This is a genomic window from Gordonia neofelifaecis NRRL B-59395 (assembly GCF_000192435.1).
GTDB classification, from domain to species: Bacteria; Actinomycetota; Actinomycetes; order Mycobacteriales; family Mycobacteriaceae; genus Gordonia; species Gordonia neofelifaecis.
In genome coordinates this window covers 1-57,030 of the sequence record NZ_AEUD01000020.1, presented here as the reverse complement: position 1 = coordinate 57,030, position 57,030 = coordinate 1, and the positions used below count along the sequence as shown (strand labels likewise).

At 68.9% G+C, this 57,030-nt stretch carries 54 protein-coding genes (1 of these 54 only partly in view); 37 read left to right on the top strand and 17 right to left on the bottom strand.

Translation table 11 applies throughout. The features are described 5' to 3' along the window. On the top strand, positions 1–1,586 hold the 3' portion of the coding sequence (locus SCNU_RS17950; protein ID WP_009680839.1) for a CocE/NonD family hydrolase. Its footprint begins 655 nt before the window's first position; the window shows 1,586 of its 2,241 coding nt (coding positions 656–2,241); its start codon lies off the left edge, out of view; the stop codon is at positions 1,584–1,586. Between the two features lie 792 nt (positions 1,587–2,378). Here SCNU_RS17950 and phoU read toward each other — a convergent pair. The 5 genes from phoU to SCNU_RS17925 form a co-directional block, all read right to left on the bottom strand. After that, complete coding sequence (gene phoU / locus SCNU_RS17945; protein ID WP_009680837.1) at positions 2,379–3,041, bottom strand: phosphate signaling complex protein PhoU; 663 nt, start codon at positions 3,039–3,041, stop codon at positions 2,379–2,381. A gap of 99 nt (positions 3,042–3,140) precedes the next feature. Next, positions 3,141–5,402: an LCP family protein gene (locus tag SCNU_RS17940; RefSeq protein WP_009680836.1), complete on the bottom strand. Its 2,262-nt coding sequence runs from the start codon at positions 5,400–5,402 to the stop codon at positions 3,141–3,143. Positions 5,403–5,536: 134 nt separating this feature from the next. Beyond that, complete coding sequence (gene dusB / locus SCNU_RS17935; RefSeq protein ID WP_009680835.1) at positions 5,537–6,709, bottom strand: tRNA dihydrouridine synthase DusB; 1,173 nt, start codon at positions 6,707–6,709, stop codon at positions 5,537–5,539. 56 nt (positions 6,710–6,765) lie between these two features. Further along, the gene (locus SCNU_RS17930; protein ID WP_009680834.1) at positions 6,766–7,758 is read right to left on the bottom strand and encodes an acyl-ACP desaturase; all 993 of its coding nucleotides are present in this window, start codon (positions 7,756–7,758) and stop codon (positions 6,766–6,768) included. Between the two features lie 353 nt (positions 7,759–8,111). Further along, the gene (locus tag SCNU_RS17925; protein ID WP_009680833.1) at positions 8,112–8,624 is read right to left on the bottom strand and encodes a nuclear transport factor 2 family protein; all 513 of its coding nucleotides are present in this window, start codon (positions 8,622–8,624) and stop codon (positions 8,112–8,114) included. A 175-nt stretch (positions 8,625–8,799) separates the two neighbouring features. Here SCNU_RS17925 and SCNU_RS17920 point away from each other — a divergent pair, with 175 nt between their 5' ends. The 7 genes from SCNU_RS17920 (at position 8,800) to SCNU_RS17890 (ending at position 16,404) form a co-directional block, all read left to right on the top strand. After that, positions 8,800–10,581, top strand: coding sequence for a serine/threonine-protein kinase (locus SCNU_RS17920; RefSeq protein ID WP_009680832.1), 1,782 nt, complete (start codon positions 8,800–8,802; stop codon positions 10,579–10,581). Further along, positions 10,581–11,387: a hypothetical protein gene (locus SCNU_RS17915; RefSeq protein WP_009680831.1), complete on the top strand. Its 807-nt coding sequence runs from the start codon at positions 10,581–10,583 to the stop codon at positions 11,385–11,387. The genes SCNU_RS17920 and SCNU_RS17915 overlap by 1 nt, the downstream gene beginning before the upstream one ends. A gap of 245 nt (positions 11,388–11,632) precedes the next feature. After that, a complete protein-coding gene (locus SCNU_RS17910; protein WP_009680830.1) occupies positions 11,633–12,580 on the top strand; it encodes an acyl-ACP desaturase in 948 nt (315 codons plus the stop codon). Between the two features lie 158 nt (positions 12,581–12,738). Beyond that, positions 12,739–14,184 (top strand): WS/DGAT/MGAT family O-acyltransferase, encoded by a 1,446-nt coding sequence (locus SCNU_RS17905; RefSeq protein WP_009680829.1) that lies wholly within the window; start codon positions 12,739–12,741, stop codon positions 14,182–14,184. Positions 14,185–14,206: 22 nt separating this feature from the next. Further along, positions 14,207–14,890: a nitroreductase family protein gene (locus SCNU_RS17900; RefSeq protein WP_009680828.1), complete on the top strand. Its 684-nt coding sequence runs from the start codon at positions 14,207–14,209 to the stop codon at positions 14,888–14,890. A 55-nt stretch (positions 14,891–14,945) separates the two neighbouring features. Beyond that, complete coding sequence (locus SCNU_RS17895) at positions 14,946–15,257, top strand: hypothetical protein (RefSeq protein ID WP_139026112.1); 312 nt, start codon at positions 14,946–14,948, stop codon at positions 15,255–15,257. 397 nt (positions 15,258–15,654) lie between these two features. Then, positions 15,655–16,404, top strand: a complete 750-nt coding sequence (locus SCNU_RS17890) for an alpha/beta fold hydrolase (protein WP_009680825.1) — start codon at positions 15,655–15,657, stop codon at positions 16,402–16,404. Between the two features lie 78 nt (positions 16,405–16,482). On the opposite strand, the gene SCNU_RS17885 is transcribed toward SCNU_RS17890, so the two are convergent. Next, positions 16,483–17,007, bottom strand: coding sequence for a hypothetical protein (locus SCNU_RS17885; protein ID WP_009680824.1), 525 nt, complete (start codon positions 17,005–17,007; stop codon positions 16,483–16,485). 164 nt (positions 17,008–17,171) lie between these two features. On the opposite strand from SCNU_RS17885, the gene SCNU_RS17880 reads away from it, so the two are divergent. Then, a complete protein-coding gene (locus SCNU_RS17880; RefSeq protein WP_009680823.1) occupies positions 17,172–18,668 on the top strand; it encodes a basic amino acid/polyamine antiporter in 1,497 nt (498 codons plus the stop codon). 28 nt (positions 18,669–18,696) lie between these two features. Next, complete coding sequence (locus SCNU_RS17875) at positions 18,697–19,944, top strand: arginine deiminase (RefSeq protein ID WP_009680822.1); 1,248 nt, start codon at positions 18,697–18,699, stop codon at positions 19,942–19,944. A gap of 53 nt (positions 19,945–19,997) precedes the next feature. Here SCNU_RS17875 and SCNU_RS17870 read toward each other — a convergent pair whose 3' ends face one another. Both SCNU_RS17870 and SCNU_RS17865 read right to left on the bottom strand, forming a co-directional pair. Further along, on the bottom strand, positions 19,998–21,581 hold the full coding sequence (locus SCNU_RS17870; RefSeq protein ID WP_040518834.1) for a GMC family oxidoreductase: 1,584 nt from the start codon (positions 21,579–21,581) through the stop codon (positions 19,998–20,000). A 22-nt stretch (positions 21,582–21,603) separates the two neighbouring features. Further along, positions 21,604–23,307 carry an aldehyde dehydrogenase family protein gene (locus tag SCNU_RS17865; RefSeq protein WP_009680820.1) on the bottom strand — a complete coding sequence of 568 codons (1,704 nt, stop codon included), beginning with the start codon at positions 23,305–23,307 and terminating at the stop codon, positions 21,604–21,606. Between the two features lie 174 nt (positions 23,308–23,481). On the opposite strand from SCNU_RS17865, the gene SCNU_RS17860 reads away from it, so the two are divergent. Continuing rightward, positions 23,482–24,657 (top strand): PucR family transcriptional regulator, encoded by a 1,176-nt coding sequence (locus SCNU_RS17860; RefSeq protein WP_009680819.1) that lies wholly within the window; start codon positions 23,482–23,484, stop codon positions 24,655–24,657. A 12-nt stretch (positions 24,658–24,669) separates the two neighbouring features. On the opposite strand, the gene SCNU_RS17855 is transcribed toward SCNU_RS17860, so the two are convergent. Together SCNU_RS17855 and SCNU_RS17850 are read right to left on the bottom strand one after the other, a co-directional pair. Continuing rightward, entirely contained in the window at positions 24,670–25,197 is a 528-nt protein-coding gene (locus tag SCNU_RS17855) for a DUF4334 domain-containing protein (RefSeq protein WP_009680818.1), read from the bottom strand. Beyond that, entirely contained in the window at positions 25,194–26,126 is a 933-nt protein-coding gene (locus tag SCNU_RS17850; protein WP_139026110.1) for an oxygenase MpaB family protein, read from the bottom strand. Before SCNU_RS17850 ends, SCNU_RS17855 begins: the two co-directional genes overlap by 4 nt. A gap of 129 nt (positions 26,127–26,255) precedes the next feature. On the opposite strand from SCNU_RS17850, the gene SCNU_RS17845 reads away from it, so the two are divergent. From SCNU_RS17845 to SCNU_RS17800, 10 genes are all read left to right on the top strand, one after another. After that, the gene (locus SCNU_RS17845; RefSeq protein ID WP_009680816.1) at positions 26,256–27,317 is read left to right on the top strand and encodes an o-succinylbenzoate synthase; all 1,062 of its coding nucleotides are present in this window, start codon (positions 26,256–26,258) and stop codon (positions 27,315–27,317) included. Between the two features lie 228 nt (positions 27,318–27,545). Beyond that, the gene (locus SCNU_RS17840; protein WP_040518841.1) at positions 27,546–28,883 is read left to right on the top strand and encodes a cytochrome P450; all 1,338 of its coding nucleotides are present in this window, start codon (positions 27,546–27,548) and stop codon (positions 28,881–28,883) included. Continuing rightward, positions 28,883–29,476, top strand: a complete 594-nt coding sequence (locus tag SCNU_RS17835; protein ID WP_009680814.1) for a TetR/AcrR family transcriptional regulator — start codon at positions 28,883–28,885, stop codon at positions 29,474–29,476. Before SCNU_RS17840 ends, SCNU_RS17835 begins: the two co-directional genes overlap by 1 nt. Positions 29,477–29,534: 58 nt before the next feature. Continuing rightward, positions 29,535–30,416, top strand: coding sequence for an SDR family oxidoreductase (locus tag SCNU_RS17830; protein ID WP_009680813.1), 882 nt, complete (start codon positions 29,535–29,537; stop codon positions 30,414–30,416). 18 nt (positions 30,417–30,434) lie between these two features. Beyond that, complete coding sequence (locus SCNU_RS17825; protein ID WP_009680812.1) at positions 30,435–31,028, top strand: hypothetical protein; 594 nt, start codon at positions 30,435–30,437, stop codon at positions 31,026–31,028. Continuing rightward, positions 31,025–31,534 (top strand): hypothetical protein, encoded by a 510-nt coding sequence (locus tag SCNU_RS17820; RefSeq protein WP_009680811.1) that lies wholly within the window; start codon positions 31,025–31,027, stop codon positions 31,532–31,534. Before SCNU_RS17825 ends, SCNU_RS17820 begins: the two co-directional genes overlap by 4 nt. Further along, positions 31,531–32,142: a hypothetical protein gene (locus SCNU_RS17815; protein ID WP_009680810.1), complete on the top strand. Its 612-nt coding sequence runs from the start codon at positions 31,531–31,533 to the stop codon at positions 32,140–32,142. The genes SCNU_RS17820 and SCNU_RS17815 overlap by 4 nt, the downstream gene beginning before the upstream one ends. After that, positions 32,142–32,741 (top strand): hypothetical protein, encoded by a 600-nt coding sequence (locus SCNU_RS17810; RefSeq protein ID WP_009680809.1) that lies wholly within the window; start codon positions 32,142–32,144, stop codon positions 32,739–32,741. Before SCNU_RS17815 ends, SCNU_RS17810 begins: the two co-directional genes overlap by 1 nt. Before the next feature lie 32 nt (positions 32,742–32,773). Then, complete coding sequence (locus SCNU_RS17805; RefSeq protein WP_175284129.1) at positions 32,774–33,958, top strand: NAD(P)/FAD-dependent oxidoreductase; 1,185 nt, start codon at positions 32,774–32,776, stop codon at positions 33,956–33,958. A gap of 458 nt (positions 33,959–34,416) precedes the next feature. After that, positions 34,417–35,136 (top strand): DNA alkylation repair protein, encoded by a 720-nt coding sequence (locus tag SCNU_RS17800; protein ID WP_009680807.1) that lies wholly within the window; start codon positions 34,417–34,419, stop codon positions 35,134–35,136. A gap of 3 nt (positions 35,137–35,139) precedes the next feature. Here SCNU_RS17800 and SCNU_RS17795 read toward each other — a convergent pair whose 3' ends face one another. The 3 genes from SCNU_RS17795 to mftR all read right to left on the bottom strand — a co-directional run bounded on the left by SCNU_RS17795 (position 35,140) and on the right by mftR (position 37,435). Next, a complete protein-coding gene (locus SCNU_RS17795) occupies positions 35,140–35,526 on the bottom strand; it encodes a DoxX family protein (protein WP_009680806.1) in 387 nt (128 codons plus the stop codon). 105 nt (positions 35,527–35,631) lie between these two features. Then, positions 35,632–36,690, bottom strand: a complete 1,059-nt coding sequence (locus SCNU_RS17790) for a ferredoxin--NADP reductase (RefSeq protein ID WP_009680805.1) — start codon at positions 36,688–36,690, stop codon at positions 35,632–35,634. 109 nt (positions 36,691–36,799) lie between these two features. After that, entirely contained in the window at positions 36,800–37,435 is a 636-nt protein-coding gene (gene mftR, locus SCNU_RS17785) for a mycofactocin system transcriptional regulator (RefSeq protein ID WP_009680804.1), read from the bottom strand. 141 nt (positions 37,436–37,576) lie between these two features. On the opposite strand from mftR, the gene mftA reads away from it, so the two are divergent. The 4 genes from mftA (at position 37,577) to mftD (ending at position 40,649) form a co-directional block, all read left to right on the top strand. Then, positions 37,577–37,669, top strand: coding sequence for a mycofactocin precursor MftA (gene mftA / locus SCNU_RS17780; RefSeq protein WP_101841532.1), 93 nt, complete (start codon positions 37,577–37,579; stop codon positions 37,667–37,669). After that, positions 37,669–38,043 carry a mycofactocin biosynthesis chaperone MftB gene (gene mftB, locus SCNU_RS17775; RefSeq protein WP_009680802.1) on the top strand — a complete coding sequence of 125 codons (375 nt, stop codon included), beginning with the start codon at positions 37,669–37,671 and terminating at the stop codon, positions 38,041–38,043. The genes mftA and mftB overlap by 1 nt, the downstream gene beginning before the upstream one ends. 4 nt (positions 38,044–38,047) lie before the next feature. After that, positions 38,048–39,340 carry a mycofactocin radical SAM maturase gene (gene mftC / locus SCNU_RS17770; RefSeq protein ID WP_009680801.1) on the top strand — a complete coding sequence of 431 codons (1,293 nt, stop codon included), beginning with the start codon at positions 38,048–38,050 and terminating at the stop codon, positions 39,338–39,340. Between the two features lie 91 nt (positions 39,341–39,431). After that, positions 39,432–40,649, top strand: a complete 1,218-nt coding sequence (gene mftD, locus SCNU_RS17765; protein WP_009680800.1) for a pre-mycofactocin synthase MftD — start codon at positions 39,432–39,434, stop codon at positions 40,647–40,649. A 44-nt stretch (positions 40,650–40,693) separates the two neighbouring features. Here the strand turns inward: mftD and SCNU_RS17760 are convergent, their stop codons facing one another. Further along, positions 40,694–41,518, bottom strand: a complete 825-nt coding sequence (locus SCNU_RS17760) for an SDR family NAD(P)-dependent oxidoreductase (RefSeq protein ID WP_009680799.1) — start codon at positions 41,516–41,518, stop codon at positions 40,694–40,696. 134 nt (positions 41,519–41,652) lie between these two features. On the opposite strand from SCNU_RS17760, the gene SCNU_RS17755 reads away from it, so the two are divergent. From SCNU_RS17755 to SCNU_RS17710, 10 genes are read left to right on the top strand one after another with little or no spacing between them, the layout of a single operon-like run. Continuing rightward, positions 41,653–42,204, top strand: a complete 552-nt coding sequence (locus tag SCNU_RS17755; protein ID WP_009680798.1) for an FAS1-like dehydratase domain-containing protein — start codon at positions 41,653–41,655, stop codon at positions 42,202–42,204. Next, the gene (locus SCNU_RS17750) at positions 42,201–42,626 is read left to right on the top strand and encodes a Zn-ribbon domain-containing OB-fold protein (protein ID WP_009680797.1); all 426 of its coding nucleotides are present in this window, start codon (positions 42,201–42,203) and stop codon (positions 42,624–42,626) included. Before SCNU_RS17755 ends, SCNU_RS17750 begins: the two co-directional genes overlap by 4 nt. Continuing rightward, positions 42,619–43,044 (top strand): hotdog family protein, encoded by a 426-nt coding sequence (locus SCNU_RS17745; RefSeq protein ID WP_050792863.1) that lies wholly within the window; start codon positions 42,619–42,621, stop codon positions 43,042–43,044. The genes SCNU_RS17750 and SCNU_RS17745 overlap by 8 nt, the downstream gene beginning before the upstream one ends. Then, positions 43,041–44,225 (top strand): lipid-transfer protein, encoded by a 1,185-nt coding sequence (locus tag SCNU_RS17740; RefSeq protein WP_009680795.1) that lies wholly within the window; start codon positions 43,041–43,043, stop codon positions 44,223–44,225. The genes SCNU_RS17745 and SCNU_RS17740 overlap by 4 nt, the downstream gene beginning before the upstream one ends. Before the next feature lie 27 nt (positions 44,226–44,252). Then, positions 44,253–45,509 (top strand): DegT/DnrJ/EryC1/StrS family aminotransferase, encoded by a 1,257-nt coding sequence (locus tag SCNU_RS17735; RefSeq protein WP_009680794.1) that lies wholly within the window; start codon positions 44,253–44,255, stop codon positions 45,507–45,509. Further along, positions 45,510–46,343, top strand: a complete 834-nt coding sequence (locus SCNU_RS17730) for an SDR family NAD(P)-dependent oxidoreductase (protein WP_009680793.1) — start codon at positions 45,510–45,512, stop codon at positions 46,341–46,343. Then, positions 46,340–47,488: an acetyl-CoA C-acyltransferase gene (locus SCNU_RS17725; RefSeq protein ID WP_009680792.1), complete on the top strand. Its 1,149-nt coding sequence runs from the start codon at positions 46,340–46,342 to the stop codon at positions 47,486–47,488. The genes SCNU_RS17730 and SCNU_RS17725 overlap by 4 nt, the downstream gene beginning before the upstream one ends. Beyond that, entirely contained in the window at positions 47,485–49,671 is a 2,187-nt protein-coding gene (locus tag SCNU_RS17720) for an acyl-CoA dehydrogenase family protein (RefSeq protein ID WP_009680791.1), read from the top strand. Before SCNU_RS17725 ends, SCNU_RS17720 begins: the two co-directional genes overlap by 4 nt. Before the next feature lie 10 nt (positions 49,672–49,681). Then, positions 49,682–50,878 carry an acyl-CoA dehydrogenase family protein gene (locus tag SCNU_RS17715; RefSeq protein WP_009680790.1) on the top strand — a complete coding sequence of 399 codons (1,197 nt, stop codon included), beginning with the start codon at positions 49,682–49,684 and terminating at the stop codon, positions 50,876–50,878. Continuing rightward, positions 50,875–52,002 carry an acyl-CoA dehydrogenase family protein gene (locus SCNU_RS17710; RefSeq protein ID WP_009680789.1) on the top strand — a complete coding sequence of 376 codons (1,128 nt, stop codon included), beginning with the start codon at positions 50,875–50,877 and terminating at the stop codon, positions 52,000–52,002. Before SCNU_RS17715 ends, SCNU_RS17710 begins: the two co-directional genes overlap by 4 nt. Before the next feature lie 26 nt (positions 52,003–52,028). On the opposite strand, the gene SCNU_RS17705 is transcribed toward SCNU_RS17710, so the two are convergent. The 3 genes from SCNU_RS17705 to SCNU_RS17695 form a co-directional block, all read right to left on the bottom strand. Beyond that, positions 52,029–52,799: an IclR family transcriptional regulator gene (locus SCNU_RS17705; RefSeq protein WP_009680788.1), complete on the bottom strand. Its 771-nt coding sequence runs from the start codon at positions 52,797–52,799 to the stop codon at positions 52,029–52,031. A gap of 9 nt (positions 52,800–52,808) precedes the next feature. After that, positions 52,809–53,609 (bottom strand): mycofactocin-coupled SDR family oxidoreductase, encoded by an 801-nt coding sequence (locus SCNU_RS17700; protein WP_009680787.1) that lies wholly within the window; start codon positions 53,607–53,609, stop codon positions 52,809–52,811. Between the two features lie 133 nt (positions 53,610–53,742). After that, positions 53,743–54,852: a CaiB/BaiF CoA transferase family protein gene (locus SCNU_RS17695; RefSeq protein ID WP_009680786.1), complete on the bottom strand. Its 1,110-nt coding sequence runs from the start codon at positions 54,850–54,852 to the stop codon at positions 53,743–53,745. Between the two features lie 184 nt (positions 54,853–55,036). Here SCNU_RS17695 and mftE point away from each other — a divergent pair, with 184 nt between their 5' ends. Next, on the top strand, positions 55,037–55,750 hold the full coding sequence (gene mftE / locus SCNU_RS17690; RefSeq protein WP_009680785.1) for a mycofactocin biosynthesis peptidyl-dipeptidase MftE: 714 nt from the start codon (positions 55,037–55,039) through the stop codon (positions 55,748–55,750). After that, positions 55,747–57,030, top strand: a 1,284-nt coding sequence (gene mftF, locus SCNU_RS17685; protein ID WP_009680784.1) for a mycofactocin biosynthesis glycosyltransferase MftF, incomplete at its 3' end; no start/stop codon positions are given. The genes mftE and mftF, both read left to right, overlap by 4 nt.

Genomic DNA, 57,030 nt, shown 5'->3' with positions numbered 1-57,030 from the left:
TCGGGCTCTTCGACGACGTCGCCGCCTTCGACGCGTACGACGCGATCGAGACCGTCGGCCGGCAGCACTGGGTATCCGGGAACAAGGTCGGCATGGTCGGCATCTCGTTCTCCGGCATCTCGCAGATGTACGCGGCAGGTACCCGACCGCCGCATCTCGCCGCGATCGCGCCGATGAGCACCACCGACGACCTGTATTCCACCGGGCTGCCCGGCGGAATCTACAACAAGGGCTTCGCCAACTCGTGGCTCCGAGAACGCGTCGAGCAGGCGCAGCCGGGTCCGCGCGGAGGCCAGCCGTGGGTCCGCGCTCGGATCGACGCCGGTGACAAGACCTGTGCGAACAATCAGAAGCTGCGTCGCCAGACGCGGGACGTGTTCAAGCTGATCCGCGACAACCCGACGCGTGCGGCGAAGGTGTATCAGGAGCGGTCGATCCCCGAGTGGACCGAACGGATCGACGTTCCGGTGTTCCTCGTCGGTGCCGCCCAGGACGAGCAGACCGGCCCGAACTGGGTGAACCTGATCAAGCATCTAGGCCACAACCGCGACGTGTGGGTGAACATCGTCAACGGTCATCACTTCGATTCGCTTGGCCCGCAGATCCTTTCGCGATGGGCCGAGTTCCTGCAGATCTTCGTCGCGAACCAGGTGCCGCACACACCGCCGAACATGCAGCCGCTGGGCACCGTCGTCTTTCCGGCGGCGACCAGCGCGCCCGGTCAGACCATTCCGCCGGTCCGGTTCAGCGACGCGCGGTCGGTGGCCGACGCCAAGGCACGGTTCCGAGCGGGAACACCGCGACTGTGGGCCCTCTTCGACAACGGCGGCGGCAGCGCCGGCCCCGGCGGGCTGTCGTCGCCGTGGCAGCGATCGCTCGGCGGATGGCCGGCGAGCGCCGAGCGGATGTACCTGTCCGACAAGGGCCGGCTCGGCACCGCGCCCGGAACCGGAACGGTGTCCTTCCGGCCGGACCCGCACAACCGGCCGCTGAACACCCTGGCGAACGCGTCGACCGACACCGCGGCCGCGTGGGGCGTCGACCCGGCCTACGACTGGCGACCGGCACCGGGGCGCAGTGGGCTGGGCTTCATCAGCGCACCGTTGACCAGGGACAAGGTGATGCTCGGCAACGGCTCGGTCACCTTGCAGGTCAGCAGTACCGCGAAGGTGACCGACCTCCAGGTGACGGTGTCGGAGGTGAACGCCAAGGGACAGGAGACTTCCGTCGGCACCGGCGTGCTGCGGTCGAGCTTCCGCGGCGACGGCCTCGCACCCGACTACACGCGGCAGTCGCCGCTGAACGACGGGTTCAACCAGCTCACCATCCCGATCAACCCGGTGATGCACGGCTTCCGCAAGGGATCGCGCATCCGGATCACAGTGTCCGCGCCGGGCGGCGACCTGCCGTCGTGGCAGTTCAGCTCGCCGGCGACCGGCGGCAAGGTGGTCGACACCGTCGACCTCAGCCGGTCGTACGTGATGCTGCCGGTGATCTCGGGCGACGTGCCCGGCGCCGGTCCCGACTGCGGCTTCCTCCGCGGCTCCGCGTGCCGGTCGTACCGGCCGGCATTCAACGGCGGGTAGTCGCTTTTCACTGGTTGAGCGAGCGGCCTGACCCGCTGTTTGAGCGGGCTCGCTTTCCGTTGGTTTCGACTCGTCCTTCGCTTCGCTCCGGACGGCTCAACCAGCGGGGGTGGTGCGCTTTCCGTTGGTTGAGTGGGTTCGTTTTCCGCTGTTCGGGCGGGCTCGTTTTTCGTTAGTTGAGCGAGCGGAGCGAGTCGAAACCGGGTGACGGTGTGCTGGGTCCAGCGGGTCGTTGCGGTGGTTTCGACTCGTCCTTCGCTTCGCTCCGGACGGCTCAACCAGCGGGGGCTCCACTGCGGACGGCTCAACCGGCGGGGGCTCCACTGCGGACGGCTCAACCGGCGGGGGCTCCACTGCGGACGGCTCAACCGGCGGGGGCTCCACTGCGGACGGCTCAACCGGCGGGGGCTCCACTGCGGACGGCTCAACCGGCGGGGGCTCCACTGCGGACGGCTCAACCGGCGGGGGCTCCACTGCGGACGGCTCAACCGGCGGGGGCTCCACTGCGGACGGCTCAACCGGCGGGGGCTCCACTGCGGACGGCTCAACCGGCGGGGGCTCCACTGCGGACGGCTCAACCGGCGGGGGCTCCACTGCGGACGGCTCAACCGGCGGGGGCTCCACTGCGGACGGCTCAACCGGCGGGGGCTCCACTGCGGACGGCTCAACCGGCGGGGGCTCCACTGCGGACGGCTCAACCGGCGGGGGCTCCACTGCGGACGGCTCAACCGGCGGGGGCTTCGCTCCGGACGGCTCAACCAGCGGGCGGCTTCGCTTCGGACGGGGCTGCGTCTAGCTCGCCTCGAGCAACTGCTCCGGGGTCTTGCCCGTGGCCTGGAAGACGACGCGGCGGGCGATGAGGACGGCGTGGTCGGCGAAGCGCTCGTAGTAACGGCCGAGGAGCGTCACGTCGACCGCGGCGGCGACGCCGTGCTCCCACTCGCGGTCCATCATCACGGTGAAGAGATGGCGATGCAGGTCGTCCATCGCATCGTCGTCGTCCATCAGCGTCAGCGCATCGTGGTAGTCCTGGTTCTCCAGGACCCGGCGAGCGGCGTGGGCGAGTTCGACGGCGAGCCGACCCATCTCCTCGAAATATCCGGTGACCTCGTCGGGCAGGACCTTGGCCGGATGCCTGCGCCGGGCGACCTTCGCCACGTGCAGCGCCAGCGCACCCATGCGGTCGATCTCCGAGACCAGCTGGAAACCGCTCACCACCGAGCGCAGATCGCCGGCGACGGGGGCCTGCAATGCCAACAGCTGGAAGGCCTGATCCTCGGCCTCGGCCGACTTCGCAGCCACCGAGTCGTGATTGGAGATCACCTCTTCGGCCAGCTCCAGATCCCCCTCCAACAGTGCCTGGGTGGCCTGAGCCATCGCCGCACCGACCTCGTCGACCATGTCGCCGAGGGCCGTATTCAGTGCAGCCATCTGCTCCTGATAAGCGTCACGCATGCAATCCACTTTACGTAAGGCGGGTATCGCGCCCCGTCGTCGACGATGAAGTCGGCGTGAACACTTGGGGCGGTCGTTGTCCCGCAGGCGACCCGGACGCTACGCGCAGGTCGTGTCGCCGGCGTTGGTGACGGACAGGTCGCTCGGCAGGTCACTGTTGTCGGTGTTGGCGGGCAGTTCGCCGACGGCGAGCACGGAACCGGGCGACGGCAGAGTCGTGATGGTCTCGACGCCGCCGAAGTCGGATCCGACGATCACCTCGACGCCGGCCTTGACAGTGCTGTCCTGCTGGATCTGTGCGCCGGGGAACATCTTCGCGATGGTCGCCGCCGAGTCCTTCTCACCCGGGCCGTAACGCACCACGGTGTCGGTGCGCTTCTCCGACGAGTCGGCGATGCCCGAGACGTCGAGGCCCTGGCGGACCAGCTCCTCCATCACCGAGCCGGCGAGTCCCGACTGATCCGTGCCGTTCAGCACCCGGACCGACATGTTCGACGGGTATTGCGCGGTGAGGTCGGTCTTGGGGGCCGGAGCCTTCGGAGTCGCGTCTGCCTTCTTGGTGCTTGCGGGCTTGTTCTTCTTCTCACCCGGTAACGGCTTGTCGTCGATGATCGCGTTGAAGATCGCGTCGATGTCGTCCATCCGCGGGATCTCGTTGTTCTCACCGTCGGTGGAGGTGCCCGACGTCGGGACCGTCAGGAACGTGACCCGGCCGGCCTCCATGCCCTGCATCGACTCCGCGAGCTGGATCAGCGAGTCGGTGTCGACGTTGTCGACGTAACTGTTCGAGATGAACGAGCGTGCGACCTTGTTGAGCTTGGACGGGTTCGACAGCACATCGCTGGAGAGCGACGCCCGCAGCAGCGACGACATGAACAGCTGCTGGCGTTTGATGCGGCCGTAGTCGCCGTTGCCTTCCTCAGAGATGTGGCGGGCGCGGACGTAGTTGAGCGCCTGGCGTCCGGTGAGCTTCTTGGAGCCCGCCTTCTTCAGGATGGTGCCGAGCTCGTAGTCGTAGAGGGGCACGGTGGAGCACACCTGGACACCGCCGACCGTGCGGACCACGTCCTCGAAGCCGGAGAAGTCCATCGCGATGAAGTGGTTGATGTTCAGTCCGCTGATCTGTGTCAGGGTCTTGACCAGGCAGGCCGGGCCGCCGTCGGCGTACACGCCGTTCAGTTTGGTCGAACTCGCAGCCTCGAGGGTGCCCGAGTACTTCTGCGTGCCGTTGTCCCAGTTCTGGCATTCGGGTCGGTCGACGGCGAGGTCGCGCGGCCACGATACGGCGACCACTCGACTCCGGTCGGCGGGGATGTTCACGAGCAGGACGGTGTCCGAACGCGAGCCTTCGACGGTGTCGGCGTCACCGGCGCCGAGTTTGGAGTTCTTGCCCGACCGCGTGTCGGTGCCGACGATCAGGTACGTCTCGTCGCCGTACTGTCCCTGCAGGTCGCGGACGTTGGAGTTGTTCGGGTCGAGTGCGTTGACGACATTCCAGCCGCCGTTGATGCTGCGCATCATGTTCCACGCGTAGCCGGTGCCGACCAGTGACAGCGCGCATGCCAGGCCCAGGAGGATCCGGCCGGTGTTGGTCGCGACCTTGCGGGTGCGCTCCTTGCCGGTCGGACGACGGCGGCGGCGCCTACGCACCTGTGAGAGGGCATCGGTCAGATCGGGAGTCGGCTGCAGCGGGCGGCGCCGGGTGCTCGCGGTGTCCTCGGAATCCGCTGCCGGGTCAGTCGGTACCGGGGCGGCGGGCTCGTCGGCTCCGGCGGACGCCTCGGCCTCGGCGGCCATCGCTGCGGGGCTGCGGGTGACTCGGGTCTCGGCGGCCGGCCGCGTCGCCGGCGGCGGGGTCGACCGCTGCGCCCGCGACTCCTGGGAGAGGCGCGCTGCGGTGGTCGTGTCCGACAAGTCGACCGACGATGCGTCGGCCACCGGCGGGATCATCTGGGTGACCTCGTTCGCCGCGGCCTCGTCGATGGGCGGCTGCGGCTGCGGAGGACGCGCGACCGGGGGCGGCGACTGCCTCCGCGGGTCGGGTCGGGGACCGCGCGGCGGCTGCGGTCGGCGACCTGCCTGCGGCGTCGTGGGCGCGCCGGTCTCGTCGACGCCCATCTGCTCCATCAGCTGGCGAACGGTCAGTCGGCCGCGCGGGCGGACGTAGCCCTCCCGCGACGACGGCTCGCGTAGTCCGTCGGCGCGTTGGATCGGGGGATTGCCGGACGGTGGCGGGGGAGCGTCGCCGAAACGTTCGCGGAAGTCGTACGCCCCGGACGCCCGGCCTGCCCGACGGGGTCGTCGGGACTGCGCCGACGCGTCGTCGTCGGGCTCGGGGGAGCCGGGGCGGTCAGAACTCACGGTACTTCTTTCGTCTACGTCAGGGGTGTCGCGCGGCGGGTACCGGCCGGGGCCGATCGCACGCAGCCGCGCGCTCGGCACATTTTAATGCCGACACCTGAGAAGTCTCAGAGACGTGGCCTCCGAACCCTCGATCAGCCGCCCGAATGCATGATCTCGGCGCCCTCCGGAACGATGTCCTCTTCGGGGTCGTCGAGCCAGCCCTCGGGCAGCGCGACCGACGCGGGCGATCCCTGCCTGCCCCGCGGCCCGTGACCGTCTTCGGGGAACGGGACGTCCGCAGGCAGGGTTGCGACGAGTTCACGCAGGTCATCGAGGGTCTTGACGAGAGACAGCGAGGAGCGCAGATCAGATCCGGCGGGGAAGCCGCGCAGATACCACGCGACGTGCTTGCGGATCTCCCGCATGCCCTTGCCCTCGCCGTGGTGCGCGGCCAGCAGCTCACCGTGGCGAATCATGATCTCCGCCACTTCTCCGAGATTCGGCGGCGTGGGGGCTTCCACTCCACGCAGTCGGGCGGACAGTTCGGCGAACAGCCACGGCCTGCCGAGGCAGCCGCGGCCGATCACGACGCCGTCGCATCCGGTCTGGGCCATCATGCGGACGGCGTCCTCGGCTTCGAAGATGTCGCCGTTGCCGAGCACGGGCACGTCGGTGACGTGTTCTTTGAGTCGGGCGATCTCGTCCCATGCCGCGGTGCCGGAGTACCGCTGCGAGGCCGTCCGTGCGTGCAGCGCGACGGCCTGCGCGCCCTCGGCGGCCGCGATCCGCCCGGCGTCGAGGTGCGTGTGGTGGTCGTCGTCGATGCCGATGCGGAACTTGACCGTCACCGGGATGTCGGTGCCTTCGGTGGCGCGCACCGCGGCCGCCACGATGTTGCGGAACAGGCGCCGCTTGTAAGGAATCGCCGAGCCGCCGCCCTTGCGGGTGACCTTCGGGACCGGGCAGCCGAAGTTCATGTCGATGTGGTCGGCGAGGTTTTCGTCGACGATCATCTTCGCGGCCTGGTACGTGTACTCCGGGTCGACGGTGTAGAGCTGCATCGACCGCGGCGTCTCACTCGGATCGAAGGCCGTCATGTGCATGGTGACCGGGTGACGCTCGACGAGCGCGCGCGCTGTGACCATCTCGCACACGTACAGGCCCGACACGGTGCCGGTCCGGGCGAGCTCGAGCTCGCGGCACAGCACCCGGAACGCGACGTTGGTGACGCCGGCCATCGGGGCCAGGACGACGGGGCTGTTCAGCTCGATGGACCCGATCCGCAGCGGTGCGCGATCGGGGGAGGACTGCTGCGGAGACGACACGGCACCGGCGCCGTCGACGGTGGTCGATGGCGCCGGTGCGGTCAGCGTCGTGGTGCTCAGGACGCCTGCTTCTCGCGCTTGGCGGCTTCGCGGGCGAGCGCGCGGTCGCGCATCTCCTCGAAGCGGGTGGCATCCTTGTCGAGCTGCTCCAGGAAGGCGGCGAGCTCGTCTCGGGTCTTCTCGCCGGCCGGGCCGAAGTCGTTGCGGCCGAAGACGTCCCACTTCCGCAGAACCGGCTGGATGACCTCCTCCAGGTGCTGGCGCAGGTCGTAGATGCCGTGCTTGGCCATCAGCACGCCGTGACGGCGGAAATTGGGCATGCCTGCACCCGGCATCTGGAAGTTGGTGACGATGTCGGTGACCGCGCGCAGCGTCTGGTCGGGCGAGAGGTCCATGCCCGCGCCGCAGATGTTGCGGTAGAAGATCATGTGCAGGTTCTCGTCGGCGGCGATGCGCTGCAGCATCCGGTCGGCGATCGGGTCGTTGCAGGCCTTGCCGGTGTTCCGGTGGCTGACGCGGGTCGCGAGCTCCTGGAAGGTCACGTAGGCGACCGAGTGCAGCAGACCGACCTCTTCGCCGTTGGCCTTCATCTCCTCGGCGCGGTCGGCGGCGGCCAGCATCGGGTCGTAGCCGTTGGTCATGTGGATCATGCGGGCCTGCTCGAGCGCGACCGGGTCGACGCCGCGGGTGACGACCAGATAGTCGCGCATGGCGATGCCGTGCCGGTCCTCTTCGGCGGTCCAACGACCGACCCAGTGGCCCCACGCCGAGTCCATCGAGAAGTTCTCGGCGATGACCCGGTGGTACGACGGCAGGTTGTCCTCGGTGAGGAGGTTGGTGATCATCGCGGCCTTGGCGACCTCGTCGAGGTGCGAGTCCTCCGGCGCGTAATCAGTGCCGCCGAGTGCGGCGTAGTTCTTGCCCTCGTCCCACGGCACGTAGTCGTGCGGGTTCCAGTCGCGGGCGGTCTTGAGGTGGCGATTGACGTTGGCCTCGGCCGTCGGCTCCAACTCCTTCAGGAGTTCGAGTTGTGTGAGTTCACGTGCCATCGGTGTTCCTCTGGTCGGGGTACGGGTCGTCTCGGGTGGCGGTCGGGGTGCCTCCGCGACGTGCCCGACATGCGTATTCGGACTCCAGGCTACGTCACATGGACGCGTGTCCCAAGTCTCCGGGCGCCGTGTGAGGCGGCTGGGAAACCGCTGCCCCCGGTCCGTAGATCGTCTGCTCAGCGCAGATGCGTTAGCGAACGGGCCCGGTGGGTTACGTCACCGTAGGTTACCGGGCGGTCGCTGGAGCGGGCTCGTCGAAGATCTCGCACAGCCAACGCAGATAACGCCGATATGGCCGTCCTGAGCGGGGACCCGCCGTCATACGCGTTGGTAGTGCGAGGAGTCGACGAGGCCTATTTCCGCCCGAACATCGGTCCGGTCTTCTCGAGCCACTTGCGACCGGCGTCGTCGAGCGTGCCGAGTTCGGCGGCGCGGTCGCACCAGGCGAGTGCCATCAGGCCGAACTCCATCGGGTTGTAGACGTCCTCCTCGCAGCTCCACAGACCGTCGCCCGCGTACGTGAGGATGGTGATGTTGGTGGCGGTGAAGACCGAGCCGTCGCCGGGGTCCTTCATCGGGTTGTCGATCTCGCAGATCACCCGGCCCGTGGACGGGTCGGCGACGTGCCAGATCGACGGGTACTCGGCCATGTGGCTGCCGGGGAAGGAGTGCATCGTCTTCTTGACCCAGGTACGGATCTCCTCGCGGCCGTTGAACTTGCCGTAGGCGTGCTCGATGTATGTCGCGTCGACGGTGAACTGGTCGGCCCAACGGTCCCAGTCCTGGCTGATGGCGACTTCGGCGGTGGTCTTCTGGAACTGCGCGAACGCGTCGTTCAGTTCTTCGGCGGTGAACGAAGGGGTCATGTCGGCCGATGGTAGGGACGCCGGCGGGCCGAGGGTGCAGTTCGGCGCAGATGCGGCACAGACGCGGCGATGGCGGGGAGGCGTCATTCGGGAAGAGGAGCCGCAGACCGGAAACGTCCCCGCACACCGGTAGCATTCGGCGCGAACAGCATGCACCTGGTGAAACGGCGGAGGAATGTTCGGAATCGGGGACGACATCGCGGGCTACCGCGTCGAACAAGTGCTCGGCGCGGGAGGAATGGGCGAGGTCTACAAGGTCGCCCATCCACGACTGCCGCGCAGTGACGCCATCAAGGTGCTGCGGTCCGCGCACGGTTCGGACCCCGTGGTGCGCCAGCGTTTCGAACGCGAGGCGGACCTGATGGCACCGCTGACACATCCGAATCTGGTCCGCGTCTACGACCGCGGCGCGTTCGGCGACGTGCTCTGGATCGCGATGGAGCTGGTGCCCGGGACAGACGCGTCGAAGATCTCCAAGTCGTCGCCCGCAGGGATGGATCCGCGACTCGTCGTCAGCATCGTTAACGGCGTCGCCGCCGGACTGGACGTCGCGCACCGGCACGGGGTGCTGCACCGTGACGTGAAGCCGGCCAACATTCTGATCACCCCGGGGAACGACCCGGTCAACCCGGAGGCAGTCAAGGTCACCGACTTCGGCATCGCGCAGGCCCTGGGTGAGGCGGGTGCCGGTCTCACCGGCACCGGGACCACGGTCGGCACCATGCGCTACTGCTCGCCCGAGCAGATCGACGGACGCCGCGTCGACGCGCGCAGTGACATCTATTCGCTGGCGGCCACCGCCTTCGAGTTGCTGACCGGAAGCGCCCCGTACGACGCGAACAGCCTTCAGGGTCTGATGACCGCCCATCTGTTCGCCGAGCCGCCGCGGGCGTCCGAGCGGACCCGGTCGCTGCCGCCGGCGGTCGACGACGTACTGCGCGCCGGGCTGGCGAAGGACCCGGCCGCGCGCCCGCCGACGGCGACGGCGTTCGCGCATGCGCTGTACTCGGCATTCACCGGTGGCGCCGTGAACCTGCCGCCGAGCGGTCCGATGTTCGCGAACACGCCCGGTGCACCCGTTCCCGGACCGACCCGCGGCGGACCGTCCGGGCCGGTGCCGGTGTCACCGCAGCCGTTGCCGCAGGGTCCCGCAGCGCGGTGGTACCAGCGCGTGCCGGTGGTCGCGTCGATCGCCGTGGTCGCGGCGCTGGTCGTCGGAGTGGGCGGAGCGTTCGCATGGAACAGCGCGGCAGGTCTGGGGAAGCCCAATGCTCCTGACGCGAAGATGACCACCGCGGGAGTCGAACTGTCGTGGCCTGCGGTCAGCGGCGCCGAGCAGTATCTGATCAAGCAGGACGGCGAGGTCATCCGCATCGTCGACGACAACTCGTACGTGGTCGGATCGCCGCTTCCCGGCAAGCACAGTTACTCCGTCGCAGCACGCTCGACGTCGTCGGACGGCTCCGGGTTCTCGGATTCGACGGACCTGACCGTGACGCAGACGTGGGGCGAGTTCCTCGAGATCGCGAAGCTCTACCCGGAACTGATTCCCAGCACGCCCGTCAACTCGAACGGATTCGAGTCGCTGTGGTGCCGCGGGCTCGGGCTCTATCCCGTCGACAAGGCGGACAAGGCGTCGCGACTGATCATGTGCGACAAGACCGACGGAGCCAAGGTCGCGTACTCGGTGGGCGTGGCGTCCTACTCGAACAGCCAGGACGCCGCTGTCGCCGCCACCGGTGAACTGCCATACACGGCGCCGACTGAGTTCGGTTTCACGACTGCTCAAGGCACCAAGGGCCGGGTCACGACGGGCGTTCAGAACGACGCCGGTCGCGCGGTGTTCGTGTACTCGGACGAGGACACTCCGCGCGCGACGACGTACGTGGAGGTGTCGGTGCCCGGGGCGAGGGATCCGAAGGAAGCGCGCGCGATCATGGGAAGGCTTCCGTTCTGATGACACAGCTCACTTCCGGTCGATCGGGGATTCCGGCGAAGACGCTGATGGTCGTCGCGGCCGTTGCCGTGTTGGTGCTCGTGGCGTCGTTGTTCGCAGTCCGGGCGATCATCGGCGGATCGTCGCCGGATGCTCCCGGCGGGCTCAGCTTGTCCGCCGACGGCGGCGAGGTGAAGGCGGTGTGGAACGGCGTCTCCGGCGCCGACGAGTACCTGCTGATCCGCGATGATGGAACCGTCGTCTATTCGGGACCCGACACGACCGCCGTCGACCAGACCGCGGGGACCGGTGACCACCGTTACCGGCTGCGGGCTGCGGACTCGGGCCGATGGTCCGCCGACAGCGCGGAGAGCAAGGTGACCGTGGTCTCCGGGTGGGGCACGCTCGCCCCGATGGCCGCGCAGTTCCCCAAGCTGCTGCCGCAGACCCCCGACGCGAAGGGCTGGCAGGACATCACCTGCCGGTCGATGGTGCGCGCGATGCGGATCGAGCGCGGCCCCTCGGATACCGGCTCCGGTGCGGCGCTCATCAAGGACCGCATGCATTGCTTCAACCCCAAACTGGTGATTCAGCCCGCGTGGATGACCTCGAAGGATGCGACGGATCAGTTGTTCACCGACATCTCGAAGAACGCCTCGCCGGAGTCGGTGAGCTGGCGGTACGGCACGGGGTACGTCGTGGAGTCCGAGCACGCCGCATACCTGCGACTCGCCGATCGGGACGACGTCGTGTTCACCGTCCTGCTCGACGCCGGAGGCCGGAAGGAACTGCTCGACGTCGCGAATCAGATTCCGCTGGACGAGTGAATCGCTGATCGGCGTCAGAACTGCGGTCGGTCGTCGCTGGTCTCGATCGCTGCGAATGGGGTCTCGCGTGCGTTGCGGTTCGCGGCCCGTTCGATTCTAGTTTCGGGGTCTGGCAATTCCGGCCGATCGCCTGAGCGACGATCGTGACTCGGGTCTAGGCGTGTGCGGGGCGAGTTGCGTCCACCTCCTCGCTGCCCTACCGTGCGGTAGATCACACATACGACAACGCGTGGGGGCGACACTTCGTGCCAGATCTGACTCAAGTCCAACTGCTGACAGAGCTCGAGCCGGTGGCGGAGGCGGAACTCAACCGTCATCTCTCGCTCGCGCGGGAATGGCACCCGCACGACTACGTGCCCTGGGAGGAGGGCCGCAACTTCGCGGCCATGGGCGGCGTCGACTGGGAACCCGAACAGTCGCAGCTGAGCGAGGTCGCCAAGGCCGCGATGACGCTTAACCTGCTGACCGAGGACAACCTGCCCTCGTACCACCGCGAGATCACCGAGTACTTCTCGCCCGACGGCGCCTGGGGTACGTGGGTCGGCCGCTGGACGGCGGAGGAGAACCGCCACGCGATCGTCATGCGCGACTATCTGGTGGTCACCCGCGGCGTCGACCCCGTCGCCCTGGAGAACGACCGCATGGCCAACATGACCAAGGGCGCGCACTCCGACGACCTGTACGGACTGCTGCGCGGCGTCGCCTACGTCGCGGTGCAGGAACTGGGCACCCGCGTGAGCCATCGCAACACCGGCAAGGCGTGCAACGATCCCGTCGCCGACAAGATGCTGCAGCGCATCGCGGCCGACGAGAATCTGCACATGATCTTCTACCGCAACATCTGCGGTGCGGCGCTCGACCTGGCGCCCGACCAGGCGATGGAGGCGATCAGCAACGTCGTCACCACCTTCGAGATGCCCGGCATCGGCATGCCGAACTTCCGCAAGATGAGCCTGGTGATGGCGAAGAACGGGATCTACGACATCCGTCAGCACCTCGACGACGTGGTGTGGCCGGTGCTGCGGAAGTGGAAGATCTTCGAGCGCGACGACTTCACCGGCCGCGGCGCGGCGGCGCGCGACGAGCTCGCTCTGTGGCTGGAGAAGACCGAGCTCGATGCGCAGCGGTTCGAAGAGCAGCGCGACCGCATCCTCGCTCGCGAGGCCGCGAAGCGGGAGTGGGTCGGCGTCTGACGCCGTCCTGCGGTTTCACGACGGCACGTCACCTTCCTGGAGTGGCTTAACGCAGGCCGTGCCCGACGCCGGCACCCGCGGCGCTACTGTGAACAGGCACCGAATGAGAACACGTTCAGGTGCGTGTACGACAGTTGCTCGAGAAGAGGGGTCGGAGCATGCAGAGGTTGAGCGGCCTGGACGCATCGTTCCTGTACCTGGAGACGCCGTCCCAGGTGATGAATGTGGCGGCGATCGTGGAGGTCGACCCGTCGACGATCCCGGGTGGGTACACGTTCGAGTCGCTGCGTCTGGAGATGGACCGCCGGGTCCGCGCGCTCCCCATGCTGCGGCGGAAGCTGGCCGACTCCCTGACCAACGTCGACCATCCGGTGTGGGTGGAGGACGAGGACTTCGGCATCGAGCGGCACGTCCATCGCGTGGCGATCCCGGCGCCGGGCGGCCTCGAGGAGCTGGCACAGATGTGCGGTCATCTGGTCGCGCAGGTCCTCGACCGCAAGAAGCCGCTCTGGGACATGTGGGTGCTCGAGGGCGTGGCCGACGACAAGATCGCGCTGGTACTGCGAATGCACCATGCGTGCGTCGACGGCGCCACGGTCGCGGAGATCCTCGCCGAACTGGCCACCACCTCGCCTCAGCCGCCCGCACTCGACGCCGACCGCGTCAAGGAGAGTGCAGGCGGAGCCTCGCGTTCGGACATGGCGGTCGGCGGAGCGGTGAACTTCTTCCTGCAGCGCCCGGTCGCCGCGCTCAAACTGATTCCCAAGACGATCCCGGTGCCGTTCGAGTGGTTCAAGCGTGCCCGGTCCGGTGACGGGATGCCCGCACCGTTCCTCGCACCGCGGACGCGGTTCAACGCGCCGCTCACACCGCGCCGGAATCTCGCGTTCGCGCAGATGCCGCTCGACGACGTCAAGCGCGTCAAGGACCACTTCGGGGTCAAGGTGAACGACGTCGTGCTCGCCATGGCGGGCGGTGCCCTGCGCGAGTACCTGGAGGCCCGCGGCGAACTGCCCGAGGAACCGCTCGTCGGATTGGTGCCCGTGTCCGTCCGCGGCGTCGCCGAGGACGATCTCATCGAGACCGGGACCAACAAGGTGACCGGCATGTTCACGCGTCTCGCGACATCGGTGGCCGACCCGGTTGAGCGGATCCGGCTGGCCGGCAAGTACGCCGACCAGGCCAAGGGGCACCACCAGGGGATCGACGCGAACATCCTCCGCTCGTTCGCCGAGTTCGCACCCGGCAACACGCTCGGCTCGCTGATGCGCGTGTACACCGATCGCAGGCTGTCGGGCCTGCACCCGCCGGTGTTCAACGCGATCATCTCGAACGTCGCCGGCCCGAACCGGCCCATGTACATGCTCGGGGCCCGCGTGTCCGCGGTGTACCCGATGGGGCCGATCTTCCACGGGCTGGGACTCAACATGACGGTGATGTCCGTCGACGGCAGGCTCAACGTCGGCCTGCTGTCGTGCCCGGACTTCGCCCCCGACCTGTGGGATCTGGTTCAGGGCTTCCAGACGCAGCTCGACGAACTGCTCGCCGCGGTGGACGCGGACCTGGCGAAGGAAGCCGAGTCGGACGAGGACTCCGGCGAGTAGCACCCCACGGCAGGAGTAGCGCATGCAGTTCGACGACGTGATCCGGACGACCTTCGCCGCGCGCGAGTTCACCGCCGATCCGGTCCCCGACGACGTGCTCGGCGAGATCTTCGAGACCGCCCGGTTCGCGCCGAGCGGCGGCAACCGGCAGGGCGCACACGTGATCGTGGTCCGCGATCCGGAGAGCAAGGCCCGGTTGGCGGAGCTGAGCAAGCCTGCGGCACGCCGCTACCTGGCTCAGCGGTGTGCGGGGGAGAATCCGTGGAATCCGGTCCATCCGACGGCGGTGACCGAGGCCGACCTCGCAGAGACGCGTGGAGTGGACGGATTCGTCGCACCGATCGCCGTCGCACCGGTGGTGCTGGTGGTGACCGTCGACCTCGCCGTGGTGGCGACCACCGACTCGGAGCTCGACCGCGTCGGCATCGTGGGTGGCGCGTCGGTGTATCCCCTGGTCTGGAACATCCTCACCGCGGCCCGGTCACACGGTTTCGGCGGCACCATCACCACGATGATCAGTGCGGAGGAGGAGGGCGTCCGCGAACTGCTCGGTGTGCCTGCGACGCACGCCGTCGCGGCGGCGATACCGCTCGGTCGGCCGGTCAAGCAACTGACCAGACTGAGGCGGGTGCCGGTCGCGGACTTCGTGACACGGGAGCGTTTCGACGGTGCGTCGTTCGGCGCGGATGAACGATCGCGCGGTTAGAACCCGAATCGATCGGTCGGCCGTCGCGATCGCGACGACGATTCGGATCTGCTGTGTGGCGCTGACCATCGGCGCGGTGTTCGTGACGCACGATGCGGGCAACGCCTTCGTCGCCATCACCGCGGTCTGGTGTCTGACCGCGCTGCTTCTCGGCATCCGGCCCAAGTGGGACGACGGGTACGACATCGACCGGCCGTTCTGGCAGGCCGCGCTGATCGTCGCGGGCTGGATCGGGGTGTGCGCACTGCTCGTGCTGCCGGTCTGGATCCTCGCGTTCTATCTGGCACCGTCGATCGCGCTCGCGGTGCTGGTGTTCACCGTCGCGCGACTGGTGTCGCGAGGGCAGGTGCGCCGGGACGGGCGCTGAGTCGGGACGGCAGCCGCCCGACATGAAGAAACCGGCAGGCGTCGAAACGCTTGCCGGTTTCTTCGACGTCTCGAGCTACTCGCTGCTGCCGGCGCCGAGCAGGCCCGAGAGGGAGCCGGTGCTGTCGGAGCTGTCGCCGCCGAGCAGCGAACCGAGGAGAGCCATGATGATTTCCATGTGAATGTCCTTCCGGGACAACATAATTGGGGAGGGTGCGGACGATCTTTGCGATCATCACCGCTGTGACATTACGTACTCGCCGCTACGAAAGTGAAGCCGATCACGTTGTTTCGCCCGATTGGTGGACATCTGCGTGGCACGATTCTGGCGTCCCGCCCCCGGCCCGCCGCAGGACCGCACCTGACTCCTCGGGGGAGCGCGGGTCTACCCTGGTGCGATGCGCAAGATTCACAGTGCAGACGCCGTGGGCCAGGCGCTCGCGGTCGACGTCTCGGGCTGTCTCAGCCGCGGGGTCCCGGTGGTCCTCGTCCATGGGATGGGCAGCGACCACAGCACGTGGGCGCCCGCCGTCCGGATGCTCCGGGCCACGTGTCGGCCCACGATCGCCGTCGACCTGCGCGGCCATGGACGCAGCGACCACGCCGAGAGCTACCGCCTCGACGACTTCGCCGACGACCTGGGACGCGTCGTCGACGATCTGGGCGTCGACCGCTTCGATCTCGTCGGCCATTCCCTGGGCGCGCACGCCGCGCTGCGGTACTCGATGGCGAACCCGGAACGGGTGCGACGACTGGTGCTCGAGGAGGTCCCGCCGATGCCGCGCGACGAGAATGACGTCGCGGAGAAGATCGCGCCCGCCGCGTCGCTCGGTGAACGACTCCGCGGCATCCGCGCCCTCGCCGCCAACCCCGGACCGTTTCTGCGCTTCGACCGGGCGCTTCCGGAGGCGGTGACGAGTCAGTTCGACGTTCCGGAACCAGCCTGGTGGGACCGGTTGGCGGGGGTGTCCGCTCCGACGCTGGTGATCTCCGGCGGCGACCGCAGCTTCCTTCCGCCGCGGCATCTCCGCTCGGTCGCCGACGCCCTGCCGGACGGCCGGATGGTCACCATCGACGCCGGCCACAGCGTGCACCGAGATCGCACCACCGACTTCCTCGCCGCGCTGATCGACCACCTCGACGATTGAGCCGGTCAGGAACATCCCGTCGCCACCCTCGGCGGCCCGCGGCACGACAGCGGACTCGCGTGGCTCTGGCGCGCCCGGTCACGAAGCGGGCAGCCCCAGCCGGTCGCTGATCGGCGCGAGCGCGGCGTGATACGCGGCTGAGACTTCGGCGGCCGTCGGTCCGCACGCGACGTCCGACCGGTCCAGCACCGCGCGGCCGTCGGCGAGCACGTGGACGCCGTAGGTCGATCCGCCGACGCAGCCGGTCGGTGCGGGCGGCAGGTCGTCGAGTGCGGAGAGGCCCTCCACCAGCTGCCCCCACTGCACGGAACTGACGTCGGTCGACGTGGTCGTCGCATCCGCCGGAGCGTCGCCCTTCGCGACACCGTAGCCGCCGACGATCGCGGTCGCCCGGCTTCCTGCGGTCCGGACGAGGTACTCGTGATGTCCCGGCGGCGGAACCGCCGGGCCGGCATAGGTGTATTCGATGCTCGACGTGGCCTGCGGCAGGTCGCCGACGGTGAGTCTCGACGGCGCGGGATCGTCTGATCCACAGGCCGCAGTCAACGGGGCGACCGCGACCAGCAGCGCGGCGATGGCGGCCGGGGCGATACGGCGGGTCATGCCCACTCACGATACGGACTGTCGACTGCGATCGACCGGAGAGTCGTTGCCTCCCAGCGGATCGACCAGATCTCGCGGCACACCCGGCGCGCGACCGGTTCACCGCGTACGTTCAGACTACTGAAGGGAGTTTTGCGCCGATTCGAGCGGATGGGGAGTGACACGTGGCGGAAGCGCCGGAACAGACACAGAAGGTCAGCCTGCCGACGCTGACCGCGATGGTCGTCGGATCGATGATCGGCTCGGGCGTGTTCCTGCTGCCGCGCCGATTCGGCACCGAGACCGGTGCATTCGGAGCGATCATCGCCTGGACCATCGCGGGTGCCGGAATGTTGATGCTGGCCTTCGTCTTCCAGCGATTGGCGATGCGCAAGCCGGACCTCGACGCGGGCCTGTACGCCTACGCGAAGGACGGCTTCGGGGACTACATCGGCTTCAATTCGGCGTTCGGTTTCTGGGCGTCCGCGTGCGCGGGCAATACGTCGTACTGGGTGCTGATCATGGCGACCACCAGCGCGCTGTTCCCGGAACTCGGTGACGGTTCGACGCTGCTCGCCGTGGCGCTGTCGTCGGTCGGCGTCTGGTTGTTCTTCCTGCTCATCAGCCGCGGCGTGCAGCAGGCCGCGATCATCAACCGGATCGCGACCATCGCCAAGGTGGTGCCGCTGATCGTCTTCATCGTGCTGGCGATCGTGCTGTTCGACGCGGGCTATTTCGCCGACAACTTCTGGGGCGGCAACGGCATCGAGGTCGGCTCGCTGTGGGACCAGATCACCGGGACGATGCTGATCACGGTGTTCGTGTTCATGGGCATCGAGGGCGCCAGCATGTACTCGCGCTACGCCCGCAAGCGTTCGGACGTCGGCAAAGCGACGGTCTTCGGTTTCCTCGGCGTCCTCGGCGTGTTCGCTCTCGTGACGCTGGTGTCGTACGGTGCTACGTCGCAGGGCGACCTGGCGGCGGCCGAGCAGCCTTCTGTCGCGTCGGTTGTCGAGCATCTCGTCGGCGACTGGGGCTCGGTGTTCATCCGCATCGGTGTCATCGTCTCGGTTCTCGGCGCCTATCTCGCGTGGACATTGATGGCCGCCGAGATCCTGTACATTCCGGCGCGGGCCGACGACATGCCGAGGTTCTTGCGGCGCACCAACAAGGCCGGAGCGCCGATCTCGGCGCTGGTCCTGGCGTCGCTGTTCGTCCAGGCGCTCCTGGTGGTGCTGCTCTTCGTCGACGACGCCCTCGACTTCATGCTGGATCTCACCGCGGCCCTGGCGCTGGTGCCGTACTTCCTGTCGGCGCTGTACATGCTGCGCCTGGTGATCAGACGCGAGACCTATGAGGACGACGATCGGCGTCGTCGCGGCGACTTGATCATCGCCGCCCTCGCGGTCCTGTACACGGCGTTCCTCGTGTACGCCGCCGGCCTGGACAAGCTCTTGCTCGCCTGCGTCATCTACGCGCTCGGCACCGTGCTGTTCGTCGTCGCGCGACGGGAGCAGGGGCTGCGCGTCTTCAAACCGGTCGAGGCGGTGATCTTCGGCGTGCTCGCCGTCGGCGCGATCGTCGGCGTCGTGCTGCTCGCGACCGGGACCGAGGACTTCTACGACCATCCGGACCAGGAGCGGCACTCGTACTACGTGACCGATCCGTCCGGTGAACACTGATCCGCCCGCTACGAGAGGACCCTTTCACATGACCCGACCGTCTGACCGGTACGGCGTGCACTCCGAGGTCGGCACCTTGCGGAAGGTGCTGGTCTGCGCGCCCGGACTCGCCCATGAGCGGCTGACCCCGACCAATTCCGATGACCTGCTCTTCGACGACGTGCTCTGGGTGCAGAACGCCAAGCGCGATCACTTCGACTTCATGACCAAGATGCGCGACCGCGGCGTCGACGTGGTGGAACTGCACAACGTGCTCGCGGAGACCGTGGCCGACCCGGTGGCGCGGACCTGGTTGCTGGACCGCAAGATCGTCGCCAACGACGTCGGCGTCGGCCTCGTCAAGGAGACGCGAGCGTATCTGGACGAGCTTCCGGCGCGGGAACTCGCCGAACTGCTCATCGGCGGCATGTCGACGCGGGATCTGCCGAAGGACCTGCGGCCGCCGTACATGGCGCTGGCTCGTGAATCGACCGGGGTCAACGAGTATCTGATGCCGCCGCTGCCCAACACCCTGTACACCCGCGACACCACATGCTGGGTCTACGGCGGGGTGACGCTGAATCCGCTGTACTGGCCGGCGCGGCACGACGAGACCCTGCTGATGAAGGCCGTGTATGAGTTCCACCCGGACTTCGTCGGATCACAGGTCCTGTGGGGCGACCCGGAGCAGTCGTGGGGACAGTCGACCATCGAGGGCGGCGACGTGCTGGTCCCCGGCGACGGGGTTGTCCTGATCGGGATGAGCGAGCGGACCTCGCGGCAGGCGATCACCCAGGTGACACTCGATCTCTTCGCGTCCGGGCAGGTGCGGAAGGTGATCGTCGCGGGCATGCCGAAGCTGCGGTCGGCCATGCACCTGGACACGGTGTTCACGTTCGCCGACCGCGACCTGGTGACCGTCTATCCGAAGATCGTCGACGCCATCACGCCGTTCACGCTGGTGCCGTCGGACAGGCATCCGGGGCTCGAGGTGATCGAGGAGTCCGACCACTTCATCGAGGTGGTCCGCAAGGCGCTGGGCCTCGACCGCCTGCGTGTGGTGGAGGCCGGCGGCAGCGAATACGCCTCCGAACGCCAGCAGTGGGACAGTGGGAACAACCTCGTCGCGGTGGAGCCCGGCGTGGTGTTCGCCTACGACCGCAACACCTACACCAATGCCCTCCTGCGGAAGGAAGGCATCGAGGTGATCACGATCGTCGGCGCCGAACTGGGACGCGGGCGCGGCGGCGGCCACTGCATGACCTGCCCGATCATCCGGGATCCGTTGCCCGCGTAGACTCCTCGGATCGAGACTCCCCGACCGCCGGTCGAGCGGTCGGGGAGGCCGGGTCAGCCCCTGATCAGATCCGCGGCGCGTTCGCCGATGACGACCGTCGGCGCGTGGGTGTGGCCGCGGACGATCTTCGGCATCACGGAGGCGTCGGCGACGCGCAGACCCTCGATGCCGCGGACCTTGAGGTCGGGCGTGACGACGCTCGCCTTGTCCGAGCCCATCCGGCACGTGCCGGTCGGGTGGTACAGCGTGTGCGAATGCCAGGTCAGCGCATCTTCGAGAGTGGCCTCGATGGTGTCCAGCTCCCGCTTCGGCTGCAGGAACCGGCCGATCTTCGACGCCAGCGGCTCCGACGTCGCGATCCGGTGGGCGGCGCGCAGACCCGACATCAGGGCCGCGCGGTCGGCGCCGTCGGCGTCCGACAGGTAGCGCGGGTCGATGAGGGCCTTGGCGGTCGGGTCCGACGACGCCAGCGAGACCGTGCCGCGGCTGCGCGGGTCGACGAGGATCGGACCGAGACCGATGCCGTGACCTGGCGCGTCCCCGATGCCCTCGTCGTAGAACGGCGCCGGACCGAAGATGATCTCGATGTCGGGCAGCTCCAGGTCGGGGCGGCTGCGCATGAAGCCGTAGGCCTCACCGACATTCGAGGTGAGCATGCCGCGGCGGCGTGTCAGATAGTTCAGCAACTCCAGCGGCTTCTCGGCGCCGAAGAGGGTGTCGGAGTCGACGGCGAAGCCGATCAGCGACATCAGGTGATCACTGAGGTTGCGGCCGACCTCGGGCAGATGCTGTGCCACGGCGATGCCGTGCGCGCGCAACTGTTCTTGATCGCCGATACCCGACAGCAGGAGCAGCTGCGGCGTGTTGATCGCGCCGCCCGAGAGGATCACCTCCCTGCGGGCGCGGACGGTGTGGGTGACGCCGTCCTTGAGGTACTCGACGCCCACCGCGCGCGAGCCCTCCAACAGCACCCGGGTCGCGTGCGCATCGGTGAGCACCGTCAGGTTCCGGCGCGACCGCGCGGGCTTGAGGTACGCGTCGGAGGTGCTCCAGCGCGATCCGTTCTTCTGGCACACCATCGTCTGCGTGAAGCCTTCCGGCTGAGGCAGATTGGCACGTTCGCGCTTGAATCCGGCCTGCTCGGCCGAGGCGAGGAAGTCGGACGTCCAACTGCGCGGGCTGCGCTGGTGGGCGACGTTGAGCGGCCCGTCGCGTCCCTCGTCGACCTCGACGGCGCCCTCGATCGACTCGATGCGCTTGAAGTACTCGACGACGTTGGCGAACGACCATCCGTCGCCGGCCTCCAGCGCCCATGCGTCGTAGTCGGCGGCGTATCCGCGCACCCACATCATCGCGTTCATCGACGACGATCCGCCGATCATCTTGCCGCGCGGGAAGAAGACCCGGCGGTCGCCGAGCTCGGGCTGCGGCTGGGTGAGGTAGTTCCAGTCGAGCTCGGTCTGGAACTGCTTGGAGAAGGCGGCGGGAATGCGGACGGACTGGCTCTTGTCCTCACCGCCGGCCTCGAGTGCGACCACCGTGTCGGCCGACCGCTCGCTCAGACGGGCAGCGACGACGGCTCCGGCGGAACCGGTGCCGACGACGACGTAGTCGGCGTCCATGGAAGTGGTTGTCATTGAGTCCCTTTCAGTCGAACGGTCAGCCGCGCAGGGCGGAGGCGAAGATTCCGGGCAGACGACTCGCCCGCGGATCGGCGGCGAACTCGGTGAGCCGCTTGCCGGTGGTCGCGGCGGTCTTGTTGTTCACGAACCATGGCGGCTTCGGCGACAGTGCGAGTTCTCCGCGGATCACCGATCGCGGGGCGGGGCGGAACGGCCCGCGGACCACGGTGCGCTCGATTCCGTCCATCAGCCAGGCGTTGTGCACCACGCCGATGCCGCTCTGCACGTCGTCGATGGTGTGGCCGGGGTACGCGCCCCACGACGCGGTCGGCGTCAGGTAGCCGACGCCGGTCCAGGCGTTGATGGCGATGGTTCCGTAGTGGAGGTCCTCGACGAGGTCGTCGAACGCCGCTCCGAGTTCCTTGACGCTGGCCGGCGCCGCGATGATGTTGACGCCGAGGGTGCCTGCGAAGACCTCGTTGGCCGTGCGCGCCGCGGCAGCGGTGAAAGACGCACCGGTGCCGGGGATCTCGACGACGCCGTAGACCGGTGAGAAGTACTCGCCGGACAGGATGGGTTCGGCCGAATCGGGGCGGACGTCGTCGACCAGCAGGCGACCGCCGCCCGGGCCCAGCCGCTCGGCGTTCGGGTACGACTCCAGCGCGCTCGCGACGCGGTCGTCGCTGCCGGGATAGTAGGCGGCGCGCTCGGGTGCGGCGGCGATGGCGTTGCGCACCTCGGCGAGGAACCGGTCCTTCTGATCCCAGTCCGACGAGATGATGAGGGCCTGCGATGCCACGCAGTTGTAGCCGCCGTTGTGCAGACGCTGGGTGGCCACGTGCTGTGCCTGGAACTTCAGGTCGGCGTTGCTCCACCGGCCGGGGATCACGATGGTGGGGGAGACGCCGCCCAGCTCGCTGGTGACCGGCTTGGTCAGTTTGGGGTCGCCCGCGCGCTTGCGCTCGACGGCCTCGTCCCCAACACCCCACACGATGGCGTCGTGGGTGCGTGCGCTGCCGGTCATGTGCACGTGGTTCACGAGATCGTGCTGGACCAGCGCGCCGCCGACCTCGGCCCCGCCGGTGACGATGCGGACCGCGCCGACCTCGATCAGCGGGGCGAGGACCTTGCTGAAGACCGGAAGCAGCGGATCGGTGATCGGGTTGAGCTTGAGCACCACCACGCGGTTGTGGGCGATCAGCTCGTACAGCACGTCCAACGGTGCGATCGACATGATGTTGCCTGCGCCCAGCACCACGCCGATGCCCGCGGTCCGCGACGGGTCGAGCTGCGCGAGCCCGGCCTCGGCCTTGGCGGCGGCGCGACTGACTCCGCGACGCAGCCACACCTCGGCGCTGAAGCCGCTGAGCAGCAGCTCGTCGTAGACGCTGGTCGGCAGGACGTTGACGGCGACGCGGTCGCGGACGTCGTGGAACTTGACGTCGGCGAGCGGACTCCGGCCCTTTGCGAGGTGGTCGAGGGTGTCGGCAAGGACGCCGAGGCTGGCCGCCATCACGTACGGTCCGGACATCCATTCCTCGCCGACCAGCGGCGAGTTCGGGTCGAGGCCCTTGATCTGCACGGCCGTGTCGACCCACTCCTGGGCGTGGGCGCCGGTGAGTTCGCGCATCCGCGTCAGGAGGTCGCGACGCTGCTCGAGCGTCGTCGTCGCCCAGCGGCGTTCGCCGTCGACGAGGTCGGTCAGCGCGGACTCGACCGCCTGCAGTTCGAGGTCTTGCATTTCTGCTCCATTCGCCAGGCGAGCGCGCACGCTCGGCAGTGATCGACTCCATTGTGTGAGTGGGGTCACCGACGGTGCCAGGTGTGGCGGCACAGGGTTGATCCGGCCGACTTTGTGCCGGTGCACAACGGCCGCGTATTCTGGGTCACACCTGCGATGATTGGACGTGCACGCGTGAACTCCCCGACCACTCCGCGGTTGAACTCACCCGCGCTTCTGCTGCTCAGCGACGTCGACTCGGTGGCGGAGGAGTTGGCGGTCCGCATCACCCGGGCCGACCGTTTCTACGTCGACGGCGGCCCGCTGGCGGAGGAGGAGTTGCGAGGCGCGTGCCGGGACAATCTGGCGGAGATCATCCGGGCGCTCGCCGGAGCGGAGCCGAACCTGAAGCCGGCGCTCGCGGTCGGCAGGCTCAAAGCCGAGCGGGGGGTGCCCCTGGCGGCGCTGCTGCATGCGTTCCGGCTCGGCGGCCGACTGATCTGGGAACAGCTGACGACGCTGTCGAAGGGGCCCGGTGACCCGGAACTCCATGAATGCGCGGCCCTGCTGTGGGAGCTGATCGACGCATTCTCCGACGCCGCGGTCGAGGCGTACCGCGACACCGAGACTCTCCTCGCGCACTCCGACGCGCAGGCGCGCTACCGATTGATCCGCACGTTGTTCGACGACCACGCCGACGGATCTGTCCGCTCTCTGGCCGCGATGCGCACGCTCGGCATCCCCGAGGACGGTGTGTTCCAGATCGTGGTGGTCGTACCGGCGGACCATGGCGCTGCTCTGCCCGGGCGCCTCGGCACCGCCCTGCGTGACGCCGGCGCGCACACCGTGTGGGACAGCCAGGTGGACGTGCACGTCGGACTGCTGCGGACTCCGTCGTCGCGAGAGGCCGAGCGGGCGATCGATCGCCTCGGCGAACTGGTCGGCGGCCGCGTCGGCGTCAGTTCGCCGTTCACCAATCCCGTCGCCGTCCCGACCGCGCTCGCCGAAGCGCGCCTGGCGTCCCGGAGTGCGGGCGTCGGCGAGGACCGGGTGGTCCGCTACGGCAGTGATCCGGTGGCGCACCTGCTCGCGGCGTCGTCGGAAGCGGGCGGCTCGCTGGCGAGGCAGATCCTCGGCGGGGTGCTGGAATCGGCGTCGTCGGAGCGAGCGGATCTGCTCGCCGTGCTGTCGGCGTGGTATCGGTGCGGCGGCTCCGCCGGCGACGTGGCCGAACAACTGCACTGCCACCGCAACACCGTGCGCTATCGGCTGCGGAAGGTCCGCGACCTCACCGGCCGCGACGTCACCGATCCCGTCCAGTCCGCCGAGCTGTACGCCGCGCTGCGGGCGGTCGAAGTGCTCGGCGGGTAGGCGGGATTCGGCTCAGTCCTGCGTCAGGGTGAAGAAGTACGGGGTCGGGGAGTTACGCAGGTCCATGGCGCCGAGCAGGGTGTCGGGGCGCAGCCGGCGGAAGTGATCGATGATCGGGAGGTCGTCGTAGATCATCGCCGCGCTCACCGTTCCGCGGTACTCCACCGATCGCAGTCGTGCGCGGTGCCGCCGGGTGCGGAGCGGTCGGAGGGCCGCGCTCGATCGGGGAATCGGCCGCTTCGGGAGCTTCGGTGCGATGGAGCCGAGCAGCGGGATCGGGATCAGTTTCGGATTCACCGGGTACAGCGAGCCCGGTCTGCCGAATAGGAGCGGGTGGACGTGGTCGGCGTCGTCGAACTGCTTGCCGTACCAGCCCGAGATCTCCAGCAGGCCGTCCATCGGATGCCCGGTCGGCACCTCGGCGCCGCGCCAGCGGCCGCGGAGATCGCCGGCGGCGACGGCGGGGAGCGAGTCGAACAAGGCTTCAGCGGCCAGGCGGCCGACGCCGGCGCTGAGCTCGTCGATGGTCGGCGCGGTCATGCGGTGGCCTTCTCGGGTCGATTGTGGAGGCGTCGCGGGTCGACGCCGGTGCGCTGCCAGCCCTCCGCGGCCCACGGTGTGTAGAGCAGTCGGACCGGGAGGCGATTGAAGAGGGGGTTGAGGGCGCGCATCGTCGCGGCGAAGCGGTCGAATCGGCGTTGTCTGCGGGCGTCCCAGGGGAGGTCGCACACCTCGCGCATCTGCGGTGGCAGGGTTCCGATGAACACGGTGCGCAGAACGGCGTTGAGCGGGGCTCCGACGATGCGCCACAACGGTTTCGGCATCCATGACGGCCCGGGCACGCCCTTCCGGAGATAGCCGGTCGCATACACGATGGTGCGAGTGGGAACGAACTTGTCGCACATCGACTCCCAGTACGCGACGAATTCGTCGTACGTCTGCGGCTGGCTGCGCGCCGACACCCCGTAGAGCTGATACCACGTCTTGCTCTCTTCGAAGATCTGCACCTTCTCCTCGTAGGACAGTCGCCGGATGAAGGTGTCGGTGATGTACAGGACCTGGTCGACGAAGGTCGCGTGCGCCCAGTAGTACAGCTCGGGGTTGAGTGCGTGGTAGCGCGAGCCGTCGCTGATGCTGCCCTTGATGTCTCGGTGGAAGTCGCGGACGCGGCGGCCCCACTCGTGCGGCCGATCGGAGTAGACGGTCCGCATGATCGGCGGGCCGGAGCGGCGGGCCCGGCCGAGGAAGTCGGAGAAGATGACCGAGTGGTCCTCCACGCCCTGCGCCAGTTGCTCGATGCAGTTCTCGGTGCCCGCCAGGCGCTGGAACCCGAGGATGCCGCGGACGTCGCCGTAGAACTTCCAGACCAGGGAGTCGGCGCCGAGCCGGAGTTCGACGGAGTCGACATCGACGTACGCGGGCTCCGCCTCGCGGATGCCGGTCTCGAACATGTCTGGTGTCGTCGTCATGCGACGACTGTAGCGCTCGGATGGAACAAATGTAAGTATCTGTTCCAATGGTTTGGGGCGGGGCATCGTCTACGCCGGCTCGATCGTTCGGCGCAGGGATGACCGCGGCCCGGGCGATACCCTGGCGCCATGGTCTTCTCGTCGCCCACCGGCCGCAACCGGCAGTCTCCCTTCGGTACCTCCGATGACCGGAAGAAGCAGGTTCCCACCTTCCGCCTGAAGCCGAAGGATCCGCCGCCGCCCCGGATGCCGTCGGCCGACGAGCTCCTGGAGACGGCGAAAGTGGTCGCCCTGCCGATGCGGACGCGCTTCCGCGGAGTGACCGTCCGCGAAGCCCTCATCTTCTCCGGGCCTGCGGGTTGGGGCGAGTTCGCGCCCTTCGCCGAGTATGACGACGCCGAGGCGAAGACGTGGCTCGCGGCCGGGATCGAAGCCGCCTACCTCGGGCCGCCCGCGCCGGTGCGCGACCAGGTGCCGGTCAACGCGACGGTCCCGGCGGTCGCCGCAGAGGACGTCGCCGCGCTGATCGCACGGTATCCCGGCGTCGACACCGTGAAGGTGAAGGTCGCCGAGCCCGGCCAGAGCCTGGACGACGACGTCCAGCGCGTCGCGGCCGTGCGCGAGCACGTCGGTAACGTGCGGATCGACGCGAACGGCGGCTGGACCGTCGATCAGGCGATCGAGGCCATCGCCGCCATCGGCGACCTCGAGTACGCGGAACAGCCGTGCCGGACCGTCGAGGAACTCGCCGAGGTCCGCAAGGCGGTCCGTGTGCCGATCGCCGCGGACGAATCGATCCGTCGGGCGGGCGATCCGATGCGGGTCGCCGCGCTCGGCGCCGCCGACATCGGCGTTCTCAAGGTCGCGCCGCTCGGCGGGATGCGGGCCCTGGTCGCGCTCGCAGCGAAGCTGCCGATGGACGTCGTCGTCTCCAGCGCGCTCGACACCGCGGTCGGCATGTCGGCTGGAATCGGTGCGGCCGCGGCGCTGCCCGGACTGCATCGCGCCTGCGGGCTGGGCACGGGCGAGCTGTTCGCGAAGGATGTGGCGTCGTCGTTCCGGATCGAGCACGGCGTCGTTCGGCCGCGGCGCGTGGAGCCCGGAATCGACCTCCCGCTCGCGTCGGACGAGCGCACGGCGTGGTGGCATGACCGTCTGCGGCGGTGCCACGAGTTGCTGATCCGGCGGTAGCGGCAGGTTGTCGACCCAATCGTCCCCGTGACGGCGACTCGTGGACTATTCGTCCACGAACTGCCGTCACGGGGACGATTGGGTCAGTGGGGCTAGTCGACACCGCCGCGGCGCCCTGCGACGAATTCAAAGATTTGTCCCACGAGCTATAGACACAGATACGACCATTTGTTTCAATGGCGGTATGGGCCGCGTCACATCGACGTGGGTCGGACCGAGGAGGAACTGATGGTTTCAGTGCTCGCCCAGCCGGAGGTCGGCAGCGACCTGAAGGCGGTGCCGCTCAGTGATCGCAACGGGGTGCTGGAGATCCTGCAGATGCGCCGGGACCCGTTCGGCTACTCGGACCGGAAGCGTCTCGAATTCGGCGACGTCTCAGGGATGAACGCCTTCGGCGTGCGGATCGTGACCTGCTCGGGCGCGGAGGCGGCGAACGAGATCCTGATGAACAAGGACCGCGCCTTCGCGAACGCGCCGGCGTGGAGCTACTTCATCGGCCCGTTCTTCAACCGGGGCATCATGCTCCTCGACTTCGACGAACACCGGCATCATCGTCACATCCTGCAGCAGGCGTTCACACCGAAGGTGCTCAAGGGCTACATGGACGAGCTGCAGCCGATCGTCGCCGAGCGGGTGGCGCAGTTCCCGACCGGCCGCGTGAAGATGTTCTCCGAGCTCAAAGCGCTCACCCTCGACGTCGCTCTGGAGGTGTTCCTCGGTCTCGAACTGCCACAGCACGAGGCCGACCGGCTCAACAAGGCGTTCATCGAGACCGTTCGGGCGGGCGTCGCCTACGTCCGCAAACCCGTCCCCGGCGGCCGGTGGTGGAAGGGCCTGCGGTCGCGGAAGATCCTCGAGGAGTTCTTCTACGAGCACATCGACGCCAAGCGCGCGACGGCCACGCCCGACCTCTTCTCGGTGCTGTGCCATGCGGAGAGCGAAGACGGGGAGACCTTCACCGACGAGGACGTCGTCAACCACATGATCTTCGTGCTGATGGCCGCGCACGACACGTCGACCATCACGATGACGCAGATGTCGTACTGGATGGCCAAGCACCCGGAGTGGCAGGAGAAGGCCCGCGCTCAGTCCTTGGAGTTCGGCGCGACGCTCGACTACGGCGACCTGGGCGACCTCACGGTGCTCGACGCGATCATGAAGGAGTCGCTGCGGCTGTGCCCTCCGGTGCCCGCCCAGCCGCGGATGGCGATCAAGGACACGCAGGTCCAGGGGTTCTTCATCCCCGAGGGCACGATGGTCACGGTGCCGCAGCTGGTCAATCATCGCGATCGGCAGTACTACACCCATCCGGGGATGTTCGACCCCGACCGCTTCTCCGCCGATCGCGCGGAGGACAAGGGACACCGCATGGCGTGGATGCCCTTCGGCGGCGGCGTCCACAAGTGCATCGGCCTGTACTTCGGGCAGATGGAGATCAAGACGGTGATGCACCATCTGCTTCGGGGCTACGAGTGGTCGGTGCCCGCGGGCTACGAGATGCCGATGGACTACAGCGCACTGCCGGTCCCCAAGGACCGGCTGCCGGTGCAACTCCGGCGGCGCTAGTGGCCTCTGCGACGCGTAAGGTCCGCATCACCGCCTCGGTGTCCGAACAGGAGCAGGAGATCCTCGCTGCTGCCGCGGACGAGTTCGCCACCGAGGGCATTCGCCGGGCCAGTATGGACGCCGTCGCGCAGGCCGCGGGGGTCAGCCGCTCGACGCTGTATCGCCGGTTTCCGAGCAAGGATGCGCTTTTCCGGGCCGTCGCGCTGGAGACCTTCGAGGCCGGCCTGGCGCGATTGGAGGACGCCGCCGAGGGGCTCCCGCCGCGCGAGGCGGTGGTCGAGGCCTTCGCGCTCGGTGCTGAGATGGTGCAGACGCAGCCGCTGCTGCGGCGCGTGGTGCACGAAGACCACAGCGTGCGAGACGTGACCGGCGTCGTCAGTTCGCTGTTCATCGAGCTGGTGACCGCTCGCGTGGCGGCGACGCTGCGCTCCTGCGGTGCGACGATGCCCGACGACCGCCTCCTGCAAGCGGTCGAGATCCAGGTCCGCGTGGTGATGTCGTATCTCGAGGTACCCGCCAGCGACCCCGACCACTGGACTGCCGACTACGCGCGCGACGTGGCGCAGACCCATCTGGCACCGATGATCTATTGAGCGAATCCGCACAACGCTCTCCGCTTCTCATCCGACCACTTCCCTGGAGTACACACCCATGTCTCGTTCGCGCCCGTCGCTCTTCTCCCGCACCGATCGGCACGACGCCCGCCTGGCCCGTATCCGCGCCGGTGTGACGGGCAGAGTCGTCGCCGTCACCGGCGGGGCGCGGGGCATCGGTTTCGAGATCGCGACCCAGCTCCTCGATGCCGGGGCGCGGGTGGCGATCGGCGACATCGACGTCGACGCGGTCGGCAAGGCCGCCGCCGATCTCGGAATCGAGGGGATCGAACTCGACGTCACCAGCCGGGAATCGTTCGACGCCTTCCTCGACACCGTCGCAGAACGGGTGGGTCCGGTCGACGTGCTGGTCAACAACGCGGGGATCATGCCGGTCGGTCCGTTCCTCGACTATCGCGAGTCGTTGATCCGGGCCACCCTGAACGTCGATCTCCTGGGCGTCATTCTCGGCAGCCAGGCCGCGGCGTCGCGAATGGCGGACCGCGGTCGCGGGCAGATCGTGAACATCTCGTCGGTGGCCGGCAGGCTCCCGACCCCGGGCCTGACCGTGTACAACGCCGCCAAGGCAGGAGTCATCGAATTCTCCGAGGCGCTCGACTCCGAACTCTCCGGTCGCGGCGTCCGGGTCTCGACGGTGATGCCGACCTTCACCAACACCGGACTGATCGACGGTCTCGCCACGAACTCGATGGTGACCTCGGTGGACACCGACGTGGTCGCGCAGGAGGTGCTCGCCTCGATCGCTCGGGTCCGGGTCCGCGTCGCGGCGCCCCGATCGATGGGTTGGGTGAATGCGTACCCGGTCCTTCCGCGACCGCTCAAACGCGCCCTGCTGCGCACCACGAAGTCGGGCCAGATCTTCCTGAACCCCGACCCCGAGTCACGATCCGCTTACAGCAAGCGGATCGGTCAGAGTTGAGTCGCTACCCTCGACCGGGTGGGCCTCACACGATCAGACGAACGTCTCCGGCAATGGCGGCGTGCGCGCGGCGAACTGCGAAGTGCGCGTGACGATCTGTCGGCGGCAGAGGCGTCCGCGGGGCTGCGAGCGACCATGTCACGGCGCACCCGGACGATCCTCGCGGCGATCGCGACAGCGGCCGTGGTGGTCGCCGGGGTCGCGATCTGGTACGCCGCGTCTGCGCCGACGCAGTACTCCGACGAGGACTATCTGAAAGCCGCGACCGCCAGTGTGGAGTTGCTGCTGGACGTCGACTCCAACGATCCGAACCGGGCCAAGCAGATCCTGGCGGGCTCCACCGGTTCCTTCCACGATGCGTTCGCGCAGTCGGCTGACGCGTACAGCGCGTACGTGAAGGAGTCCGGCGCGCACGGGCAGGGCGCCGTCGACGCCGCCGCGGTGCAGTACAGCTCGACGGATGGCGCGGAGGTGATGGTCGCGGCCAGCATGCAGGTCACCAACAAGGACTCACAGGCGGGCACCGAGCCGCTGCAGACGCTGCGCCTCGTCGTCAGCGTGGTTCCCGAGGACGGGCGGCTGAAAGTCGATGGGCTGGTGATGGTTCCGTGAGCCGGCTCGTCGCCTATCTCGAGAAGCCGATGACCTGGCGTGGCATTCTCGTCCGGCTCGTGCTGGCGTTCGCGGTCTTCGTGGCGGCGCTGGTGTTCTGCATCCGCGGGCTCGACGACCGGACCGAGCAGTCCGATGCCGCTCAGGCGCGTGCGACGCTGCAGGAGAAGGCCGGCAGCATCGTCGCCGACGTCTTCTCCGTCGACTCCCGCACCTGGTCGAGCGACCGCAAGACCGCCCGCAGCCTGGTGGCGCCGCCGTTGTCGATCGCGTCCGGTCGGGCCCTGAACGGTCCGCCGCCTGACGGCACGACCGCCGTCAGCTGGGTCCCGCAGAACGTCGCGGTCTCCTGGGCCGACGCCGATGCGGGCGAGGCGCTGGTGATCGTGCAGGTGACGGTGACCGCACGTAGCGGACATGTGGAGAGCAAGGTGAAATCGGTCCAGTCGTCGTACGTCCGGTCCGGCGACCGCTGGCTGCTCAGCGGATTGGAGGAGCTGCAGTGACGGACGATCCGGCCGACAGCCGCAGGCTGCAACAGGCGCGCGACCGGTATGACGCCGCGGTGCTCGCCGAACAGCAGACGCGTGATGCGGCGGCGCCCGCGCGTGTCCGGCAGGCGCACCGGCGCGCGGCCGGTGTCCGGCTGGTGGTCGTCGCCGCGGTGATCACCGCCCTCGGGCTGCTGCTCGCGGGATGGTGGGCGCACGGCTCGGCGGACTCCATGGCGTCCACCGCCGCCGACGACCAGGCGGCTCGCGAGGCGGCCGAGCACGCCGTGGTCACGATGCTGACCGCGGACCCCGCGCACGCCGATCGCTATGTTCAGGACATCCTGTCGGTCAGCACCGGCGATCAGCGGATCCGGATCCAGGGCGCGCGGGACGAACTGGAGAAGCTGGTGGCGGCGCAGCCGCGGTCCACCTCCGGTCAGGTCCTGTCGTCCGGGGTGGTCGGCACTGAAGGGGACAAGACCACGATCCTGCTCGTCGCCCAGGCGACGAGCCCGGAGCTGATCGGCGGCGATCCGTCGCAGAACCGGGTCGGGGTCACCGCGACGATGGTGCAGGTCGACGGCCGCTGGCTGGTGCAGCAGACGGAAGCGGTGTCGTGATGGGTGCGCATTCGGCAGGCGAGGAACTCGTCGCGGAGGAGCAGACCGAGACGCTGCCCGAGGTGCGGCCGAGCGGACTGTGGTCGCGATGGCGGGCCCAGGTCCGGGCCGACCGCCGATGGCAGGTGCTGTGGGCGATCGTCGTCGCCGCGGCACTCGTCGTCGGTGCCGTGTGTCTGTACTCCGGACTGCAATCGCGTGCCGAACCCGTGCAACCCGACCACACGGCGGTGCAGGCGGCGGCCGACGGCGTCGCCGCGCTGATGACGTTCAGCCCGGACGACACACCGCAGCAGCGCACCGAGGTCGAGAAGCACCTGACCGGCACGCTGGCTGCCGACTACGCTGCTCGCGGGCCCGACGTCGTCTTTCCGGAAGCGGTCGCGTCGAAGATCTCCATGAAGACGACGGTCTCCAGCGCCGCGCCGGGCGAGGAACACGATCAGCAGATGTCCGTCCTGGTGTTCGCCACGCAGGAGGTGGTGGTGGGCAAACAACAGGACTACCCCACGCGGATAGGTATCGCGCGGTGGGCCACGGTCACTAAGGTGGGCGATGTTTGGCGATTGTCGCGGGTGGAGAACGTTTCGCCGCAATGAGATTGGAATGTGACGCAGTGGTGAAGTCACCGATGGTGATTGTGGGAGCAGGGCTCGGCGGGGTGCGCCTGGCCGAGAATCTGCGGAATGGCGGATACGACGAGGAGATCATCCTGCTCGGCGCCGAGCCGCATCCCCCGTACGACCGGCCGCCGCTGTCGAAGACGGTGCTGACGGGCGACGACGAGCGCGTCGACCTGAAGCCCGCCGAGTTCTTCGACGAAGCCGGCGTCGACCTCCGGACGGGCACGCGGGTGGTCGCGGTGGATCCGAGCGCGCATGCGGTGACGGTCGAGGGCGACGGGCGGACCGAGCAGATCGAGTACGGCAGCCTGGTGCTCGCGACCGGCCTGGTCGCCCGGACCTTCCCGGGGACCGACGGTCTCGTCGGCGTGCACGTGATCCGGACGTTCGAGGACGCCGTCGCACTGCGGGCCGAGGCGGCGTCCGCGTCGCGGGCGGTGGTGATCGGCGCGGGCTTCATCGGCTGCGAGGTGACCGCGAGTCTGCACAAGCTCGATGTGCCCGTCACGCTGATCGAACCGACGCCCGCCCCGCTGTCGGGACCGCTCGGGCCGCGGATCGGCCAGATGGTGACGCGCCTGCACGTCGAGGCGGGGGTGGACCTGCGCGTCGGCGTCGGCGTGGACGAGATCCTGACCGAGGACGGTCGTGCAGTCGGCGTCGCACTGTCGGACGGCAGCCGGGTGGACGCCGATCTGATCGTCGTCGGCATCGGCGGCTACCCGGACCTCGGCTACCTCGACGGTTCGGGAATCGAGATCGCCGACCGGTCCGCCGGGGGCGGTGTGGCGTGCGACGGTGTCGGGCGGACGAGCGCCGCGGACGTCTACGCGCTCGGCGACTGCGCCAACTGGCACGACGTCGACGGCCGTCCGCATCGGGTCGAACACTGGACGCACACCGTCGACCACGCGGCGATGGTCGCCGCGCAGCTGTTGGGGCACGCGATTCCGCACCAGCCGGTCCCGTACTTCTGGAGCGACCAGTACGGACTGAAGTTCCAGATGCTCGGCTCCCCGCGGTCGGACGACGAGGTGCACCTGGTCGACGACGACGGCCGCAAGTTCCTCGCCTACTACAGCCGTGAAGGACTCCTCACCGGCGTCGTCGGCGCCGGCCGGGTCGGCAAGCTGATGAAGGCCCGGCAGTTCCTGCTCACACCGACACCGATCGCGACGCTCCTCGAAGGATGAACGCAGAGGGATGAACGCAGAGGGATGAACGCAGAGGGATGAACGCAGAGGGATGAACGCAGAGGGATGAACGCAGAGGGATGAACGCAGAGGGATGAACGCAGAGGGATGAACGCAGAGGGATGAACGCAGAGGGATGAACGCAGAGGGATGAACGCAGAGGGATGAACGCAGAGGGATGAACGCAGAGGGATGAACGCAGAGGGATGAACGCAGAGGGATGAACGCAGAGGGATGAACGCAGAGGGATGAACGCAGAGGGATGAACGCAGAGGGATGAACGCAGAGGGATGAACGCAGAGGGATGAACGCAGAGGGATGAACGCAGAGGGATGAACGCAGAGGGATGAACGCAGAGGGATGAACGCAGAGGGATGAACGCAGAGGGATGAACGCAGAGGGATGAACGCAGAGGGATGAACGCAGAGGGATGAACGCAGAGGGATGAACGCAGAGGGATGAACGCAGACTCCGCGGCCGCCGACATCGTCGCCCGGGTGGTGGCGATGGGCGACCCGGAGCGCGCGGCATCGTCGTTGCGGTTCTTCAAGACCGGACCGGGGGAGTACGGCGAGGGCGACCGGTTCGTCGGCGTCCGAGTGCCTGCGCTGCGGACGCTGGCGAGGTCGTTGCGCGGGCTGCCCGCGGCGACGGTCGTGGAACTGCTGTCCGGGGAACTCCACGAGGTCCGGATGCTCGCGCTGTTGGTGGTCGCGGAGAACTACCGGATGAGCGAGCCCGAGGCCTGGGTCGAGCTCTATCGCGAGGCGATCCGGGCCGGGCGTGTGAACAACTGGGATCTCGTGGACTGCTCGGCCGCCACGATTCTCGGCGATCACCTGTGCCGTGGAGGCGACCACACCGAACTGCTGCGCTGGGCGTCGTCGGACGATCTGTGGGAGCGCCGCGTGGGCATCGTCGGGACGCACGCGTTCATCATCGCCGGACGCTCGGAGGCGATTCTCGCCGTCGCGCCGCTGGTGGTCGACGATCGTCGTGACCTGATCCAGAAGGCCCTCGGCTGGATGCTGCGCGAGATGGGCAAACGCGTCGACGAGACGACGCTGCTCGACTACCTCGAGGCGAACGCCGCTCGCATGGGGCGGACGGCGCTGTCGTACTCGGTGGAGCGGCTGTCGAAGGAGCGGCGGTCGTACTTCCGGGGCCTGCGGTCGTAGGCGCTACTCGCCTTCGGGCGTGGGCCTCGCGCCCCGCCGCACCAGCAGCGCCAGCACGATCAGCGGGATCTGCAGCGGCAGTCGTGCCCAGGCGATCGTCTTCAGCGTGGGGCTCTTGTCGACCCACAGTCGGATCATGTTGACGTTGGCCGGGAACACCGCGACGAACAGCGCCGCGGCGAGACCGGCTGCTGTCCGACGGGTCCGCGGCGCGAGAACCGCTGCGCCCAAACCGATCTCGGCAACCCCCGAGGCATAGGTCCACGCGCGCTTGTCGCCGGGCAACTCGTCGGGGACGAGCGCGTCGAACGGCTTCGGCACCGCGAAGTGCAGCGCACCGGGGATGAGCAGGATCAACGACAGGACTCGGGCCAGGCGTTCATTCGTCATGCCCCGAGCCTAGTGCTCCGAGAGCTTCGCACTACCAACGCGTAGATCAGTCGAGAATCGGACATTGCGAGGGGACCTCGCGCCATACGCGTTGGTAGTGCGAGATCAGAACTCGATCTTGAGCTTGTCGGCGGTCGGCCGCGCCTGGCAGCCGAGGATGTAGCCGTCGGCGATGTCGTCGGGATCGAGCGCGCCGGTGACTTCCATGTCGACGGTGCCCTCGATGAGAGTGCAGGCACAGGAACCGCACTCGCCCTCCTGACAGGAGTAGGGCGCGTCGAGACCGGCGGCGAGCATGATGTCGACCAGCGTCCGCGAACGCGGCCACGACAGGGTGTGCGACTCGCCGTCGAGCTCCACCTCGACCTCGGCCGCGGCGGCGGCCTCCTCCGCGGAGACCTCGCCGAGCGCGATGTCCTCGAAGGGATCGCCGGAGAGCGAGTTGTAGATCTCGACGTGGACGCGCTTGCTGTCGAAGCGGCCCTTGATCAGGCCGCTGTGAGCGGCCTCCATGAACGGACCGGGACCGCACATGTACGCGGTGTGCGTCGCGGACATCGGTCCGAACAGGGTCGCGAGGGTGCGGTCGCTCGGGAGACCCTGCACCGACTCGAGCCAGTGCAGCACGGTCAGCCGGGCCGGGTACTTGCCCTGGAGCTCGCGCAGTTCCTCGCCGAAGATCACGTCGTTCTCGCCGCGGTTGGCGTAGAAGAAGGTGATCTGGCCGGTGCCGGTCAGCAGCGCGTGTTTGAGGATCGACATCACCGGGGTGACGCCCGAGCCCGCGGCGATCAGCAGCAGCGGGGTGTGGAAGTTGTCCGGGGTGAAGACGCCCGACGGCGGCAGCGCCTCGATCTCGGTACCTGCCTCGAGGTTGTCGCAGATCCAATTGGAGCCGTAGCCGTCGGCGGTGCGCTTGACGGTGACCTTCGGCAGCTTGTCGTGCCCGGGGGCCGACGACAGTGAGTAGCACCGCGCGACCGACCCGGTCTGATCGCTCGGGATGCGCAATGTGAGGAACTGTCCCGGCTGGTAGTTCGCGAACTTGTCCGCGTGGACGTCAGGGATGTCGAAGACGATGCTGCGCGCGTCTGCGGTCTCATCGATCACCTCGGAGACGGTGAGGATGGCGCTGCGCGCGCTGTGCGGGGTCAGTTCGGTCATCGTTGACTCTCTGTGGAATCGGGCCCGGGTTTCGGGCAGTCGAGCAAATTAGAACGTGTTCTATATTAGGATATCAGCGCCTGCGAGTGTGTCACAGCGTTCATTCCGGCTAGCGGGAGGTGGACGGCGGCGGATCGGGTGTCGCCAGCGACGCGACTCCGCCGATGAGGACCCGGCTCCCGATCTCCAGGAGTTCGGTGAGATCTGAGTCCGGGTCGAGCAGCCACTGATCGTAGGCGGCGAGCGCCGTGCCCAGGGTCTGCCAGGCGATGGTCTGCGGGATGTGCGACGCCGGGTCGAGGCCCAGTCTCTCAGCGCAGTGGTCGGCGATCACCTGTCGCCAGTCGGCGTACATGAGCATCGAATGCGCTTGCAGGGCAGGGACTCCCAGGAGGAGGGCCATGCGTCGACGATGCTCGTCGAGCTCCGGTTCGGGCACGGTGTTGAACGCGATCAGGGCGTCGCGCAGAGCGACCCCGAGCGGCACGTCGGCCGGGCTGCTCCGCAGCAGGTCGCGCAGGCCGTCGAGATGTTCGGTGAATTCGCCCCACGCGAGGGAGTTCTTCGACGGGTAGTAGCGGAAGAGTGTCCGGCGGGCGATTCCGGCGGCGTTGGCGATGTCGTCGACGCTGGTCTCGTCGAACCCGTTCTCGGTGAACAGATCGATGGCGAGACTGCTCAGTCGGCCACGCGTGGTGGCCGCCGGGCGCCCGCCGAGGACGCCGCCACGCCCAGATCTGGTCATCTCGATTCTCCTTCGCGGTCCGAAACCGCCGGTCACGATGGTACGACGAATGAATTTTCGCCAACCACTGGTGATTATGCACCGAGTGCCATTAGTGTGTGAACCGAACCACATCAGTACTCGTGAAGGAGGATGGTTCATATGGCCGATCAGGCGAATGCGACTCAGCAGGATCTCGTGGCTGAGTCTCTGGTGGAGGAAGTGTCCATCGACGGGATGTGTGGCGTCTACTGATGACGACTCCATCAAGCACTGCTCCCGGCGGCCTCGCGGCAGCCGGGAGCAGTACCCCGTTCGACGTCTCGCGCGCCTGGCGACTGAACCCGAAGGTCGCACTTCGGCCGGAGCCCTTCGGTGCGTTGCTGTACCACTTCGGAACACGCAAGCTCTCGTTCCTCAAGAACCTCGTCGTCGTGGATCTGGTGCAGGCCCTCGCCGACCACGACAGCGCCGATGCGGCGATGGCCGCGATCGGCATCGCGGACGCCGAGCGCCCGCTGTACCTGCAAGCTCTCACTGCGCTGAGCGAGTCCGGGATGATCGTCGAGCGGTCGTCCTCGGACCAGTCGGCGCCCCCGAACCCACCGGCAGTCTCGACCGAGGAGTGACCCTGTGACCACCGTCGAATCCCGCCCCGGCACCGACGCGCTCGGCATGCCGTCCCTCACCCCACCGCTGACCGTGCCCGCGCCGCCCAAGGTCGGGCGCCTGGTCGACCAGTTCGAGCGAGGGCTGGACGCGCCGATCTGTCTCACCTGGGAACTGACCTACGCCTGCAACCTGTCGTGCGTCCACTGCCTGTCGAGTTCGGGCAAGCGCGACCCGCGCGAGCTGTCGACCGAGCAGTGCAAGGCGATCATCGACGAGCTGCAGCGCATGCAGGTGTTCTACGTCAACATCGGCGGCGGCGAGCCGACCGTGCGACCCGACTTCTGGGAGCTGGTCGACTACGCCACCGATCATCAGGTGGGCGTCAAGTTCTCGACCAACGGTCTGCGGATCACGCCGGAGGTGGCGCAGCGACTGGCGGCGTCGGACTACGTCGACGTCCAGATCTCGCTCGACGGCGCCGACGCCGAGGTCAACGACGCGGTGCGCGGCCCAGGCTCGTTCGACATGGCGGTCCGGGCGCTGGAGAACCTCGCGGACGCCGGGTTCAAGGACGCCAAGATCAGCGTCGTGATGACCCGGCACAATGTCGCACAGCTCGACGAGTTCAAGGCGCTCGCCGATCGCTACGGCGCCACCCTCCGCATCACCCGGCTGCGCCCGTCGGGTCGCGGTGCCGACGTCTGGGATGACCTCCACCCGCTGCCGGAACAGCAGCGCGAACTGTACGAATGGCTGGTCGCGCACGGCGACCGCGTCCTCACGGGCGACTCCTTCTTTCACCTCTCGGCCTTCGCCGAGAGCGGCACGGGCGGTGGACTGCCCGGCCTGAACCTCTGTGGCGCCGGTCGCGTGGTGTGCTTGATCGACCCGATCGGCGACGTCTACGCCTGCCCGTTCGCGATTCACGAGAACTTCCTTGCGGGCAACATCACCACCGACGGCGGATTCCAGGAGATCTGGCAGCGGTCGGACCTGTTCACCGAACTGCGGGAGCCGCAGAGCGCCGGCGCGTGCGCCAGTTGCAATCACTACGACGCCTGCCGCGGCGGCTGCATGGCGGCCAAGTTCTTCACCGGACTGCCGCTGGACGGACCCGATCCCGAGTGCGTGCAGGGCTACGGCGAGTCGCTGCTCGCGGGCGAACGGTCGAAGCCGACCGCGAACAAGGACCACTCGCGCGGCGTGCCACTGACCCTGATGACGCGACCGCCGTCGCGCGACTGCGACGAGAATCCGCTCGCCGGGTTCATGCCCACCACCGCCACCGGGTGCTCGTCCTCCGGTTGCTCCTGACGTCGTCTGGAATACCCCGCCCAGTGATCGGGGCGGGGATTCGACCAGCGGTGACGCACATCCACCATCCACAGCAGGAAAGAGTCTGATCATGTCGAAGTTCTCCGAGATCATGGAGAAGAACCCGTGGCGCCAGAACCCGTGGTTCGAGACCGTCGGGGAAGCGCAGCGTCGCGCGAAGAAGCGGCTGCCGAAGACGGTGTACTCGTCGCTGATCGCGGGCACCCAGGCGGGCATCACGGTCAACGACAACGTCGACGCGTTCGGTGAGCTGGGTTTCTCGCCGCACGTCATCGGTGTGAAGCCCGAGCGCAACCTCGCCACCAAGGTGATGGGTCAGGACCTGCCGTTCCCAGTGATGATCTCGCCGACCGGCGTGCAGGCCGTCAACCCGGACGGCGAGGTCGCCGTCGCCCGCGCAGCGGCCGCACGCGGCACCGCGATGGGACTGTCGAGCTTCGCGAGCAAGCCGGTGGAAGAGGTCACCGCGGTCAACGACAAGATCTTCTTCCAGATCTACTGGCTCGGCAGCAAGGAAGACATCCTGGCCCGCGCCGAGCGCGCCCGCGCCGCCGGCTGCAAGGGCCTGATCGTCACCACCGACTGGACGTTCAACGTCGGACGTGACTGGGGCAGCCCGGAGATCCCGGAGCAGGTGGACCTGCGAGCCGTCGCGAAGCTGGCTCCGGAGATGATCACCAAGCCGAAGTACGCGATGAGCTGGTTCCGGGACGGCAAGCTCCTCATCCCGGACCTGAGCGCACCGAACATCGCGCACAAGGGCGAGCCCGGCCCGACCTTCTTCGACGTCTACGGCACCTGGATGAACACCCCGCCGCCCACGTGGGAGGACCTCCAGTGGCTGCGCGAGCAGTGGGACGGCGAGTTCATGGTCAAGGGCGTCACCCGGATCGACGACGCGCGCCGCGCGGTCGACATCGGCGCCACCGCGATCTCGGTCTCGAACCACGGCGGCAACAACCTCGACGGCACGCCGGGCACCATCCGCGTGCTGGGCCCGATCGCGGACGCGGTCGGCAACGAGGTCGACGTGCTGCTCGACGGCGGCATCCGCCGCGGCAGCGACGTGGTCAAGGCGCTGGCGCTGGGCGCGAAGGCCGTCATGATCGGCCGCGCCTATCTGTGGGGTCTGGCCGCCAACGGGCAGACCGGCGTCGAGAACGTGCTCGACCTGCTTCAGATGGGCATCGACTCGGCCATGATGGGCCTCGGCAAGTCCGACATCGCCGACCTCTCGCGCGCCGACCTGATCATCCCGGAGGGCTTCGAGCAGATCCACGGAGCCTGAGCTCCAACGGAACACCGACGACGCGCTGACCGCACCGGATGCGGTCAGTGCGTCGTCGGCGTTCCGAGCGAGGCCAGAACCTCGTCGATGTCCGGCACCGCGGCGCCCATGGCCATCAGTCCCGAGTCGATGATGTGGGTCTGACCCGAGATGAACCGGGACTCGTCGCTGCCGAGGAAGACCGCGAGATGGGCGACGTCGTCGGGCGCACAGAAGCCGGGCACCGTCTGATGCTTGGCGATGGCGTCGAGCAGTCCCGGAACGGGGAACACCTCGAGCGCGCCGGGGGAGAGCACGAGTCCGGGCGCGATCGCGTTGCATCGGATGTTGTGCCTGCCGTGGCTGGTCGCCACGTAGCGGGTCAGCGCGATCACCGCACCCTTCACCGATCCGTAGGCCGCCATCGTGGTGTTGCCGTTGAACGGCGCCGCCGAGGCCGTGTTGATCACCGAGCCGCCGCCGGTCCGCACCATCTCGGGGAGCACCACGCGCGTGCCGTTCACCACGCCGAGAAGATCCACTTCGAACGCGGTGCGCCACGCCGAGTCGGGGGTGTCGACGACCGTCGTGTCGATCGAGTTCTCGACGATTCCGGCGTTGTTGTGCAGGACGTCGATGCGGCCGTAGCTCCGCAGGGCCGCCGCGACGACGGCCGCATGGTCGTCGGGGACCGTCACGTCGACGCGATGAGAGATCGCGGCACCGCCCGCGGCGACGATGCGGTCCGCGACCGACGCCGCCGCGTCGCCGTTCAGATCGGTGACGACCACGTTGGCGCCCTCCGCGCCGAAGCGGAGCGCGGTGGCCTCCCCGATGCCGCTGCCGGCTCCGGTGATGTAGGCGGTCTTTCCGGCCAGTCGATCCGTCATGTGCGGGGCTCCTTCGAGGTCAAGTGGGACGTACCCGGTCGACGCTAAAGCGCGGAAACGACGGTCGACGGCGCGGTCTCAGCCAGTGAGACCGGCGCGGACAACGGCGGATCGTCGCGCCGACAGTGGGTCGCATGGCCGATTTGGAAGCACGACTCCAGCGCTTCGTTGGGCGAGAGGCCGAGCCGCGTCGCACGGCCCGGTACCGCGTCAACGACGCGATGATCCGCAACTGGGTGGAGGCGCTCGACGACTACAACCCCGTCTACATCGACCGGGCCGCGGCCGTGGAGACCGGACGGGACACCGTCGTGTGCCCGCCCGCGATGGTGTCGACCTGGGTGATGTCGGGCCTGCGCCGCTACCGCGAGGTCCAGGCGCTCCGAGCCCGCGGTGAGGCCGAGCCCTCGGCGTACTCCGAGATGCTCGGACTGCTGGACGCCCACGGATTCACCGCGGTCGTCGCGACGGACGTGGAACAGGACTACGCGCGGGAGATCCGCCCCGGCGACCACGTGGTCGCCGACTACCTCATCGAGTCCGTCTCCGGACGCAAGTCGACCGCCCTGGGCGACGGGCACTTCATCACGCTCGCGAAGACCTACCTGGAGTCCGAGACCGGCGACGTGCTGTGCACCGAACGCTTCCGGCTCCTGCGGTACGCGCCCACGGCGGCGGCCCAGTGACCGCCGTACCCCGCCTCACCGTCACCGGAGACAACGAGTTCTTCTTCGAGGGCTGCCGACGCGGTGAGCTGCGGATCCAGAAGTGCGGCGACTGCGAGGCGCTGCGCCATCCGCCGACGCCGGTCTGCCCGCACTGCCGCTCGGCGGAGCGGAGCCACATCGTGGCGTCAGGCGCGGCGACCCTCCACAGCTACACCGTCGTGCACCACCCGAAGGACGACGCCTTTGACTACCCGCTGGCGGTCGGACTCGTCGACCTGCCGGAGGGCACTCGATTCGTCGCCGACATCGCCGGAATCGATCCCGAGAACCTGACCCTCGGGATGCGACTGCGGTTCACCTTCACCGAGCACGCGCACGGCGAGATCCTCCCCACGCTGGTGCCCGACACCGGCATCGACCAGGAGAACACCGATGACTGACTTTTCCACGCCCACGGTCTTTCCCATGCCCGCGGTCGGGGACGTCCTACCCGCCCTGACCATCGACGTCGACCACACGATGATCGCTGCGGGCGCCCTCGCGTCGCAGGACTTCGAGGACGTCCACCACGATCCGTCCAAGGCCCGGGCGCGCGGCTCACGCGAGGTGTTCATGAGCATCAACACCACCAACGGGCTGATCGACCGCTTCATCACCGACTGGACCGGTCCGGCCGCCCGGATCGACAGTGTGAAGCTGCGTCTCGGGGTGCCGATGTACGCGGGTGACAGCCTGGCCCTCACCGGCGAGGTGACCCACACCGAGCCGCTGACCGTGCGGGTGGTCGGAGCCAACGGCCTCGGCGTCCACGTCCGCGCGACCGTCGTTCTCGGCGAGTACGGGAGGGATCGAGCGTGACGATCACCTCGTTCGCCGGGCACGCCGCCATCGCCGGAATCGGCGCCACCGAGTTCTCCAAGAACTCGGGACGCAGTGAATGGCAGTTGGCCTGCGAGTGCGTTCTGGCGGCGCTCGACGACGCGCAGATCCCCGTCGCCGACGTCGACGGCTTCGCCCTGTTCACCATGGAGACCAACCCGGAGATCGCCGTCGCCCGCGCGCTCGGCATCCCCGAACTGAAGTTCTTCAGCCGGATTCCGCACGGCGGCGGCGGAGCGTGCGCCCCCGTGCAGCAGGCGGCGCTCGCCGTGGCCGCGGGAGTGGCCGAGACGGTGGTCGTCTACCGGGCCTTCAACGAACGGTCGGGCACCCGGTTCGGGGCCGGTCCGCCGCCGTTCGCGTACAACGCGAATACCGATCAGGAGTACCGGAACTGGATCAACCCGTACGGGCTCCTGACACCGGCGTCGCAGGAGGCGTTCCTGGCGCGGCTGTACATGGAGCGCTACGGCGCCACCAGCGCCGACTTCGGCGCGATCTCCGTGCTCTCGCGCCGGAACGCCGCCACCAACCCGAAGGCGTGGTTCTACGAGCGGCCGATCACCATCGAGGACCACCAGTCGTCCCGGATGATCGCCGATCCGCTGCGCCTGCTGGACTGCTGCCAGGAGACGGACGGCGGTCAGGCCCTGGTGATCACCACCGTCGAGCGGGCCCGGGACCTCCCGAACCCGCCCGCGGTGATCGCCGCCGCCGCGCAGGGCGTCGGCCCGCAGCAGATCTCGATGAGCAGCTACTACCGCGACGACATCGAGCGGATGCCGGAGGTGGAGCTGGTGGCCGACCAGCTGTGGCGCCAGTCGGGACTGTCGGCCGCGGAGATGGACGCCGCGATCCTGTACGACGCCTTCACCCCGATGGTGCTGCTGCAGTTGGAGGAGTACGGGTTCTGCGGACGCGGCGAAGCGAAGGACTTCATCGCCGACGGCCACCTCGACCTCGGCGGCTCCCTGCCGACCAACACCAACGGCGGCCAGCTCGGCGAGGGCTACATCCACGGCGTCAACGGCATCGCCGAAGCCGTTCGGCTGATCCGCGGGACCTCCGTCAACCAGCCGGCCAAGACCATCGACCACGTCCTGGCGACCGGCGGCTCGCCGGTCCCGCACAGCGCCGTCGTCCTCGGCAGCGACCGCTGACCGGCGCCCGAATCTCAGGAGAGACACATGACCACCAGCACATCCACAGCTGCAACACCCCCACCCGGGACATCCACACCCGAGCGCATCACGTACGCGCGGGCCACCCACGGGCCCGCCGAGATCGCCGCGGTCAACGAGGTCCTGAATCGCGGTCCGCAGGGCCTGCGCATCGGCGCCGCCGTCAACGGCATGGAGACCCGCGTGCCCGCCCTCAGCGGCAAGCGGTACGGCGTGATGACCAACTCCGGCTCGTCCGGACTCTACGTGGCCGTCGACCTCCTCGGCCTGGAGCCGGGCGACGAGATCATCACGTCGCCGCTGACCTTCTCCACCGACGTCGCACCCATCGTCCGGGCGGGCCTGGTCCCGGTGTTCGTCGACGTCGTGCCCGACACGGTGAACATCGACACGGAGAAGATCGAGGAGGCGATCGGACCGCGCACCCGCGCCATCCTGGTTCCGAACCTCGCGGGCAACGCACCCGACTGGGACCGGATCCGGCAGATCGCCGACGCCCACGGCCTCGCCGTCATCGAGGACACCTGCGACGCGCTCGGCGCCACCCTCCGCGGCACGCCCACCGGCGCCCGCGCGGACCTCTCGGTGACCAGCTTCTCGATGGCCCACATCATCACCTGCGCGGGAACGGGCGGCATGGTGATGATGGATTCGGCCGACGAGCGCGACCGGGCACTGCTGCTGCGGCGGTGGGGCAGGCGCAGCGAGCCGCATCTGTTCGGCGACCGCGGCACCGGCCGCGTGTTCCGTGAGGATCTCGACGGCGTGCCCTACGACAACGACTTCATCTTCGACGACGTGCTGGCCTGGAACTTCGAGCCCTCGGAACTCGGGGCCGCCTACGGACTGGTCCAGCTCGACAAGCTCGCCGCCAACTACGCGCGGCGCAAGGAGATCTTCGCCCGCTTCACCGAGGCGTACGCGCAGTTCCCCGACTTCTTCACCACACCCCGTCAGACGGCCGAACTCGACACCGCCTGGCTCTGCTATCCGGTGCTCGTCAACGAGGACGCGCCGTTCTCGCGGTCGGACCTGCAGGAGTCGCTCGAGGCCGCGGGCATCGACACCCGCACCGTCTGGAGCGGGAACATCACGCGGCACCCGATGATGTCGAAGGTCGCCTACCGCGCGCCGGAGGACGGTCTGCCCGGAGCCGACGCCGTCTTCGCCCGCGGGATGACCCTCGGGATGAGCCACGGACTCGAAGACCGTCACGTGGACCGCATCGCCGAGGCGATCGCCGACTTCGCGAAGGAGCGTTAGATGACCGGACGATTCTCCGGCCGTCGGGCCCTGGTGACCGGTGCCAGCCGCGGCATCGGCGCCGCGGTCGCCCGGCGGCTCGCCGCCGAGGGGGCGGACGTCGCGATCGTCGCCCGCACCGTCGACGACCACGCCCACTTGGACGGCAGTCTCACCCGGACCCTGCAGCAGATCTCGGTTCACGGGGGCAGATCCGCGGTGATCGCCGCCGACCTCGGCGACCCGGAGCAGCGCACGACGATCGTCGAGCGGGCGGTCGACGCCCTCGGCGGACCCGTCGACATCCTCGTCAACAACGCTGCCGCCGCCATCTACCAGCCGATGCTCGGCTACCCGGCCAGGCGCAGGCGGATCACCTTCGAGGTGAACCTGTTCGCGCCGCTCGACCTGGCCGCGGCGGTCGTGGACGGGATGCGTGAGGCCGGCTCCGGCTGGATCGTGAACATCACCAGCGCCACCGCCCGGCCCGCTGCCGGGCCGCCGTTCCGGCTGATCCCGCCGGGGACCGCGATGGGCGTCTACGGATCGTCGAAGGCGGCGCTCGATCGCGCGACCAACGCACTCGCGGCGGAGGTCTACGGGACCGGCATCCGGGTCAACGCGGTGGCTCCGAAGCACGCCGTTCTCACCGAAGGCGCGCGGGCGCTGGTCGGCGACACCGTCACCGACGACATGCTCGAACCGGTGGAGGCGATGGTGGAGGCCGTCGTCGCCCTGTGCGACTGCCCCGCTGAGACGACCGGCGGTGTGCACGCGAGTCTCGACCTGATCGACGAACTGGGCGTCACAGTCCGCGACCTCGACGGCAGGCTTCCCGATGAGGCGGCGCTGTGACGGCGCCGGTGATCCTCGACGCCGTGCGCACTCCGTTCGGCAGGCGCGACGGTGCACTCGCGCAGCTGCACGCCGCCGAACTGCTCGGCATGGTGCAGACGGCGTCGATGGTTCGCGCGGGCGTCCCCGCCGACGCCGTCGACCAGGTGATCGGCGGTTGCGCGACGCCGCTCGGGGAGCAGTACGGCAACATCGTGCGGACCGCCTGGCTGCACGCCGGGCATCCCACCGCTCCCGGAATCACCGCGGTCGACGCCATGTGCGGCACATCGTTGCAGTCGCTCAACCTGTTGGCGGGGCAGATCGCAACGGGCGCGGTCGACGTCGGCGTCGCCTGCGGTGTCGAGGTGATGTCGCGGGTCGGGCTGACCGCCAAACAGGGACTCGGCCTCGGCACCCCGCGGCCGGCGAGCTGGACGATCGCCAGTCCGGACCAGTTCACCGCCGCCGACCGCATCGCCGTGCGGCGCGGCTTCTCGCGGCGCGATCTGGACGAGTTCGGCGTGCGGTCGCAGACCCTCGCCCGGCGGGCATGGGACGAGGGCCGGATGCGGCGTCAGGTGCTGTCGGTGACGGCGCCCGCCGACGAGGCCGGTGACGAACCGACCGTCGTGACCCGCGACGAGGGACTGCGCGACACCGGACTCGAGGCGCTCGGTCGGCTGCGGACGGTCGTGCCGGACGGGCTGCACACGGCGGGGACGTCGTCGCAGATCTCCGACGGGGCGTCGGCGGCGGTCATGGCGTCCGCCGGCTACGCGGCCGCCAACGGGCTCGCGCCGCGCGGGCGCATCGTCGCTCACATCGCGGTCGGCGGCGACATGCAGTACCTGCTCGACAGCGGGATCGACGGCGCCCGAAGGCTTCTCGGTCGCACCGGTCTGACGGTCGCCGACATCGACCTGTTCGAGGTGAACGAGGCCTTCGCATCCATTCCGATGTCGTTCGCGAAGGAGCTGTCGGTGCCCGAGGACAAGCTGAACGTCAACGGCGGCGCCATCGCCGTCGGTCATCCGGCCGGTGCCACGGGTATCCGGCTGACCGCCTCCGTGCTCGACGAGCTGGAACATCGTGACGCGCAGTTCGGTCTGATCTCGATCTGCGCCGCCTCGGCGACGACCTGCGTCATCGTGGAGCGGCTGTGAGCGCCCCGACCGTCGGCCTCGATGCCGACACCCGTGCCCTCGCCGATTCGGTCCGCGGTCTGGCGGCACGCGTCGCTCCGCTCGCCGCGACTCGGGAGTCGCTCGACGACTACGGCCGCGGTGAGTCGGGGCGACCGTTTGCCGCGCTGGTCGATGCCGGCTTGCATCGGATCCACCTGCCCGAGCGCTTCGGGGGCGACGGAGCCGGCCTGACGGAGGCCGCAGTGGTTGTGGAGCAGCTGGCTCACGCGCTGGTCCCCGGACCGCTGGCCCACAGCATCACCGCGTCCGCGGCCGTCGCCGCCTGCCCGGTGTCACCCGCGGCCGATGCGCTGCTCGCCTCGTTCGCCGCAGGCGCCACCGGCGTGCTGCTCACCGATCACCGGTTCGAGGTCCGCTTCGACGATCGCGGCGCCGTCGTGACCGGCGTCAGTGAGGCGTTCACCGGGGTGCCGGGTGCGCACCACGTGCTGGTGACGGCGAGCGACGGCGACCGAGACCACCTGGTCCCGTTGAGCCCTGCGACCGAGGGTGTGCGGATCGAGGCGATCGACGGGACCGACCTGACGGTCGGGACGGGCATCGTGCACGCCGATGAGGTGCGGGTGCCGATCCGCGACCTCGTCGTCGCCGATCGCGGCGCCGTCGAGCTGGTCCGGTCCACCCTGGCCGCCGCACAGGCGGCAGGCGTCGCGCAGTGGTGCCTGTCGGCGACGGTCGACTACATCGACACCCGTAAGCAGTTCGGCCGGGCCGTCGGCTCGTTCCAGGCCGTCGCGCACAAGGCGGCGATGCTGCTGGTGGACACCGAACTGCTGCGCACCGCGGCAGGGGCCGGCGCGGGAGCCGCAGACGAGTCCGCGGAACAGCAGCGGCTCGCGGCGCTGTCCGCGGGCCACGCGGTGGCCGCACTCGCGGCCGAGATCCCGATGGAGGCCACACTGCTGCACGGGGCGATCGGCTTCACCTGGGAGTACGACCTCCATCTGTACTGGCGCAAAGCGATCGCGATCGCCGCCGACCTCGGGCCCACGGACGGCTGGGCCCGTCGGCTGGGCGAGGCGGCGCGCCGCGCGGAGCGATCGCACCGGCTCGCCGGGCCGGACGACGAATCCGCGCTGCGGGCAAGCCTGGCCGGACCGCTGGACGCCGCCCGAGCCGCGCTCACCGCCGGCGACCACGACCGCGTCCGACGGATTCTGGCGGACGCCGGAGTCGTCGCTCCGCACTACCCGCCGCCGTTCGGGCTGGCCGCCACGCCGCGCCAGCAGGACGCGATCGCCCAGGAACTGTCCGCGCGCGGCATCGCCGCGCCCGATCTGGTCATCGGGGAGTGGATCCTGCCGACGATCATCGACTACGGCTCCGAGGCGCAGCGCGACCGCTTCCTGCCGCCGTCCCTGCTGGGCCGGCTCGTCTGGTGTCAGTTGTTCAGCGAGCCGGAGGCCGGTTCGGACCTCGCCTCGCTGCGTACCACCGCGACGAAGGCCGACGGCGGCTGGGTACTGCGCGGGCAGAAGGTGTGGACCTCGAACGCGCACCTCGCCGACTGGGGTGCGTGCCTGGCGCGCAGCGACGCCTCTGCGGCGAAACACGAGGGGATCTCGTACTTCCTCGTGGACCTGCGGTCGCCCGGCGTCCGGATCCGGCCGCTGCGGCAGGCCACCGGGCGCGCGGAGTTCAACGAGGTCTTCCTCGACGAGGTCTTCGTTCCCGACGACTGCCTGGTGGGTGCACCGGGACAGGGCTGGACGCTCGCCACCGCGACCCTCGGCTACGAGCGGACCGCGATGGGACGCAGCATGGGCCACGGATCGGCGGCAGCGCTGCGGGCGGCCGTCGAGGACGGTTCCGTCCCCGCAGCCGAACCCGTGATCGCCGCGCTCGGCAGGCTCGCCGGCCGCGAACTGCTACTCGCCGGACTCGGCATGCGGACCGCGCTGGGCGATGCCACCGGCGCGGATATGCGGGCAGGCGCCAGCGTCCGCAAGGTGTACGGCGCGATCGCCCAGCGCGACGGTTCGCTCGACACACTCGCGGTCGTCGGCCGCCACGCCAACGTGGCCGCGGCAGGCTACGCGATCGATCATCTCGGGCTGCCTGCCGTGCTCACCGGCGGCGGCACCATCGAGATCCAGCTGAATGTCATCGCCCGGCGGCTGCTCCGGCTGCCGGGCAAGTGAGGAGACCCCGATGAGACCAGACCTGTCCGATCGGACGAAACGACTGCGCACGGAACTGCGCGACTACTTCGCGGACTTGATCGACGACGACGACCGCCGCGACCTCGTCGACCAGACCGAGGGCGGCCCCACCTTCACCCGGCTGCTGCACCGCATGGGCGCCGACGGCTGGCTGGGGCTGGGCTGGCCCGAGGAGTACGGCGGCCGCGGCGAGGATCCCGAGGCACTGTACGTCTTCTACGACGAGGTGGTCCGGGCGAACGCCCCACTGTCCCTGGTCACCCTCAACACCGTCGCCCCGGCGCTGATGAAGTACGGCACCGACCGGCAGAAGGCGTTCTTCCTGCCCGACATCCTGGCCGGAACGCTGACCTTCGCGATCGGCTACACCGAGCCGAACGCGGGCACGGATCTGGCGGCCTTGAACACCCGGGCCGTCGTCGACGGCGACGACCTCGTCATCAACGGCAACAAGATCTTCACCAGCGCCGGTATGTACGCGGACTGGGTGTGGCTCGCCGTCCGCACCGACCCGGAGGCACCGACGCACAGCGGGATCTCGGTCGTCATGGTCCCGACCAGCTCGCCGGGATTCTCGGTGACCAGAATCGACACCGTCGGCGGCATCGACACGTCGGCCACCTACTACGAGGACGTCCGGGTCCCGCTCGCCAATGTGGTGGGGGAGCTCAATGCCGGCTGGTCGATCATCACCGACCAGCTCAATCACGAGCGCGTGGCGCTCGCCGCCCGCGGCGGCATCGCCAATCAGCTGTTCGACGAGGTACTCGACTGGGCGCAGACGCCGACGGACGGACTGCCCGCGGCGTACGAGCAGCCATGGGTGCGGTCGGAGATGGGGGAGCTGTACGCGCGGCTGGCGGCGACCGATCTGATCAATCTCAAGCTGGTCTCCGACATCGCGGGCAACACCCTCTCCGGCGGCGACTCCGCAGCCGCCAAGATCTTCGGCACCGAATCGGTGGTGGCCGCCTACAACACGCTGCTCGGCGTGCTCGGCTCGGCGGGAGCGCTGCGTCCGGAGTCGCCGGGTGCGGCCGTGCACGGCCGGGTGGAACACCTCGGCCGCCGCGCGCAGAACAACACCTTCGGCGGCGGCAGCAATGAAGTGATGCGGGAGATGGTCGCCGCACGCACCCTCGGAATGACCCTGGGCTCACGTCGGCGAAAGGACGCGAAGAAATGAACTTCGATCGGGATGAGACGCTGCTCGACCTGGCCGGACTGGCCGCCGACGTCTTCCGGCAGTACGCCGAGGTCGGACGCATCGAGAAGGTCGAGGCCGACGGCGGATTCGACCGTGAGCTGTGGGCGAGCCTCGCCTCGACCGGACTGCTGGCGGCACCGCTGCCGGAGGCCGACGGCGGCGCGGATCTCGGGACGACCGGACTGGTCGCGATCGAGGAGCAGCACGGTGCCGCGGTGGCACCGGTACCGCTGTGGCCGGTGGTCGCCGGTGCGGCGCTCCCACTGAGCCGCTTCGGTTCGGCCGAGCAGCGCGCCCGCCGGCTGCCGTCGATCGTCGACGGTTCCACGATCGTCGTCGGCGCGCCCGGTGCGCAGGACCGGCTGCGGCTGACTCCGTCCGGGGACGGGTATCGGCTCGACGGGAACGTGCCGATGATCGAGGGCGCGCCGGTCGCGGACTCGTTCCTTCTCCCCGCGGACCTCGGCGGACGCACCCGTCTGGCATTGGTGTCGGCCGCCGCCGACGGTGTGCAGGTGGACTCGGCGTCGGTGACCTCGCGGGTCTCCGCGGGCGCCGTGCGTTTCGTCGGGGCCGTCGTCGACGAGCTGCTGCCCGATACCGACGGCGTCGACCAGGGGCGCTGGCTGCTGGACCGCTGCCGGATCGCCCAGGCCGGGCTCCAGCTCGGGGTGGGCCGGGAGGCGTTGGCGCGCACCGCCGCCTACACCAGCGAGCGGGAGCAGTTCGGGCGTCCGCTGTCGACCAATCAGTCCGTCGCGGTGCGGGCCGCCGACGCCTATCTCGACACCCAGGCGCTGGCGTTGACCACGATGAAGGCCGCGTGGCTGGCGGACGGCTGCGGTACCGGCGAGGCGGACTCCCGCATCGAGGTGACGGTGGCGTCCTGTGTCGCGACATGGTGGGCGTCGCACGGAGGACTGCGCGTGGTGCATGCGACGCAGCATCTGCACGGCGGCCTGGGCGCCGACATCACGTATCCGATCCACCGATACTTCTTGTGGGGCAGGCAGATCGCGTTCACCAACGGCACGGCCGCGCAGGTGGCGGCCGAACTCGGTGAATTGGTGCCGTCCGCTCCGGCGATCGGCGGCGCGGCCTGACGGCTACCCGACTGCGCCGCCCCGGGTCACCGGCGGCGGCGCAGGTCGGGGAACAGGGACGCGCTGGTGGCGGTCGCCGCGGCGACGACCACCGGTGCCAGCGACTCCAGATGGACGGCGCGGCGGGCGGCGACCGAGATCGAGGCGACCGGACCGTGCGGCCCCATCACCGCGGCCGCCACCGAACTGATGCCGATGGTGCAGCGGTCACCGAACGAGAAGGCGACGCCCCGGGCGGCGCGGACACGGTTGAGGCGGTCGTGCAGACCGGCGGCACCGGGGCCGCCGACCGAACTGCACAGGGCGCCGCCGCCCATCAGCCGGTCCACGTCCTCCGGCTGCATGCCCGCCAGGAGCACCTGACCGCTCACGGTCTCGTCGGCGGCGAGCTGTGCTCCGACGCGGGACGGGATCGATCGGTTCGCCGGCCCGCCGACCTTGTCGAGATAGTGGACGAATCGGCCCTCCAGCACGCCGAGGTGGCACACGCCGCCGGTCTGCATGTTCAGATCGGCGAGCGGATCTGCCGCCGCGGCGCGCAGCGTGGAGTAGTCGACGGCGGTCCGGTTGAGCGCGGCCGCCCGTCGGCCGAGCCGATACCCGGCGGGACCGTGCTCGAGCCATTCCAGGGCGACGAGTTGCTGCAGGATCCGGAAAGTCGTCGACCGAGGCAGTCCGGTGTCGGCGGTGACGTCGTCGAGGCTCGCGCTGTGCCGCCCGTACGCGAACACGTCCATGACGGTCGCGGCGCGCTCCAGGACGCCGGGTCGCGGCGCCGTTCGATCTGCTGTCGTCATCGGTCGCCGTCAGACCTTCGAGTGCCCCATGTCGATCTGGAACTCGGCACCGGTGACGGACTTCGCCGACGACAGGTAGAGGACTGCGTCCGACAGGTCGTCGAGGCTGGCGACCGGGTAGTGGCCGAGCAGCGACGGGAAGTGCATGCCGTACTCCTCGAAGGCCTTCATGGCGGAGGTGTCCTCGAGTCCCATCGGCGTGTGGACGGCGTACGGATGCACGGTGTTGACGCGAACCTGCTTGGGCCCCAGCTCCTTCGCCGCGGTCTGCGCGAGACCGCGGAGGCCGAACTTGGACGCCGAGTAGGACGCCTGAACGGGCATCGCCTTGAGTCCGGCGACCGAGGAGATGATCGTGACGCTTCCGCCGTTGCCCGCATCCAGCACGGCGGGGATCGCGGCCTTCAGCGTCTTCCAGGTGCCGACGAGATTGACGTCGACCACGTCGGTGAACTGCTCTTCGGTCAGCTCCCAGGTGAGGCCCCAGGTCAGGATGCCCGCGTTCGCCACGATGTGGTCGAGGCGGCCGAACTGCTCGACGCCGTCGGCGACCAGCTGCTGCTGAAAGGCGAGGTCGCGCGTGTCGCCCTGGCGAGCGAGGATCTTGCCGCCGGCCTCCTCGACGAGGCGCACGGTCTCGGCGAGGTCGTCAGTGGTCGACGACGGGTAGGTCATGTGCTCGGCCACCGGGCCCGCGATGTCCATGCCGATGATCGACGCGCCCTCGCGCGCGAAGCGGAGCGCATGATTGCGTCCCTGTCCTCGGGCGATACCGGTGATGTAGACGACCTGTCCGTCGAACTGTCCCATGCTCGTGTGCCTCTCGTTGTGTGCAGAGGAAACTATAACATGTTCTAGTTATGGGTTCGGTGCGATTTCGGACTCGACGTCACAGGCTGGTCGAGCAGCTCGGGGCGGTTGCTCGACCAGCCTGGGACGGTCGCTACTGCCAGACGGTGGCGGGGTCGGTGGCCTCGCGGACCGGGCCGGTCGGCGTCTCGGTGGCAGAGCGCGCGAAGCGCGGGGCCACCTGGGCCTGCATCACGCCGTCGATCTCGACGAGGGTGCCGCGCGCGGCGAGATGCGGATCAGCAGGCGCCTCGGTGTAGTCGAGGATCGGCGACGTGCAGGCATCGGTGCCGTCGAAGATCGCGGCCCACTCGTCGCGCGTCTTGGTCTTGAACGTGTCGGTGAACGTCTGCTTCAGCTCACCCCACTTGGTCACGTCCAGCTGGTTCGGCAGTGACTCGGGGTCGAGTTCGAGGCCCTTGAGGAGCTCCGCGTAGAACTGCGGCTCGATCGCGCCGACGGCCATCCACTTGCCGTCGGAGGTCTCGTAGACCTCGTAGAACGGGGCGCCGGTGTCGAGGAGATTGACGCCGCGGCGATCCTGCCACAGGCCGGTTCCGCGGAAGGCCCACATCATCTGACCGAGCACGGACGCGCCGTCGCACATGGCGGCGTCGATCACGTCGCCCTTGCCGGACACCGACCGCTCGACGAGCGCGGCGAGCACGCCCATGACCAGGAACATCGAGCCGCCGCCGAAGTCGCCGACCAGGTTCAGCGGCGGGGTCGGCTTCTCGTCGGGGCGACCGATGGCGTGCAGCATGCCGGTCAGCGAGATGTAGTTCATGTCGTGGCCGGCGAGCTCGGCGCGCGGACCGTCCTGTCCCCAGCCGGTCATCCGGCCGTAGACCAGTGCGGGGTTCACCGCGTGCAGGTCGTCCGGGCCGAATCCGAGACGCTCCATGACGCCGGGGCGGAATCCCTCGATCACCACGTCGGCCTTGGCGACCAGATTGAGAATGGTCTCGCGGTCGGCCGGATTCTTGAGGTTCGCCTCGATCATGCGGCGGCCGCGGAGCAGGGCGTCGGCGTTCCGATTCGGGTCGGGGAGCTGGCCCGGTCGTTGGACGCGCAGGACGTCGGCACCGAGGTCGGCCAGCAGCATCGCGGCGTGCGGTCCGGGGCCGATGCCCGCGAACTCGATGACTCGGATGCCGGCGAGCGGGCCGGAACGGCCGGACGGCTGACGGGTGGGAGAAGTCACGGGAAAGCTCCGATCGCAGGTCTGACCATCGCGAGATCGCGTGGTCCATGTCACGTTCGGTCGTCACTATACATATGTACCGGAACGGCACTGATGGGGTCCGTGGTTCGCCTGGGGTCCGCAGGGAGGGAAATCGGGGCCCAACGGTTCCCTAGCGAGGGTCCGCATCGGTAACGTTGTCGCAATGACACCGGCGACCGAATTGGCGTCCCGGACGTGGCATGAACTGGTCGGGACCGAGCCGACGATAGTCGTGCCGATCGGGGCCGTCGAGCAGCATGGCCCACATCTGCCGCTGGACACCGATCACCGCATCGCGGTCGCAGTTGCTCGCGAAGCAGTTGCTGCCCTTGGTGATTCATCGAACGTTCTGCTCGCCCCGGCGATTCCGTACGGCGCTTCAGGCGAGCATGAGGGTTTTCCCGGAACCGTCTCCATCGGTCGTGAGGCCTTGGAACTGGTCGTTCTCGAATACGGCCGCAGCGCCATGCGATGGGCGGGCAGACTGCTCTTCGTGAACGCTCACGGAGGCAACGGTCAGGCGCTTGCGACCGCGGTCGCGCGACTGCGATACGAGGGCCGGGATGCGGCGTTCTTCCCCTGCGCCTTCCCGGGCGCCGACGCCCACGCGGGCCACACCGAGACGAGCGTGATGCTGAGTCTTGCCCCGGACGACGTGCGCCGGAGCCTCGCCGCGGCGGGTAACACCTCGCCGATCGCGGCCCTGCTCGGTCCGCTGCGGGAAGGCGGGGTGGCGGCGGTGTCGCCGAACGGCGTCCTCGGCGACGCGACGGCGGCCGATCCCGACCACGGCACGGAACTGCTGGCCGGACTCGCCGACCGACTCGCGGTCGGGTTGCGGGACTGGAATGTCGACGAGGCCGGGAGGCTTCGGTGACCGTACCTCCGATCAGGGAACTGCCGGTCGGGTTCCAGGTCCAGATCGACCCTCGCTGCGTGCGGCACGGCGACCTTCGGAATCTCGTCGGCGGGTCACCGCTGCGAGTGCTCAAGATGTCAGACAAGGCCCTCGGCATGACGTCGGCCGACGGCCGGATCGAGGTCTGCGATGCGGGCACGCGCAATCTGGCCCGGACGCTACTCGACGCCGGCATCGCGCATCCGCGGCCGATGGCCGGTCCGCAGGAGTCGGATGTGACGGTCGTGATCCCGGCCCACGACAACCAGACAGGCGTCGATCGGCTGATCGAGGCACTGCCCGGGCTCCGGGTCATCGTGGTGGACGACGCGTCGGAGCGACCGCTGACGGTCGTCGACGACGACCGAGTCCAATTGATCCGGCTCGATGTCAACTCGGGCCCCGGCGCCGCGCGGAACGCCGGATTCGATGCCGCCGAGACAGACTTCGTCGCCTTCCTCGACTCCGACACGGTGCCCCAGGGCGAGTGGCTCACGATGCTGCTCAGTCACTTCTCGGACCCCGTCGTCGGGATCGTCGCCCCCCGGATCGTCGGACTCGACGACCCCGCCGGCGATGACGGCGGGCGTCGTCCGGTCGCCGCCTACGCCAACGGCTTCTCGTCGCTCGACATGGGGCCCAACGAGGGGCCGGTCCGGCCGGGCACTCCCATCGCGTACGTGCCGAGCGCGGCGATGGTGGTGCGCCGCACCGCATTCGGTCGCTTCGACGAATCGCTGCGGGTCGCTGAGGACGTCGACCTCTGCTGGCGCACGCACGCCGACGGATGGGCGGTGCGGTACGACCCGGTCGCTCACGTCGCCCACGACCACCGGCAGTCGCTCCGTGCGATGCTCGACCGCAGGAGGTTCTACGGCACCGGGGCTGCGGAACTCGCGCGCAGGCACGACGGGCTCGCGGCGCCGGTGATGACGAGCATCCCGCTGGCGATCGCCGTGCTGGCCCTGGTGACGCGCACGCGGATCGGCCTCGGCATCGCCCTGATCCTGTCCGGGTGGATCTTCCGCCGCATTCGCAAACCGCTCGACGGCGTTCCCGCGCGCGACGTGATCGCGGCACGCAACGTCGGCCGGGCGCTGGGGTACGGCGTACTGCAGATATGGTCCGCGGTGCTCCGGCACTACTGGCCGCTGTCGTTGCTCGGCCTGCTCGTCTCGGCGAGGTTCCGCCGTTGGTTCCTGGAAGCCGCGATCGCCGAGGCCGCCGTGATGTGGCTGCGGTCGCGGATCCCCGAGCCG

What these genes read in the sequence shown, in the direction of transcription:
- SCNU_RS17735 (WP_009680794.1), top strand. Translation starts at nt 44,253, where the DNA reads ATGACCACCAGCACATCCACAGCTGCAACACCCCCACCCGGGACATCC.
- SCNU_RS17915 (WP_009680831.1), top strand. Translation starts at nt 10,581, where the DNA reads ATGACACAGCTCACTTCCGGTCGATCGGGGATTCCGGCGAAGACGCTG.
- SCNU_RS17730 (WP_009680793.1), top strand. Translation starts at nt 45,510, where the DNA reads ATGACCGGACGATTCTCCGGCCGTCGGGCCCTGGTGACCGGTGCCAGC.
- SCNU_RS17790 (WP_009680805.1), bottom strand. Translation starts at nt 36,690, where the DNA reads ATGACCGAACTGACCCCGCACAGCGCGCGCAGCGCCATCCTCACCGTC.
- SCNU_RS17805 (WP_175284129.1), top strand. Translation starts at nt 32,774, where the DNA reads ATGGTGATTGTGGGAGCAGGGCTCGGCGGGGTGCGCCTGGCCGAGAAT.
- mftE (WP_009680785.1), top strand. Translation starts at nt 55,037, where the DNA reads ATGACACCGGCGACCGAATTGGCGTCCCGGACGTGGCATGAACTGGTC.
- SCNU_RS17760 (WP_009680799.1), bottom strand. Translation starts at nt 41,518, where the DNA reads ATGACGGATCGACTGGCCGGAAAGACCGCCTACATCACCGGAGCCGGC.
- mftA (WP_101841532.1), top strand. Translation starts at nt 37,577, where the DNA reads ATGGCCGATCAGGCGAATGCGACTCAGCAGGATCTCGTGGCTGAGTCT.
- SCNU_RS17875 (WP_009680822.1), top strand. Translation starts at nt 18,697, where the DNA reads ATGACCCGACCGTCTGACCGGTACGGCGTGCACTCCGAGGTCGGCACC.
- SCNU_RS17885 (WP_009680824.1), bottom strand. Translation starts at nt 17,007, where the DNA reads ATGACCCGCCGTATCGCCCCGGCCGCCATCGCCGCGCTGCTGGTCGCG.
- SCNU_RS17700 (WP_009680787.1), bottom strand. Translation starts at nt 53,609, where the DNA reads ATGGGACAGTTCGACGGACAGGTCGTCTACATCACCGGTATCGCCCGA.
- SCNU_RS17920 (WP_009680832.1), top strand. Translation starts at nt 8,800, where the DNA reads ATGTTCGGAATCGGGGACGACATCGCGGGCTACCGCGTCGAACAAGTG.
- phoU (WP_009680837.1), bottom strand. Translation starts at nt 3,041, where the DNA reads ATGCGTGACGCTTATCAGGAGCAGATGGCTGCACTGAATACGGCCCTC.
- SCNU_RS17890 (WP_009680825.1), top strand. Translation starts at nt 15,655, where the DNA reads ATGCGCAAGATTCACAGTGCAGACGCCGTGGGCCAGGCGCTCGCGGTC.
- SCNU_RS17800 (WP_009680807.1), top strand. Translation starts at nt 34,417, where the DNA reads ATGAACGCAGACTCCGCGGCCGCCGACATCGTCGCCCGGGTGGTGGCG.
- mftB (WP_009680802.1), top strand. Translation starts at nt 37,669, where the DNA reads ATGACGACTCCATCAAGCACTGCTCCCGGCGGCCTCGCGGCAGCCGGG.
- SCNU_RS17900 (WP_009680828.1), top strand. Translation starts at nt 14,207, where the DNA reads ATGCAGTTCGACGACGTGATCCGGACGACCTTCGCCGCGCGCGAGTTC.
- SCNU_RS17925 (WP_009680833.1), bottom strand. Translation starts at nt 8,624, where the DNA reads ATGACCCCTTCGTTCACCGCCGAAGAACTGAACGACGCGTTCGCGCAG.
- SCNU_RS17810 (WP_009680809.1), top strand. Translation starts at nt 32,142, where the DNA reads ATGGGTGCGCATTCGGCAGGCGAGGAACTCGTCGCGGAGGAGCAGACC.
- SCNU_RS17905 (WP_009680829.1), top strand. Translation starts at nt 12,739, where the DNA reads ATGCAGAGGTTGAGCGGCCTGGACGCATCGTTCCTGTACCTGGAGACG.
- SCNU_RS17865 (WP_009680820.1), bottom strand. Translation starts at nt 23,307, where the DNA reads ATGCAAGACCTCGAACTGCAGGCGGTCGAGTCCGCGCTGACCGACCTC.
- SCNU_RS17845 (WP_009680816.1), top strand. Translation starts at nt 26,256, where the DNA reads ATGGTCTTCTCGTCGCCCACCGGCCGCAACCGGCAGTCTCCCTTCGGT.
- mftD (WP_009680800.1), top strand. Translation starts at nt 39,432, where the DNA reads ATGTCGAAGTTCTCCGAGATCATGGAGAAGAACCCGTGGCGCCAGAAC.
- SCNU_RS17930 (WP_009680834.1), bottom strand. Translation starts at nt 7,758, where the DNA reads ATGGCACGTGAACTCACACAACTCGAACTCCTGAAGGAGTTGGAGCCG.
- SCNU_RS17855 (WP_009680818.1), bottom strand. Translation starts at nt 25,197, where the DNA reads ATGACCGCGCCGACCATCGACGAGCTCAGCGCCGGCGTCGGCCGCCTG.
- SCNU_RS17705 (WP_009680788.1), bottom strand. Translation starts at nt 52,799, where the DNA reads ATGACGACAGCAGATCGAACGGCGCCGCGACCCGGCGTCCTGGAGCGC.
- SCNU_RS17710 (WP_009680789.1), top strand. Translation starts at nt 50,875, where the DNA reads ATGAACTTCGATCGGGATGAGACGCTGCTCGACCTGGCCGGACTGGCC.
- SCNU_RS17715 (WP_009680790.1), top strand. Translation starts at nt 49,682, where the DNA reads ATGAGACCAGACCTGTCCGATCGGACGAAACGACTGCGCACGGAACTG.
- SCNU_RS17830 (WP_009680813.1), top strand. Translation starts at nt 29,535, where the DNA reads ATGTCTCGTTCGCGCCCGTCGCTCTTCTCCCGCACCGATCGGCACGAC.
- SCNU_RS17870 (WP_040518834.1), bottom strand. Translation starts at nt 21,581, where the DNA reads ATGACAACCACTTCCATGGACGCCGACTACGTCGTCGTCGGCACCGGT.
- SCNU_RS17745 (WP_050792863.1), top strand. Translation starts at nt 42,619, where the DNA reads ATGACTGACTTTTCCACGCCCACGGTCTTTCCCATGCCCGCGGTCGGG.
- SCNU_RS17795 (WP_009680806.1), bottom strand. Translation starts at nt 35,526, where the DNA reads ATGACGAATGAACGCCTGGCCCGAGTCCTGTCGTTGATCCTGCTCATC.
- SCNU_RS17755 (WP_009680798.1), top strand. Translation starts at nt 41,653, where the DNA reads ATGGCCGATTTGGAAGCACGACTCCAGCGCTTCGTTGGGCGAGAGGCC.
- SCNU_RS17850 (WP_139026110.1), bottom strand. Translation starts at nt 26,126, where the DNA reads ATGACGACGACACCAGACATGTTCGAGACCGGCATCCGCGAGGCGGAG.
- mftR (WP_009680804.1), bottom strand. Translation starts at nt 37,435, where the DNA reads ATGACCAGATCTGGGCGTGGCGGCGTCCTCGGCGGGCGCCCGGCGGCC.
- SCNU_RS17840 (WP_040518841.1), top strand. Translation starts at nt 27,546, where the DNA reads ATGGTTTCAGTGCTCGCCCAGCCGGAGGTCGGCAGCGACCTGAAGGCG.